General features: G+C 41.2%; 52 protein-coding genes and 1 pseudogene. 49 read left to right on the top strand and 4 right to left on the bottom strand.

Annotation, left to right across the window (positions count from 1 at the left end; translation table 11 throughout):
* Positions 1 to 73: 73 nt before the first annotated feature.
* Together DW650_RS16810 and DW650_RS16805 are read right to left on the bottom strand one after the other, a co-directional pair.
* The gene (locus tag DW650_RS16810) at positions 74 to 1,366 is read right to left on the bottom strand and encodes an MATE family efflux transporter (RefSeq protein ID WP_118210593.1); all 1,293 of its coding nucleotides are present in this window, start codon (positions 1,364 to 1,366) and stop codon (positions 74 to 76) included.
* A gap of 75 nt (positions 1,367 to 1,441) precedes the next feature.
* Complete coding sequence (locus tag DW650_RS16805) at positions 1,442 to 2,257, bottom strand: MerR family transcriptional regulator (RefSeq protein WP_117922090.1); 816 nt, start codon at positions 2,255 to 2,257, stop codon at positions 1,442 to 1,444.
* A gap of 305 nt (positions 2,258 to 2,562) precedes the next feature.
* On the opposite strand from DW650_RS16805, the gene DW650_RS16800 reads away from it, so the two are divergent.
* From DW650_RS16800 to DW650_RS16650, 31 genes and pseudogenes are all read left to right on the top strand, one after another.
* Entirely contained in the window at positions 2,563 to 3,708 is a 1,146-nt protein-coding gene (locus DW650_RS16800; protein WP_118210592.1) for a TRAP transporter substrate-binding protein, read from the top strand.
* Between the two features lie 125 nt (positions 3,709 to 3,833).
* Complete coding sequence (locus DW650_RS16795; RefSeq protein WP_118210591.1) at positions 3,834 to 4,355, top strand: TRAP transporter small permease; 522 nt, start codon at positions 3,834 to 3,836, stop codon at positions 4,353 to 4,355.
* Positions 4,355 to 5,659 (top strand): TRAP transporter large permease, encoded by a 1,305-nt coding sequence (locus DW650_RS16790; protein WP_117922093.1) that lies wholly within the window; start codon positions 4,355 to 4,357, stop codon positions 5,657 to 5,659. The genes DW650_RS16795 and DW650_RS16790 overlap by 1 nt, the downstream gene beginning before the upstream one ends.
* 24 nt (positions 5,660 to 5,683) lie before the next feature.
* Positions 5,684 to 6,157 (top strand): YcxB family protein, encoded by a 474-nt coding sequence (locus DW650_RS16785; RefSeq protein WP_117922094.1) that lies wholly within the window; start codon positions 5,684 to 5,686, stop codon positions 6,155 to 6,157.
* A gap of 57 nt (positions 6,158 to 6,214) precedes the next feature.
* Positions 6,215 to 7,732, top strand: a complete 1,518-nt coding sequence (locus tag DW650_RS16780; protein WP_243103002.1) for a sensor histidine kinase — start codon at positions 6,215 to 6,217, stop codon at positions 7,730 to 7,732.
* Positions 7,704 to 8,531: a response regulator transcription factor gene (locus DW650_RS16775; RefSeq protein WP_118210589.1), complete on the top strand. Its 828-nt coding sequence runs from the start codon at positions 7,704 to 7,706 to the stop codon at positions 8,529 to 8,531. Before DW650_RS16780 ends, DW650_RS16775 begins: the two co-directional genes overlap by 29 nt.
* A complete protein-coding gene (locus DW650_RS16770; protein ID WP_118210588.1) occupies positions 8,532 to 9,539 on the top strand; it encodes a TRAP transporter substrate-binding protein in 1,008 nt (335 codons plus the stop codon).
* Positions 9,540 to 9,549: 10 nt separating this feature from the next.
* A complete protein-coding gene (locus tag DW650_RS16765) occupies positions 9,550 to 10,728 on the top strand; it encodes an MFS transporter (protein ID WP_207724057.1) in 1,179 nt (392 codons plus the stop codon).
* A gap of 21 nt (positions 10,729 to 10,749) precedes the next feature.
* Entirely contained in the window at positions 10,750 to 11,103 is a 354-nt protein-coding gene (locus tag DW650_RS16760; protein WP_118210587.1) for a cupin domain-containing protein, read from the top strand.
* Positions 11,104 to 11,404: 301 nt separating this feature from the next.
* Positions 11,405 to 13,213 carry a precorrin-8X methylmutase gene (locus DW650_RS20525; RefSeq protein ID WP_118210586.1) on the top strand — a complete coding sequence of 603 codons (1,809 nt, stop codon included), beginning with the start codon at positions 11,405 to 11,407 and terminating at the stop codon, positions 13,211 to 13,213.
* A gap of 53 nt (positions 13,214 to 13,266) precedes the next feature.
* A complete protein-coding gene (gene cbiD, locus DW650_RS16750) occupies positions 13,267 to 14,403 on the top strand; it encodes a cobalt-precorrin-5B (C(1))-methyltransferase CbiD (RefSeq protein ID WP_118210585.1) in 1,137 nt (378 codons plus the stop codon).
* Entirely contained in the window at positions 14,400 to 15,158 is a 759-nt protein-coding gene (cobM, locus tag DW650_RS16745) for a precorrin-4 C(11)-methyltransferase (protein ID WP_117922101.1), read from the top strand. The genes cbiD and cobM overlap by 4 nt, the downstream gene beginning before the upstream one ends.
* Before the next feature lie 3 nt (positions 15,159 to 15,161).
* Entirely contained in the window at positions 15,162 to 16,412 is a 1,251-nt protein-coding gene (locus DW650_RS16740) for a cobalt-precorrin 5A hydrolase (protein ID WP_118210584.1), read from the top strand.
* The gene (gene cobJ / locus DW650_RS16735; RefSeq protein WP_118210583.1) at positions 16,402 to 17,133 is read left to right on the top strand and encodes a precorrin-3B C(17)-methyltransferase; all 732 of its coding nucleotides are present in this window, start codon (positions 16,402 to 16,404) and stop codon (positions 17,131 to 17,133) included. Before DW650_RS16740 ends, cobJ begins: the two co-directional genes overlap by 11 nt.
* Positions 17,130 to 19,172 carry a precorrin-6A reductase gene (gene cobK, locus DW650_RS16730; RefSeq protein ID WP_118210582.1) on the top strand — a complete coding sequence of 681 codons (2,043 nt, stop codon included), beginning with the start codon at positions 17,130 to 17,132 and terminating at the stop codon, positions 19,170 to 19,172. The genes cobJ and cobK overlap by 4 nt, the downstream gene beginning before the upstream one ends.
* Entirely contained in the window at positions 19,169 to 20,635 is a 1,467-nt protein-coding gene (locus DW650_RS16725) for a cobyrinate a,c-diamide synthase (RefSeq protein WP_118210581.1), read from the top strand. Before cobK ends, DW650_RS16725 begins: the two co-directional genes overlap by 4 nt.
* A gap of 39 nt (positions 20,636 to 20,674) precedes the next feature.
* Positions 20,675 to 21,412: a precorrin-2 C(20)-methyltransferase gene (gene cobI / locus DW650_RS16720; RefSeq protein WP_243103001.1), complete on the top strand. Its 738-nt coding sequence runs from the start codon at positions 20,675 to 20,677 to the stop codon at positions 21,410 to 21,412.
* A gap of 2 nt (positions 21,413 to 21,414) precedes the next feature.
* A complete protein-coding gene (locus DW650_RS16715; protein WP_118210580.1) occupies positions 21,415 to 21,672 on the top strand; it encodes a cysteine-rich small domain-containing protein in 258 nt (85 codons plus the stop codon).
* Positions 21,673 to 22,296 carry a hypothetical protein gene (locus DW650_RS16710; RefSeq protein WP_118210579.1) on the top strand — a complete coding sequence of 208 codons (624 nt, stop codon included), beginning with the start codon at positions 21,673 to 21,675 and terminating at the stop codon, positions 22,294 to 22,296. It abuts the gene before it with no gap.
* 321 nt (positions 22,297 to 22,617) lie between these two features.
* A complete protein-coding gene (locus DW650_RS16705; RefSeq protein WP_118210578.1) occupies positions 22,618 to 23,328 on the top strand; it encodes a cell wall hydrolase in 711 nt (236 codons plus the stop codon).
* 175 nt (positions 23,329 to 23,503) lie between these two features.
* Complete coding sequence (locus DW650_RS16700) at positions 23,504 to 24,208, top strand: ATPase (protein ID WP_118210577.1); 705 nt, start codon at positions 23,504 to 23,506, stop codon at positions 24,206 to 24,208.
* 124 nt (positions 24,209 to 24,332) lie between these two features.
* Positions 24,333 to 25,922, top strand: coding sequence for an ATP-binding protein (locus tag DW650_RS16695; RefSeq protein WP_118210576.1), 1,590 nt, complete (start codon positions 24,333 to 24,335; stop codon positions 25,920 to 25,922).
* A gap of 134 nt (positions 25,923 to 26,056) precedes the next feature.
* The gene (locus DW650_RS16690; protein ID WP_117922111.1) at positions 26,057 to 26,242 is read left to right on the top strand and encodes a hypothetical protein; all 186 of its coding nucleotides are present in this window, start codon (positions 26,057 to 26,059) and stop codon (positions 26,240 to 26,242) included.
* 23 nt (positions 26,243 to 26,265) lie between these two features.
* Positions 26,266 to 26,538: a spore coat protein gene (locus DW650_RS16685; protein ID WP_006856858.1), complete on the top strand. Its 273-nt coding sequence runs from the start codon at positions 26,266 to 26,268 to the stop codon at positions 26,536 to 26,538.
* 200 nt (positions 26,539 to 26,738) lie between these two features.
* The gene (locus DW650_RS16680; protein ID WP_118210575.1) at positions 26,739 to 27,089 is read left to right on the top strand and encodes a nitrous oxide-stimulated promoter family protein; all 351 of its coding nucleotides are present in this window, start codon (positions 26,739 to 26,741) and stop codon (positions 27,087 to 27,089) included.
* Positions 27,090 to 27,229: 140 nt separating this feature from the next.
* Entirely contained in the window at positions 27,230 to 28,975 is a 1,746-nt protein-coding gene (locus DW650_RS16675; protein WP_118210574.1) for an ABC transporter ATP-binding protein/permease, read from the top strand.
* Positions 28,975 to 30,654, top strand: coding sequence for an amino acid ABC transporter ATP-binding/permease protein (locus tag DW650_RS16670; RefSeq protein WP_118210573.1), 1,680 nt, complete (start codon positions 28,975 to 28,977; stop codon positions 30,652 to 30,654). Before DW650_RS16675 ends, DW650_RS16670 begins: the two co-directional genes overlap by 1 nt.
* 238 nt (positions 30,655 to 30,892) lie before the next feature.
* Positions 30,893 to 32,545 carry a Na+/H+ antiporter NhaC family protein gene (locus tag DW650_RS16665; RefSeq protein WP_118210572.1) on the top strand — a complete coding sequence of 551 codons (1,653 nt, stop codon included), beginning with the start codon at positions 30,893 to 30,895 and terminating at the stop codon, positions 32,543 to 32,545.
* A 126-nt stretch (positions 32,546 to 32,671) separates the two neighbouring features.
* Positions 32,672 to 32,974 carry a Dabb family protein gene (locus tag DW650_RS16660; RefSeq protein ID WP_117922115.1) on the top strand — a complete coding sequence of 101 codons (303 nt, stop codon included), beginning with the start codon at positions 32,672 to 32,674 and terminating at the stop codon, positions 32,972 to 32,974.
* A 56-nt stretch (positions 32,975 to 33,030) separates the two neighbouring features.
* Positions 33,031 to 33,219 (top strand): annotated as a pseudogene (locus DW650_RS16655) (YbaK/EbsC family protein); the annotation flags it as partial.
* A 34-nt stretch (positions 33,220 to 33,253) separates the two neighbouring features.
* Complete coding sequence (locus DW650_RS16650) at positions 33,254 to 34,621, top strand: metallophosphoesterase (RefSeq protein ID WP_117922116.1); 1,368 nt, start codon at positions 33,254 to 33,256, stop codon at positions 34,619 to 34,621.
* 39 nt (positions 34,622 to 34,660) lie between these two features.
* Here DW650_RS16650 and DW650_RS16645 read toward each other — a convergent pair whose 3' ends face one another.
* Positions 34,661 to 35,560, bottom strand: coding sequence for a DegV family protein (locus DW650_RS16645; RefSeq protein WP_117922117.1), 900 nt, complete (start codon positions 35,558 to 35,560; stop codon positions 34,661 to 34,663).
* A gap of 181 nt (positions 35,561 to 35,741) precedes the next feature.
* Here DW650_RS16645 and DW650_RS16640 point away from each other — a divergent pair, with 181 nt between their 5' ends.
* From DW650_RS16640 to DW650_RS16605, 8 genes are all read left to right on the top strand, one after another.
* Positions 35,742 to 36,137, top strand: a complete 396-nt coding sequence (locus tag DW650_RS16640) for a hypothetical protein (protein WP_118210571.1) — start codon at positions 35,742 to 35,744, stop codon at positions 36,135 to 36,137.
* A 146-nt stretch (positions 36,138 to 36,283) separates the two neighbouring features.
* On the top strand, positions 36,284 to 36,661 hold the full coding sequence (locus tag DW650_RS16635; RefSeq protein ID WP_055039029.1) for a hypothetical protein: 378 nt from the start codon (positions 36,284 to 36,286) through the stop codon (positions 36,659 to 36,661).
* Between the two features lie 151 nt (positions 36,662 to 36,812).
* On the top strand, positions 36,813 to 37,256 hold the full coding sequence (locus tag DW650_RS16630; RefSeq protein ID WP_118210570.1) for a GNAT family N-acetyltransferase: 444 nt from the start codon (positions 36,813 to 36,815) through the stop codon (positions 37,254 to 37,256).
* 31 nt (positions 37,257 to 37,287) lie between these two features.
* Complete coding sequence (locus DW650_RS16625) at positions 37,288 to 38,157, top strand: SPL family radical SAM protein (RefSeq protein WP_118210569.1); 870 nt, start codon at positions 37,288 to 37,290, stop codon at positions 38,155 to 38,157.
* Positions 38,158 to 38,224: 67 nt separating this feature from the next.
* Positions 38,225 to 38,914 (top strand): response regulator transcription factor, encoded by a 690-nt coding sequence (locus DW650_RS16620; RefSeq protein WP_005427500.1) that lies wholly within the window; start codon positions 38,225 to 38,227, stop codon positions 38,912 to 38,914.
* Positions 38,890 to 40,155: a sensor histidine kinase gene (locus tag DW650_RS16615; protein WP_118210568.1), complete on the top strand. Its 1,266-nt coding sequence runs from the start codon at positions 38,890 to 38,892 to the stop codon at positions 40,153 to 40,155. Before DW650_RS16620 ends, DW650_RS16615 begins: the two co-directional genes overlap by 25 nt.
* A 172-nt stretch (positions 40,156 to 40,327) precedes the next feature.
* On the top strand, positions 40,328 to 41,002 hold the full coding sequence (locus tag DW650_RS16610; protein ID WP_118210567.1) for an ABC transporter ATP-binding protein: 675 nt from the start codon (positions 40,328 to 40,330) through the stop codon (positions 41,000 to 41,002).
* Complete coding sequence (locus tag DW650_RS16605; protein WP_118210566.1) at positions 40,999 to 43,443, top strand: ABC transporter permease; 2,445 nt, start codon at positions 40,999 to 41,001, stop codon at positions 43,441 to 43,443. Before DW650_RS16610 ends, DW650_RS16605 begins: the two co-directional genes overlap by 4 nt.
* Positions 43,444 to 43,602: 159 nt before the next feature.
* Here the strand turns inward: DW650_RS16605 and DW650_RS16600 are convergent, their stop codons facing one another.
* Entirely contained in the window at positions 43,603 to 43,839 is a 237-nt protein-coding gene (locus tag DW650_RS16600; RefSeq protein ID WP_117824044.1) for a DUF6061 family protein, read from the bottom strand.
* 305 nt (positions 43,840 to 44,144) lie between these two features.
* Between DW650_RS16600 and DW650_RS16595 the strand changes: the two genes are divergently transcribed.
* The 10 genes from DW650_RS16595 to DW650_RS16550 all read left to right on the top strand — a co-directional run bounded on the left by DW650_RS16595 (position 44,145) and on the right by DW650_RS16550 (position 53,695).
* Positions 44,145 to 44,726 (top strand): methyltransferase family protein, encoded by a 582-nt coding sequence (locus DW650_RS16595; RefSeq protein WP_117922125.1) that lies wholly within the window; start codon positions 44,145 to 44,147, stop codon positions 44,724 to 44,726.
* A gap of 307 nt (positions 44,727 to 45,033) precedes the next feature.
* Positions 45,034 to 46,227 carry an ATP-binding protein gene (locus DW650_RS16590; protein ID WP_117922126.1) on the top strand — a complete coding sequence of 398 codons (1,194 nt, stop codon included), beginning with the start codon at positions 45,034 to 45,036 and terminating at the stop codon, positions 46,225 to 46,227.
* A 319-nt stretch (positions 46,228 to 46,546) separates the two neighbouring features.
* Positions 46,547 to 47,251, top strand: coding sequence for a response regulator transcription factor (locus tag DW650_RS16585; RefSeq protein WP_117922127.1), 705 nt, complete (start codon positions 46,547 to 46,549; stop codon positions 47,249 to 47,251).
* Positions 47,220 to 49,571, top strand: a complete 2,352-nt coding sequence (locus DW650_RS16580) for a sensor histidine kinase (RefSeq protein WP_118210565.1) — start codon at positions 47,220 to 47,222, stop codon at positions 49,569 to 49,571. The genes DW650_RS16585 and DW650_RS16580 overlap by 32 nt, the downstream gene beginning before the upstream one ends.
* Before the next feature lie 269 nt (positions 49,572 to 49,840).
* Positions 49,841 to 50,053 carry a FeoA family protein gene (locus tag DW650_RS16575; protein ID WP_117922129.1) on the top strand — a complete coding sequence of 71 codons (213 nt, stop codon included), beginning with the start codon at positions 49,841 to 49,843 and terminating at the stop codon, positions 50,051 to 50,053.
* Between the two features lie 53 nt (positions 50,054 to 50,106).
* Entirely contained in the window at positions 50,107 to 50,328 is a 222-nt protein-coding gene (locus tag DW650_RS16570) for a FeoA family protein (protein WP_117922130.1), read from the top strand.
* A gap of 133 nt (positions 50,329 to 50,461) precedes the next feature.
* Entirely contained in the window at positions 50,462 to 52,654 is a 2,193-nt protein-coding gene (gene feoB, locus DW650_RS16565) for a ferrous iron transport protein B (protein WP_118210564.1), read from the top strand.
* A gap of 133 nt (positions 52,655 to 52,787) precedes the next feature.
* Entirely contained in the window at positions 52,788 to 52,925 is a 138-nt protein-coding gene (locus DW650_RS16560) for a FeoB-associated Cys-rich membrane protein (RefSeq protein WP_118210563.1), read from the top strand.
* A 14-nt stretch (positions 52,926 to 52,939) separates the two neighbouring features.
* A complete protein-coding gene (locus tag DW650_RS16555; RefSeq protein ID WP_118210562.1) occupies positions 52,940 to 53,422 on the top strand; it encodes a Fur family transcriptional regulator in 483 nt (160 codons plus the stop codon).
* A gap of 18 nt (positions 53,423 to 53,440) precedes the next feature.
* Positions 53,441 to 53,695: a heavy-metal-associated domain-containing protein gene (locus DW650_RS16550; RefSeq protein WP_117922134.1), complete on the top strand. Its 255-nt coding sequence runs from the start codon at positions 53,441 to 53,443 to the stop codon at positions 53,693 to 53,695.
* The last annotated feature ends 164 nt before the right edge of the window (positions 53,696 to 53,859 follow it).

Raw genomic sequence — 53,859 nt, 5'->3', positions numbered from 1 at the left:
CCAATCGAAAACCCCCGGAACCACCCTACACGAGGAAACTCATGTCACCCGCAAACCAGCATTTGTCAGGCAGTTAACGAAACATTTTCACACAGATGATCCCTGCCACGCATGCGATCACTTCCGTCAGCGGAAATGTCCACCAGACTGCGTTAAGTCCCCAAAAATGAAGCACCCATGCCAATGGCACCAGCAAAAACACCTGCCGCAGCACAATGATAAAGATGCTTGCCTGCATACGGGCAATTCCCTGCAGATATGAAGTGATAACAATAGTAAGTCCTGCAAAAATAAAGCTGATCGAGATAACACGCAGCGCATAACTGCCGATGTTTAACAGTGCAGGACTGGTGGAGAAAATTGCTATCAAAAGGTGCGGAAAGGCAAAAAAGATCATAGTTGCAACCGTCATAATGCAGCAGGAAACGATGGATGCGAATTTCAAAATATCTTTTGTGCGTGATATTTTACCGGCACCGTAATTGTAGCTGATAAGCGGAAGCAGCACCTGCTGAAATCCAAGCAGCGGAATAAAAAAGAAAGACTGTATCTTATAATAAATGCCAAGCACCGTCACGGCATCTTCGGTAAATCCCTTTAAAATCATATTAAGACCTACAATATAAAGTGTAAAAAGCGACTGCGTCACAATGGAGCCAATGCCATTCTGGTAGATCTGTTTACAGACAGATATCTGAAACCTGCCGCGAAGAGAATATTTCCGTATAACAGCGATCAGTGTAATAAACATGGCTGCCCACTGTCCGATCACGGTTGCGATGGCAGCGCCTGCAATGCCAAGTTCTGGAAAACCGGTAAGTCCGAAAATAAGAAAAAGATCAAGTATGATATTTAACAGGGAACCGGTTATCTGGGCGATCATTGGGATGACCATGTTTCCTCTTGCCTGTAAAATCTTGGTACAGATGGATTCAACAAAAAGCCCGAGAGAACCGATAAAAATAATTTTTGTATAAATAATTCCATCCTTCGCAACCGCAAGGTTATCTGTAGAAATCTGAAAATAAAATTCAGCTAGCATAGTCCCGGCCACAGCGAAAATAAGAAAATGAAAGAGCGTAAGCAAAAGTCCGCTTTTGATGACCTGATGCTGTTCTTTTGATCTTCCCAGTCCGTCTAACCTTGAAATTAAAATATTGACACCGGCACCTGTTCCGGTGGCGAGTGCTACCATTAAAAGCTGGATCGGATATATGATGGATAAAGCAGTCAATCCGACTGCAGAATATTTTGCCACAAAAAAACTGTCCACAATATTGTAGATCGACTGTATCAGCAGTGCCAGCATTACCGGTGGCGATAATTTTAATAAGAGTTTTGGAATTGATGTATGTTCCATATCCATAGGAATGTTCCTCGCATGTCATGTATTTCGAGGAACATTCTAAAACATGGAGTAACTACACGGTCAAGAGAAAAATTATTTTTTTATCAGATGAGCTTTGATCTCACAATAATAATTATGGATATATTTAAAAAGCTGAAAACCGATTTCCTCGGCAAACACGATGTCGGTCGTAAAGCCCTCTGATGAAAGAAAATCAAGCAGTGGCGAAAAGTCAGCAGTCTCATCCTGAATCTGAACGGTAAATACTGCATAATCCCCGGCGGGAAGTGTATAGAGGTGTTCGGGGTTGATAGAAGAGTAATCCCCGTTCGGCAGTTTCATGTATTCCCGGCATTTGAGGAGATCATTTTGTAAAAGACGGTCCGGATCCAGAAAGTATCCGTATTTTCTACGGACAAAATGTGTTTGTTGAAATTCCTGCTTTAAGACCTCCTGCAGATTGGCATGGTAGGAAGAATCCTCGCGTGTCAGGCTTCCGGCGATGACCGTTTCCTGTTCTAGATATCTGACCTGGATTTTATGTGACGGGGTCTGGGCTTTGATATGTTCATTTTCGGAATCATACCAGAGGATATCGTCTGCAACCTGCGCATAATATTCGCTTAAACGTAAGGCTTCTTTGCGGTATTCCATCAGAAGATGAACAACTTTATCGTTATCTTTCGAGGAAATGATCTGTCGTACTTTATCGAGCGGTATGCCAAGATTCCTGCAGGTGGTAATGATATCAAGCTGATACATGTTCCAGCGGGAATAATAATGGTAATGATTGTCAGGGTTGATATAGTCGGGTGTCACGAGACCTGCCTTCGTATAAAAATGTAACGTATCTTTGGAAATACCGGTGATTTTGCTGACCTCACCGATCTGGTAATATTCTTCTTTCAATTTTGTACCTCCATGCTGCATGGTTTGTAAGGAGCATAACAAAATTATGAGGTGTCTGCAAGGTGACCTACGGACTGTGGCTTTTTGTTTAGTTCTACATATAAAAATAGAAAAAATGTATATATACTGTACAAAAGTATCAAAAAAATATTAATAAATTCTAAAGAATGTTAAGAATGTGCTAACAATATAAAAATAATACGGTTTTCTTTGTTAAAAATTCCCCTTATAATAAATACATAAAGTTGCAGCGGCAAAGAGGGGCAGCGCAGCAAATATATCAACCAATTACAGGAGGGTTTCTTATGAAGAAAAAAGTTTTATCTGCAATCGTATGTGCAGCAATGGTATTTTCCATGACAGCGTGTGGCTTACAGTCACCGAACACAGCGACAGGCAACAGCGGAACAACAAATGCAGCAACATCGGATGCAGCAACATCGGATGCAGGTACATCAGATGCAGAAGCAGCAGACACAACGACAGAAGCAGCATCCACAGGCGATAGCGCAACAGAACCGGTCGGACCGGCAGTGACACTTGTATATGCTGAGGTTAACCCGTTAGAGGGAACCATTGTTGGACAGACAGCTACCGCATTCAAAGACAAAGTAGAAGAGCTTTCCGGCGGAAGCATCACAATCGATATCCAGGCAAACGGTGTATTAGGAGCTGAGTCAGATGTCTTAGATACCATGCTTGGCGGTGGCGGCACGATTGATATGGCTCGTATCTCTGCATTCGCACTGACAAGCTACGGCGGAGAAAAATCCAGCCTTTTATCCGTACCATTCACATTTGTAAACAGAGATCATTTCTGGAACTTCGCAACATCTGATCTGGCACAGGAATTTTTGCTTGAGCCGCATGAGAACGGAAGCGGTATCCGCGGACTGTTCTACGGAGAAGAAGGTTTCCGTCATTTCTTTACCGTGAAACCGATCTCCGGAATGGAAGACCTTGCAGGAATGAAGATCCGTGTATCAAATGACCCGATCATGACAGGTATGGTTGAAGCACTTGGAGCAAACCCGACCGTTGTTGCAATGGGTGAGTTATATTCCGCATTACAGACAGGCGTTGTTGATGCAGCAGAACAGCCGATCGCAAACTATCAGGCAAATGCATTCCCGGAAGTTGCAAACAACATTATCTTAGACGGACATACATTAGGAGCAATCCAGGTAGTCATCACAGATGAAGCATGGGATAAATTAACACCGGAACAGCAGGATGTATTAACAGAGGCTGGTGAGTATGCGTCCCAGTACAACCGTAAGATTTCTGAAGAGACAGAGAATAAGATCTTAGACGAGTTAAAAGCAGATGGATGCAACGTTATTGAAGTAGATGACATCAAACCATGGCAGGATGCTTGTAAAGATGTTATTGAAGAAGCAACAAAAGATAACAAAGAGTTATATCAGCAGATCCTTGATATGGCAAACTAATTAAAAAAATGTGATCGGACACACAGAGTCTGATGTGATGTACCAAAGGAGCACAGAGAGAATACCTGCTCTCTGTGCTCCTTTTCTAAAGAAAAAGGAATTATTTTAAAGGAGGAAGATAGTTTATGCCAAAATTTTTTCAGACCATTGATAAAATAAAACCGGCATATGACATTACATATAAGGTCGTTTTATTCATATGTAAATTATTGCTGACGGCAGATCTTGTGATCACAAGTGTCTGCGTTGTCGGAAGATACGTTTCGTTTGTGCCGGATCCGGCATGGAGTGAGGAAGTCGTTCTGACACTGATGTCTTATATGGCAGTATTATCTGCAGCACTTGCAATAAGAAGAAATGCACATATCCGTATGACAGCATTTGATCAGTATCTGCCAAAATCTGTGATCCGTGCACTGGATATTTTTGCAGATGTAGCAGTATTGATCCTTGGTGTGATAATGATCACAGTTGGCTTTTCCTATGCAGTCCAGATCGGTGCAAAAGGAAATTATGTAAGTATGCCAAGTGTTTCAAAATTCTGGATGTATTTCCCGATTCCACTTGCAGGAATTGCAATGGTGGTATTTGAGATTGAAGCAGTTTATAACCATATCAAAGGAATTTTTGTAAAGGAGGATAAATAATGAGCGCACAAGGAATTGCAATCGCAGTATTGCTGATCAGCTTTTTAGTAATGATACTCCTTAGATTTCCGATTGCATATGCAGTTGCATTGTCATCATTACTTTGTTTACTGACACAGGGATTGCCGCTTACCACAATCTGTCAGCAGATGGTAAAAGGAATCAGTTCTTTCAGTTTGATGGCAGTACCATTCTTTATCACGATGGGTGTACTGATGGGTACCGGTGGTATTTCAGAAAAACTGATCGCACTTGCCAATGCCTGTGTTGGATGGATGACAGGCGGTATGGCAATGGTAAATATCGTAGCATCTTATTTTTTTGGTGGAATTTCCGGATCTGCATCGGCTGATACCGCTTCCATCGGAAGTATCATGATCCCTATGATGGTAGACCAGGGATATGATGATGATTTTTCTACCGCAGTAACAATTACTTCTTCCTGTGAAGGACTTTTAGTTCCTCCAAGTCACAACATGGTTATCTATGCAATGTCAGCAGGTGGTATTTCCGTAGGAAGCCTTTTCCTTGCTGGTTATCTGCCAGGTGCATTGCTTGCAGTTTCCCTGATGGTAGGTTCTTATATTATTTCTAAGAAGAGACATTATCCGAAGGGAGAAAAATTCAGCTTTAAAGCATTATTAAAACAGATCGGAGTTTCTATCTGGGCTCTCGCAGCCGTTGTTATCGTAGTTGTCGGTGTAGTAGCCGGATGGTTTACTGCAACAGAATCAGCAGCAATCGCTGTATTCTATAGTTTGATCGTCAGTGTGTATATTTATAAAGGCCTCAACTGGAAGGGTGTATGGAAATGTTTAGAGCAGTGCATTGATACGTTATCGATCGTATTGATCCTGATTTCAACTTCCAGTATCTTCGGTTACTGCCTGACCACATTACATGTACCTGATATGGTAGCAAATGCAATCGTAGGATTTTCTACAAACCCGATCGTAATTGCACTCTTGATTGACTTGATTCTTTTATTCCTTGGCTGTATCATGGATATGGCGCCGATCATCCTGATCGCAACACCGATCTTACTGCCGATCGCAACTTCCATCGGTATTGATCCGGTACAGTTCGGTATTATCATGGTATTAAACTGTGGTATTGGTCTTTTGACACCGCCGGTTGGTTCCGTATTATTCATCGGTTCCGCAGTCAGTGGTGTAAAAATGGAACGTGTCGTAAAGGCAACACTTCCATTCTATGTATGTATGATTATTGTATTACTGTTACTCACATTCGTTCCGGAAGTCAGCCTTCTGTTACCGAGAGTATTAGGCGGCTACGGCGGATGAGTTTGAAATGATAGGGGGATTGGCATGACATACCAGTTTAAGAGCGAAGTAACTGCAGGAGACTTCTTTAAATTAACAATGAGCCGGACTTACCGTTCGGTGGCAGGAGTCTGTAACATGGTCTTTACGGTGGCGATGATTTTATTTACAGCAAAATTTTTCAAAAGCTCCGGAGATCTGATGCAGATGCTGATGCTCTTTGGATGTCTGCTGTTTCCTGTGGTTCAGCCGATTGCAATCTACCTGAAAGCGAAAGGTCAGGCAAAAACAATGCCAAAAGATGTGAATCTTTCATTTGATGATGCAGGACTCCATGTGACAGTGGGAAAAGAGAAAGAGAGCATTGGCTGGAGAAAGCTGCGGGTGTCAAAAGAACCTGGCATGATGATCGTTTTTTCTGATGCAAGACATGGATATATGCTTACAAACCGTATTTTAGGAGCACAGAAAGAAGAATTTTATACATTTGCAAAAGAAAAGATCGCAGCAGCTAATTAAAAAATACAGGCTTGCTATAGCAGCGAAGCGGATAAAAAAGCAGGATGGGACAACAGCTTGAAGAAAAGGATAAAATTATGGTGGCAGGAGCTTACCATTCAAAAGAAAATAGCAGTGTTTACCGGGATGGTCTGTCTGACCATCCTGCTTTCCGTTGTTTTTAATGTCTGGGTTGTCCGTTTTTCACTGGTCGATTTTAACGGTATTTTACAGGATAATGCAAAGTGCAGCGAACTGATCCAGGCATTAGAGCAGGAGAGTACGCTGTTTGAAAGTTATATGAGAAATCCGGATGCAGAGAAAAAAGAAGAGTTAGACCGTGCCATGAAACGGACAAAAAATGCTGTTTATGATCTGCCATTTCAGTACCGTAAGGTCGGAGAGCTCCGTTATGCAAAAACATGGTCGATCCGCAGCAGTTATGAAGTTTACTGTACAAAAAGAGATGCGATTCTTTCCATGGAAGACAATGTGACAGATTATGTCAGCAGACTCTACGAAGTTTATGATATGCAGAAATACTTAGGACAGTATGCCGGGATACTGATGAACTGTACGATCGAGGAGGGGGATATTTCCTATCAGAAAAAAGTACCGACATTAGTCGGCGTGCCGATGGTAGTTATATTTGCCGGACTTTTGCTGTTATTTGGAATTGCGGAAATGGCTTCGTTGATGAAAGAAACGATCATGTCGCCCATTTTTAAGCTGGTGCGTGCATCACAGAAAATCGCAGCAAATGATTTCTTTATAGAGGACGTAAAAGTAGACAATAAAGATGAGCTTGGGGAGTTGGTTCATGCATTCAATAAAATGAAATATGCGACAGGAGAATATATTCAGGCACTGGAAGAAAAACGAAAGACGTTAGATCTCTTACATGAGGAAGAATTGGAAAAACTAGAGACAGAAAAGCGATTGGAGATGACCAAACTCGAACTGTTAAAAAGCCAGATCAACCCGCATTTTCTGTTTAATACATTAAATGTGATCGGTGGAATGGCATGTTTAGAAGAGGCTGCAACGACCGAAAAAATGATCCGTGCATTATCTGCGCTTTTCCGGTATAACCTGAAAAATCAGGAAACGGAAGTGTGTCTGTCGCAGGAATTAAAAATTGTAGAAGATTATATGTATCTGCAGCAGATGCGGTTTGGAGAGCGTATCTCGTATCAGAAGATCTGCCGTGTGGATGCGGATAAAGTCATTGTTCCGGCATTTACGTTTCAGCCGCTTGTGGAAAATGCCATTATTCATGGACTTTCCAAAAAGGAAGAAGGTGGAACCGTGCGGATACATATCTGGCAGCAGGGAGAATTTATATTCATTACGATTGGAGACGATGGACTGGGTATGGATGATGAGCTGCTTATGCATCTGCGCAGAGAACTGGCAAAAGAAGATGGAAAGACCGGAATCGGACTTGGAAATATTTACCGGAGGATACATGCAATGTATCAGGATGGAAATGTGGAAGTTTACAGCAGGAAAGATGCCGGGACTGTCATAAAAATACAGATCAGACATAAGGAAGTGGGAGAAGAGGATGTACCGTGTGTTGGTGGCGGACGATGAACCGATAGAGAGAATGATCGTCGCAAGAACGATAAAAAAATATTTTTCCGGACAGTTAGAAGTTGTGGAAGCAGTAAATGGCAGGGAGGCAGCAAAGTTTTTTACAGAAAAAGACTGTCAGATCGCATTGCTTGACATTGAGATGCCTGGTGTGAATGGTTTAGAGGCAGCAGGGCAGATCCGGGAAAAAAACAGGGACTGCAGCATTATTTTCCTGACAGCATTTGATGAATTTAATTATGCAAAACGCGCAATTTCGGTACATGCCCTGGATTATCTGCTGAAACCGGGAACCGAAGAGGAACTGGTTAAAGTGCTAGAGGAAGCGATACGGCTGTTAAATGAGAGAACAGACGGATTGCGGGAAGATAGAAAAGAGATTTTACCGGAAAAACAGGAAAAAAAGAAAGATGTCCAGCCGGAAAGCGGCAATATCAGAATGAGTGCTGTGGCAGAAAATATCAGACAGTATATCAGCATGCATTATAAAGAAGATATTTCCCTGCAGAGTGTAGCAGAAGAAATGAATTATTCTGATGCGTATTTCTGTAAGATATTCAAGCAGTGTTTCGATAAGAGTTTTATTGTATATCTGACCGAGTTCCGGATGGAGCAGGCAAAGCAGCTGCTTGCCGATGTCCGTATCAATGTAAAAGATATCAGCACGAATGTCGGATACCGGGATTCGAATTATTTTGCTAAAGTGTTTAAACGTGCCGTGGGAAGCACGCCTACAGAGTACCGTATGGAGGTCTTAAAGCAGATGGAGACGGGAAATGCTGTTGGAGGATTAGGATAAATGAAAAAAAGAGGAATCTTTATTTTGTCTGCGGCGGCGGTTCTTGCAGCAGGATTGTTGTGCCGTCATATGCTGGTACAAGAGAGAGAACCGGAATTTGTTTTTTCTTATGCAGAGAACCAGACGGAGGATTATCCGACAACACTGGGGGCGAAAGAGTTTGCAAGGCTGGTAGAAAAGAGAAGTAATGGAAGAATACAGATTTTAGTCCAGGCGGAAGGGGCGCTTGGCACAGAGAGCGATGTGATCGCACAGATACAGTATGGTGGGATCGATTTTGCGCGAGTATCCCTTTCGCAGCTGGCAGAATATATTCCAGAATTAAATGTTTTGCAGATGCCATATCTGTATACAAATTCTGATCATATGTGGAAAGTTCTTGATGGTGAGATCGGAGATGCTTTTCTTGCAGCGACGGATGAAAGTGAACTGGTCGGACTTTCCTGGTATGATGCGGGTGCAAGAAATTTTTATAATTCAAAAAAACCGATCACCTGTCTTGAGGATATGGCAGGCATGCGTATCCGTGTACAGGAATCGGAAGTGATGGTAGATATGGTAGAGGCACTTGGCGCAACGGCACTGCCGATCCCATATGCTGATGTATATTCTGCATTAGAGCGTGGAACGGTGGATGGGGCAGAGAATAACTGGCCTTCCTATGAGGCGATGAATCACTATGAGGTGGCAAAATATTATACGGTTGATGAGCACAACCGGGTGCCGGAAATGCAGATATGTTCGAAAAATACATGGAATAAACTTTCGGAAGATGATCAGAAGATGATCTTAGATTGTGCAAAAGAATCAGCATTGTATGAGAGAAAACTCTGGACGGAACGCGAAGCGGATTCAAAGGAGATGGCATTGAAACAGGGTGTGGAAGTAGTAGAACTATCTGCGGCAGAAAAAAAGCGTTTTCAGGAAGCTGTCATGGGAGTGTATGAAAAATACTGTGCAGACTATATGGATGTGATCGAACAGATCATTGCACAAAATAATAAGTGAGGATGAACGGATGGATTTTTTACAGGATAAAATAAAAAAGAAACAGTTTTTATGCAATTATAGTGTATTTTTGCTGAATGGAATGTTAGCACTTTCCATCGGCTCACTGCTTCCTTTTATCAGGGATGCAAGAGGACTTGATTATGCATTTTGCGGTCTGATCGTCAGTCTGCATTCTGTCGGAAATCTTGTTTCAAGTTTTGCAGCCGGATTATTGCCGGTTGCCATCGGAAGAAAAAAGAGTATTTTATTTTTTAATGCATTTTTTGCACTTTCCTATCTTTTGATCATTTTTGGAAATCATAACTGGTGCATTGCACTGGCATTTTTCCTGACCGGAGTTGCCAGAGGTGCGACAAGTAATTTCTGCAATACGGCGATCAACAGTCTGGCACCGGGAAAAGCATGGACGATCAATGGACTGCATGCAATGTTTTCTGTCGGAGCTTTTTTGTTCCCGATCCTTCTGACACTGTTTACAGGAAGCGGAGAATCCGGCTGGATCGTGGCATGTTATTTTATGCTTGCAATGGGCGTTTTAAGCTGGATTTTGTATGCGATGATCCCGATGGAAAATGACCGGGTGGAGAAAGAGAAAAAAGGTGGAAACTTTGGGTTCTTTTCGGAACCACTGTTTTATTTATGCGTTGCAACATTATTTTTCTATCTCTGTGCAGAGCAGGGAGTTATCGGATGGATGATCACATATTTTAAAGATACCGGATTCCTGCCGGCATCTTTATCCCAGATGACAGCGAGCGTGTTATGGGTGATGATTTTAGCAGGGCGTCTGACCACAGCGTGGCTTTCCACCAGAATGCAAAAAGAAAAACTGCTGCCAATTATGGGAATCGGACTCGTATGCTTTTTCTTTTTACTTTTATTCAGCCGCAGTACGGTATGGATCGTGATCGGTATTATGGGATTTGGTTACAGCATGGCAGGAATTTATCCGACGACCGTTTCCTTTGCCGGAAATCTCATTGAAAAATATCCAATCGCATGGAGCTTTATTCTGACAACCGCAAGTATCGGTTCCATCGTGATGCCGTCTATCATCGGTAAGATCGCAGAGACAGCAGGTATTTTTTATGGAATGGGTTCGATCGTGGTGGTTGTATTTATTGATATGGTCTGCATCTTAGCACTGGTGCGGTACTTAAAAAAACAAAAATCAGCAAATTCTTAAATCAAAAAGGGGGACTTTTCTATGAAAACCAAAAAAAATCAGATCTGGAACTTTAACAGCGAAATTGAATCAGAAGTTTGTGGAGAAGGCGTAAAGCGCAAAATATTAGCATATGCCGATGAGCTGATGTGTGTGGAAAATCATTTTGAAAAAAGAGCCATTGGTGCGCTGCATCATCATCCGCATACCCAGATCACATATGTGGTGTCAGGTCAGTTTGAATTTACGATCAATGGTGAAAAGAAGATCGTAAATCCGGGAGATGCACTGCTAAAGAGAGATTCGATTGAGCATGGCTGTGTATGTTTAAAAGAGGGAATCCTTTTAGACATCTTTACACCGATGCGGGAAGAGTTTGTGCAGGATAAAGATTGACAATCCGCATACAAAATGCTTAAGTACGGTTGCTATGAGTAAGTGAAATAGTAGTCATGGAAATAAAAAACATATGCAGAATATATCAACGGAAAACGAAATTATAATAAAGAAATGATTTAAGGTGTATGGAATGTATAAAAAATCATTAGCAGGTGCCGTCTGTAACACAAAAAATTGTGTACAGACGGCACTTTGTGTTATACTCTGAATACGAATGATATATCTGAATTTTTGAAATGACAGATCATCTAATGTCCGAAAATAAAAGAACAGACTACAGAAAGTGAGAAATAAAGGAATGCAGTACCACGGAGGAGATATATACCGTAATCAGATAAGACTGGATTTTTCGGTGAACACCAACCCGCTTGGAATGCCAGATCCGGTGAAAGAAGCACTTCATCAGGTAGTGGAGGAAGCAGAAAACTACCCGGATATCAGAGCACAGGCACTTAGCGCTGCAGTCGCAGAACAGTTACAGGTGCGAAAAGAACAGCTTGTGTTTGGAAATGGTGCATCAGAACTATTCCATGCCGTTTTACATGCCATAAAACCATCAAAAATACTGATCCCGGCACCTTCTTTTTTGGGATATGAAGAGGCAGCAAAAGCAATAGACTGCGAAGTTATCTTTTATGAGATGAAAAAAGAAGAAAATTTCTGTCTGACCGACCGCATATTGGATGTGTTAGATGAGAATATTTCTCTGGTATTTCTGGCAAATCCCAATAATCCGGTCGGAAATCTCGTTGAACCGGAACTGATTTTTCAAATTGCAGAAAAATGCAGACAGTGTGACATTACGCTGGTGTTAGATGAATGTTTTATGGAACTGACCGGGAAAGAACAGACATATTCTTTTTTAAAACGGCTGGATGAATTTCCAAATGTAGTCGTGATACGTGCATTTACCAAATTATATGCGATACCGGGGGTGCGGCTGGGATATCTGGTCTGTGAGCAGAATTTAGCAGAAAAGATCCGGTTGCAGTTACCGGAGTGGAATCTGTCGGTATTCGCCCAGAGAGCGGGAGTCGCTGCAATAAAAGAGCAGGAATATATTGTGCGTGCGGTAGTATGTATTCAGACGCAGCGGCAGTTTTTGCTTGAAGAATTACAGGCGGCGGGATGCAGTGTGTTTGATTCCGATGCAGACTATCTGTTATTTTACAGTGAAATGCCGCTGTATGAGTTGTTTTTACAGCGCGGTATTCTGATCCGTGACTGCAGTAATTTCCGGGGGTTACAGAGAGGTTATTACCGGATCGCGGTAAAATCAGAAGAACAGAACCGGATGTTTGCAGAGGTGTTAAGGGAAATTCATGAAAATGCACAGGCAGCAGAGCGTATTGACCTGATGAAAGAGAAGTCAGAAGAACGAAATGACAGAGTAAAAGGGCAGGAGTGCATCGGCAAAACCGGAGCAACAGCCCAACTGGTGCACAAAACAGGCGCGGTAGAATTTGTGCTGCCCGGAGATATCGAGGGTCGCAGTTTTGCAATCATCACAAAAGAACTGGCGGAGCGGGGAATTGTGATCCCGGAAGAACAGGAGCCGGTGACCAAACGTGTGATCCATACGAGTGCTGACTTTGGATATGCAGATACACTTACCTTTTCAGAAAATGCGGTTGCAGTTGCAAAGAGCCTGATCCGAAACGGTGCGGATATCGTGACGGATACAAACATGGCATTATCCGGCATCAATAAAAAAGTACTTGAAACATATGGTGGTATGGCACATTGTTTTATGGCAGATGAAGAGGTTGCAAAAGAGGCAAAAGAGCGCAGGGTGACGCGGGCAGTTATTTCCATGGAACATGCGGCAAAACTGGACAAGCCGGTCATTTTTGCTGTGGGAAATGCCCCGACAGCGCTGATACGTTTATATGAACTGATTAGTGATGGAATTTACCGTCCTGCATTTATCATCGGAGTTCCGGTTGGATTCGTCAATGTGGAGGTGGCAAAAGAAATGATCCTGCACACCAATGTGCCGTGTATCGTGAACCGGGGAAGAAAAGGAGGCAGCAATGTGGCTGCTGCGATCTGTAATGCATTGTTATATGAAGTGCGGCGGGAGGATGCAGTGAAAAAGGTGGATTGATAGATTTTCGCCTGATATCACGAAGATTCTTGTAAAAGAAAAAGGAGAACCCCATGCGCTATGGATTTACAACCGGAAGCTGTGCGGCAGCAGCAGCAAAGGCGGCAGCATATATGTTGTTTACCGGAAAAATAAAAAATGAGATAGAGATCGAGACACCAAAAGGAATCCGTTACCATGCTGCGATCACAGACATAAGACGAGGTGAAACAGAAGTAAGCTGTGCAGTAATAAAGGATGGTGGAGACGATCCTGATATTACGACAGGGGCACATATCGTGGCAACTGTTTCAAGGATTGACAGTGACATGCAGCAAAAAGGGAAGTCTGCGCATTCACAGAAGATCGTGATCGATGGGGGATACGGTGTCGGGCGTGTCACAAAACCGGGATTAGACCAGCCAGTCGGAAATGCAGCCATCAATCATGTGCCGCGGGAGATGATCGAAAAAGAGGTGCGGGAAGTCTGTGCGCTCACGGATGAATGGGCAGATATTCTGGTTGAAATTTCTGTGCCGGAAGGGGAAGAACTTGCGTCGCAGACATTTAATCCGAGACTTGGCATCACAGGAGGGATCTCGATTCTTGGAACGAGCGGCATTGTGGAGCCGATGAGCAGCAGGGCGCTGCTTGAGACGATCCGTGTGGAATTAAAACAGAAACGTGCTTTAGGAAATTCCATCGTAGCAGTCTCACCGGGAAATTATGGACTTGATTATATGAAACGGACTTACGGTTATGATCTGGATAAAAGTGTGAAATGCAGCAATTTTATCGGAGATACGATTGATATGGCGGTGGAAAATGGATTTAAAGCCATGCTTCTGACCGGGCATATCGGCAAGCTGGTAAAGGTCGCCGGAGGAATCATGAACACACATTCAAGGGAAGGAGACTGCCGGATGGAGCTGATCGCATCATCTGCCCTGTTAGCAGGAGCGGATGCGGATACAGCATGTCAGATCCTTTCCTGCGTGACAACGGAAGAGGCAGTCAATGTATTAAAAAAGGCTGGGCTTTGCGAACAGACGATGAAACTTATCATGCAAAAGATCATGTTTTACCTGAATAAAAGAGCAGCAGGGAAGATCGTGGTTGAGTGTATTTTATATTCGAACGAGCATGGAGGACTTGGAGAAAGTGACGGAGCAGCAGAATTGATCGGGAGACTGAAGGAGGAGAAGCAATGATATATTTTGTAGGTGCCGGCTGTGGAGCAGCAGACCTTATTACAGTGCGTGGAATGCGGCTGTTAGAAAAAGCAGATGTAGTGATCTATGCGGGATCACTGGTAAACCCGGAGTTACTTTCCTATACCGGGGAGGGGTGTGAGGTTTATAACAGTGCAAAAATGACACTGGAGGAAGTCATAGATGTGATGAAAAAGGCACAGGCAGAAGAAAAAATGCTGGTGCGTCTTCATACCGGAGAGCCGAGTCTTTATGGGGCAGTCAGAGAGCAGATGGACTGGCTGGATGAACTGGGGATTCCTTATGAGAGCTGTCCGGGAGTTTCTGCCTGCTTTGGCGCTGCAGCATCCTTACAGATTGAATATACACTGCCGGAGGTTTCACAGAGTCTTATCATTACCCGTATGGCAGGAAAAACAGCGGTACCGGAAAAAGAAAGCATTGAGAGTTTTGCAGCACATCAGGCATCCATGGCGATTTACTTAAGTACCGGAATGTTAGAGGAGCTTTCCAGACGTCTTGTGGCGGGGGGTTATACGGAAGATACTCCGGCAGCGTTAGTGTATAAGGCAAGCTGGCCGGAAGAGGAAGCATATTTATGTACGGTCGAGACATTACCGCAGGTTGCGAAAGAGCATCATATCACAAAAACGGCACTGGTTTTGGTTGGAGATATTCTTGCAAAAGAACGGTGTACACGTTCGAAACTGTATGCACCGGATTTTGAAACAGAATTCCGGAAAAAGAAGGAGTAATACATGCAGATCGATATCATGAGTTTTACCGGGCGCGGGATAAGACTCTCGGAAAAGATACGGGATGAAATTCTTGTTGAGCAGGAAGATTACGAAGTCCACTTGTATACAAAATATGGAAAATATCAGAATCTGGCAGATGCAGAGAGAAAGATCTGGCAAAAACAGGAACAAAATGCTGCCGGATGGAAAAATCAGGTTTACGTCAAAGAAACAATCTACGACTGGATGCGTGCACGCTTCGAACAGAATAGAAAAGGAAACAAAACAGCGGTCATCTGGATCGGTGCATGTGGAATTGCGGTACGTGCCATGGCACCGTCTTTACGTGATAAACTTACGGATATTCCGGTTCTGGTCGTAGATGAGGCAGGGCAGTTTGTTATCCCGGTTTTATCCGGACATTACGGTGGGGCAAATAATCTTGCAAGACTGCTTGCAGATAGGATCGGTGCAGTGCCTGTCATCACGACAGCAACCGATGTCAATCATGCATTTGCGGTGGATGTTTTTGCAAAAGAAAATGTGCTTTTGATACAGAATAAAGCACAGATCGCAGCAGTCTCATCGAAGGTGCTTGATGGAAAAAAGATCGTGATGCTGACAGATGGAAAAATCGAGGGAAATGTACCGGATTCGGTCATTTTACCGGCTATGAAAATATGTGAGGAAGAAAATCTGATAGTGCCGGATGTTATAATATCTGCAAGATATCCGGTAAAAAAACTTCTCCTAAATCAGGTTATGGATGAACAGTTGGAAGTTAAAGCACATACAGAGCCACTCTGGCTGGTTCCACGTTCCATCATCCTTGGTATGGGCTGCAAGAGGGGAAAATCCTGTGAGGAGATTGAGCAGTTTGTATTAGAGACATTAGAACAGGAGCAGATAGCTATACAGGCAGTCAATGCGCTTGCCACAATTGATCTGAAAAAAGAAGAACCGGGTTTTTTGCAATTTGCAGAAAAATACGGGTTGGATTTTCTGGCATATCCGAAAGAGGTTTTAAAAGAAATACCGGGTTTTTTTAGCAGTTCAGAATTTGTTTCACAGACAGTCGGTGTGGACAATGTCTGTGAGCGTGCAGCGCTTGCGGCATGCCAGAAAGAAGAACCAAAGGTATGCTGTGACAGTAGTGAAAATCAGAAAAAAGTGCTGTCACGGGGCAGATTACTGCTCAGAAAGAAAGCAAAAGACGGAATAACGCTCGCAATAGCGGAGCGGGAATGGAGTGTAAGATTTGATGAAACATAAAATATATATTGTTGGAATGGGACCAGGTGAGGAGTCTATGATGACGATGCAGGCATACGAGACATTGATGTCCTGTGATACGATCATCGGATATCAGGTTTATTTAAAATTATTAGGAGAGGCATTTGCCGGAAAAGAGCAGTTGTCCACACCGATGAAACAGGAACGTGAGCGCTGCATTCTTTGTTTTGAAAAGGCAGAAGAAGGAAAAAAAGTTGCCTTGATCTGCAGTGGGGATGCCGGAGTTTACGGAATGGCATCTTTGATGTATGAGATCGGGGAAAACTACCCGGACTGTGAACTTTGTGTTGTGCCGGGTGTTACCGCTGCGTTAAGCGGCGCAGCATGTCTTGGTGCACCGTTAAACCATGATTTTTGTGTGATCAGTTTAAGTGATCTTTTAACACCGTGGGAAAAGATAGAAAAACGATTAAGAGCGGCGGCAGACGGAGATTTTGCGATTGCGGTCTATAATCCGTCGAGCAGAAAAAGGGCAGATTATCTGATGCGCGCCTGCGACATTCTGTTAGAGACAGCCGAGGAGACACGTCCGTGCGGGTATGTGGAAAATATCGGAAGAGACGAGTCAAAAATGGAACTGTGCACGTTAAAAGAATTGAGAGAACGTCAGGTAAATATGTTTACAACGGTATTTATCGGCAACTCGGAGACAAAGATCATAGACGGACATCTCGTCACCAAAAGGGGATATCACATATGAAACGTATTTTGATTTTTTCCGGTACGACAGAGGGAAGGCAGTTAGCAGACATTTTAGATGCTTCCGGAATCTGTGCAGATGTCTGTGTAGCCACAGAATATGGGCATGAAGTCATGACCGAAGGAAAGTACCGGAATATTCATACCGGACGGCTTGCGGAAGATGAAATGAAAGAATTTATGCAAAATGGAGACTATACTGCAGCAGTTGATGCAACACATCCTTATGCGGTTCTGGTTTCTTCGAATATCAGGCAGGCGGCAGAACAGGTCAGACTTCCGTATTACCGTTTAAGACGGACATTACAGTCTGCCGGAGAAGAAAACAATGTGATCTATGCAAAGTCGCAGCAGGAATGTGTCCGTGCCCTTGAGCAGACAACCGGAAATATCTTACTTACCACAGGCAGCAAGGAACTGCATTGTTATTGCGAAAATGAGACATTAAAAAAACGTCTGTTTGTCCGTGTCCTTCCGGGAATGGAGAGTATAGAGATCTGTCACCGGAATGGTATTACCGGAAAACAGATTATTGCCATGCAGGGACCATTTTCGGAAGAAATGAATCTGGCACTTTTTCATCAGTATCAGATCGCACATATGGTTACAAAAGAGAGTGGAGCGACAGGCGGATTTTCAGAGAAGATCAGTGCTGCAAAAAAGGCAGGAGTTTCCGTTTATGTGATCAAAAACCCGGAGGCGGAAAACGGAGAACAGAAGGAAAATTTAGAGGAGATTTTAAAAGAGATTGAGCGTCTGACCGGGAAAGAGATCAGAAGAAAAAAGATGCAGGTATCTCTCGTCGGAATCGGTATGGGGAATACAAAACTGATCACGGAGGAAGTGGCAGAGCGCATTAGAAGCGCAGATCTGTTATTCGGGGCAAAAAGGCTGTTGGACGCTGTGCCTGCGCAGTGGAATTTATCTGCCAGACGGCTGCCATATTACCTGGCAAAAGATATTCTTCCATATCTGGAAACATCTGTTCCACAGGCTGTTATTTTGTTTTCCGGTGATACCGGGTTTTACAGCGGGGCAGAAAAAATGGTACAGGCATTGCAGGAAAGATGCGATATGGAAGTATCTGTCTGTCCGGGGATTTCTTCCGTTTCCTATCTGGCTGCTAGAAGCGGTAACAGCTGGCAGGATGCAAAAATCATCAGTCTGCACGGAACAGATCATATGGAACTTCTGATGGAGGCTGTCAGGACGAACCGGAAAGTGTTCGTTATCACATCAGGTGTTTTGGATGTCCGTGAAATTGGAAAGAGACTTTTGGACTGTGGATTAAAAGAAACGGCTGTGACGGTCGGGTATGCACTTTCTTATCCGGATGAACAGATTAAAACCTTATCGCCGGAAGAATGTATACAGCTTGCGGACGAAGGACTCTTTACCTGTCTGATCCAAAATAAAGAAATTCATGAAACAGGAAAAGACGCTGACCGGAAATTCCTGACTCACGGTCTGCCGGATGATGCATTCTGCCGTGATAAGGTTCCGATGACAAAAGAGGAAGTCAGAGAGACCGCTATCTGTAAAATGCAGCTGAAAGAAAATTCAGTCGTTTATGATATCGGAAGCGGGACAGGTTCGATCGCAGTTGAAATGGCAAGGTTATCGAAAAATCTTACAGTCTATGCGATCGAGCGAAAGCCGGAGGCAGCTTCATTGATCGAAAAGAACTGTGAAAAATTTGAACTTTCCAATGTAAAAGTGATTCGAGGGGAGGCACCTTTGGCACTTGCAGATCTTCCGGTTCCGACACATGCTTTTATTGGCGGAAGCAATGGCAGTTTAATGGCTATATTAACGGATTTATACCAGAAAAATCCACGCATGCGTGTGGTGGTGACAGCGATAACATTAGAGACGGTTGGAGCTGTTTCTTCTATATTAAATGAATTTCCGGTGGAACAGGAAGAAATCATTCAGATGTCTGTTGGCAGGGCTAAAAAGGCAGGGCGTTATCATCTGATGCAGGCAGAAAATCCGGTATTTATCCTGTCATTTTATTTTGCAGGAGGAGCGGAGCAATGAGGGCACCAAGAATACTGATCGGTGCAACAGGGAGTGGAAGCGGAAAGACTACGATCACCTGTGCACTGCTTGAAATCTTAAAAAGACAGGGAAAAAAAGTGCAGGCATTTAAGTGTGGACCGGATTATATCGATCCCATGTTCCACCGCACGGTACTTGGAATACCATCGAAAAATCTGGATACTTTTTTTACCGGGGATAAAACGACAGCAGAGTTGTTTATGACGTCTGCAAAAAATGCAGATATATCGGTGATGGAAGGCGTGATGGGACTGTATGATGGGTTAGGGGGAATCCGGAAAGAAGGATCTGCTTATGATCTGGCAACGGTAACAGATACGCCTGTCATTCTGGTCATTGATGCGCACGGGATGGGTAGAAGTATCCTTCCGCTGATCGCAGGTTTTTTAGCTTATGATACAAATCACCTGATAAAGGGGATTATTTTAAACCGGACATCCGGAGCTTTTTTTGAGACGATCCGTCCGGAGATCGAAAAAAGTTTTCCGGCAGCCGTTCTCGGATATTTTCCCAATCAGAAAGATATTTTGTTAGAAAGCAGACATTTGGGGCTGAAACGTCCGGAAGAAATAGACAGGATGGCTGAAAAACTGTCAAAAACAGCGGATATATTAGAAAAGACGGTTGATATAGAAAGACTTATAGCAATCGCAGAGAGTGCAGAAGAATTGCCGGATGCTGAATTCAGGGCGTTGACAGAGAAAACATCCGAATCAGCAGAAACTGATATGTTGGAAAAAAATAGTTCCAGTAATCAGAAAGCGTGTTCACAGGAAAATGAGAAAAGACCTGTGATCGCGGTGGCACGTGATGAGGCATTCTGTTTTTATTATGAAGATAATTTAAAAACACTAGAAAGAGCTGGAGCTGACATTGTGTTTTTTTCTCCATTGCACGATGATTATGTCCCGAAAGAAGCGGATGCTTTATTGCTTGTAGGTGGTTATCCGGAGCTCTATGCAAAGGAATTATCGCAAAACAAGACGATGCTTGCAGACATAAAAGACAGGGCAGAACGTAAAATGCCGATCGTTGCGGAATGTGGCGGATTTATGTATCTGCACCGGACAATGGAAGATACAGCCCACCATGTTTATGAGATGGCGGGGGTTGTGCCGGGAGACTGCTTTTACACAGGAAAACTTGTCCGCTTTGGATATATCGAACTGACAGAAAAAGAGGCAGATTTTCTGCCGGAAAATGTCAGTATAAAAGGGCATGAATTTCATTATTTCGACAGCACTGCAAACGGTGATGGCTGTGTGGCATTAAAACCGGTAAGCGGGAAAAAATATGATTGCATTTTTGATAAAAAAACGATTTTTGTGGGATTTCCACATCTTTATTATCCGTCTGCGCCGCGGTTTGCAGAAAATTTTGTGAAAAAAGCGAAAAACTATAAATTACAGAAGTCCTCATCCGGCAGCGTAACCGGTTCATAATGCGATTATTGTTATACATGTGAAAGCAGTCATAGGAAAATGAAAGAAAAAGAGAGGGATTTAACCGTGAAAGATACAGAAAAAACAGGTATTCTCTATGGCGTTGGTGTTGGTCCGGGTGATCCGGAGCTTGTCACATTAAAGGCTGTGCGGATTGTCAGGGAGTGCGATACAGTGATACTTCCTGCAAAAAGCAAAGAGGATTGTATTGCCTATGGGATCATGAAAGAGGCATGCAGGGAGATCGCAGAAAAAGAACTTATATGTATGCCGTTTCCAATGACAAAGGATGAGAACAGGCTTGCCACGGCACATGAACAGATTTATCTTACAATAAAAAAACTGTTAGATGAGGGCAGAAAAGCAGCCTTTTTGACAATCGGAGATCCGACTATTTATTCTACCTACCAATATATCCATAAACGTGTGGCAAAGGTTGGTTATGAGGCGCATATCATAAACGGAGTTCCATCTTTTTGTGCGGCGGCAGGGGCGCTTGGAATATCGTTAGCGGATAACAAAGAAGAAATCCATGTGATACCGGCTTCCTACGATATAAAAAAAACGACAGAACTTTCAGGAACCAGAATATATATGAAGTCCGGAAAAAAATTAGGGGAATTAAAGCAGATGCTGCAAAAACAGAAAAAAGGTGGTCAGATGGAAGTGTATTCGGTGGAAAACTGTGGTATGATGAATGAAAAAGTAACCAGAGAGATCGGACAGTTAGACGATACATCAGGTTATCTTACCATTGTGATCGTAAAGGAGCATTAAAATTGGAAAATTCCTATTGTTATTTTGAAAACAGAGCGTGCAGATATTATCCATGCCATGAAGTAGAAAATGATGAGATGAACTGTCTGTTCTGTTTTTGTCCTCTGTATGAGAGAGAGCACTGTCCGGGAAAACCGGAATATATTAACAGTAAAGGCAGAATCATCAAATCCTGTATGAACTGTACATTTCCACACAAAGCGGAAAATTATGAGATCATCATGCAGTTCTTAAAAAAGAAAGCAGAGACGGAAAGATAAGTGACAGAAGAAAAATTTATTCATACAAACCTGAAAAATGAACTGACATATAATTTCCTTATGGATATCATAAAACAGTATCATTATGAAAAAAAGGATATGGAAATGCTAGAGACGGTTGCTGACAGACTGCGCGAATGTCTTGCCGGAGAGGAAGGATTTTACTGCATGGGCAGGAACAGGTGTGAGCAGATACTCAGTCTACACAGGGAAGAAAACTATGCTATCGGAATATTTACGCTTGGGGGCAGGGTCGATGAGCTTCAAAACCGCTATAGCAGCACAGATTGCCTAAGAGAAGCATATGCAGTGGAGACGATCTGCTGGGAGCTTTTGCGAAAAGGTTATGATCTGTTTCAGAGATGGGCAGAGGCACATTTGAAACAGAGGCTTAGTTCTTATCACTTTTTTGGTACGGAAGAAGAACTTTCTTTTGAAAAAATGGTAAAGCTCCTGTCTGGAATGAAACAAAAAAGGGTTATCTGCAATCAGGCATACTGCATGGAGCCGAAAAAAAGTGCAGTATTTTTAGTGGAACTTTCTGGTGGAAAAGAAAAATGCAGCGAAAAACATACAGGAATCTGTGTCTCCTGCAGCAACAAAGAATGTATCTATCGAAAGTAAAAAGATTGTTTTTTATAAAAAACAGATGAAAAATGTAGTTGAAAATTTGGCAATTATCTCAAAAAACATCCGAAAAAACGGGTGTTTTTTTGTTTACCTGGTCAGTTCTACTTTATTCGAACATAGTTTCGAATGGATGAATGGCTGATAAAAAATGTGGCACATATCAAAATTTTGAGTAAAATTCGCAAATTTTTTTTCAGAAAAGTATGTATAAAAAATTTGACTTTTGGATATAACCTAAGTATGATATGTGCCTGTATCAAATGACGGCTTTCGTCATGTTGACATATATGTATCATTCTTGAGGAAAGGAGCAAAATGAGAAAAAGAATATTGGACGCGGCAGTGCTGTTTTGTTTTATCGTCAGTCTGACTGCAGCATCCAACATAAAAAAAGACGCAGCGGTCAGAGAACTTCCGGTAATGGAGGGGCTTGCAGCAGGATCGATACGTTTTGCACATTCATTTACGCCAGAATCAGATGAAAAAACAGGAATCGAAAAAAAAGAAACTATGATAGTAACATCTGCATATGATGATGATCTGATGCAGGAAAAAATAAGAACCACAAAAGAGATACAGACAGAAGAAACTGCACAGGTAAGTCAGGTAGTGCAGGAAACGGCGATAGAGCAGGAAACGGCGATAGAGCAGGAAACACAGGAAAACCGCTGGAACATTACTTTAACGCCGGAAGAAACGGAACTGCTTGCGAGGATCGTCTGGTTAGAATCACAAGGCGAACCGGTAGAGGGGCAGCAGGCGGTTGTGGAAGTTGTGTTTAACCGTATGAGAAGTGAAGTGTATCCGGATACACTTTATGAAGTTTTAAGCCAGAAAAATCCGGTACAGTTCTGTTCTTTTAAAAACAGGAACAGAGCGAATCCGACACAGAAGGAATATGAATCCATTAAACAGGTACTGGATGGAAAAACAAGATTATTAAGAGATGATACAATGTATTTTTCTACATTTCCTTTGACGGAACATGTGGAAGTCAAAATTGGTGGGCATTATTTTTGCTATTAGAACATCAAAAAGGGAACTGAGCAGTCTAAAAATTTCTGGGCTGTGAGGTTCTTTTTTTGATATTAGAAATTGACTTCCTATTCTGAAAAAATTATACTGATTCATAGTGCTTCAATATCTGCGGAGCAGGTACCATATCATGATAATATAATTTGAAAATAGAAATGGAGTTTCTATGGAAGAGACGAGAAAAGACGAAATTGAGCTTAGTATTCGTAAAAAATATCATAAGACAATATTTTCACGTTTTGCAAGGGCAATCAATCATTATCAGTTAGTGGAGAATGGCGATCATGTCGCAGTCTTCATGGAACAGGGCAGAAATGAGCTGATCCTTGCAAAATGTTTTCAGGAGATAAAACGTCACAGAAAGATTGATTTTGAAGTGGATTTTTTTGGACTTTGCAGGGAGGATGACGGAAAAATCGTATCAATTGCAGAGGAGACCGGTATTCCGGTGCGAAAGATCAGATCTTATGGAGAGATAAAAGAAGCTGGCTGTAACAAGGTGGCGGTGGCAGACTGTTATGAGGATGTGATAGAGACGATCCTTGCGGGGGTACTGTATAAAGGTGAGATCAGTACCCTGATGCCAAAAGAAAAAGGGTGTGGAGATCGTTTAGAGTTGATCCGCCCGTTTTATCTGGTGCATAAGCAGGATCTATCAGAATGGAACGAAGAATTTGGAATGATGCCGGAAATGACAGAGATCTTTTTGGATCAGCAGAAAGAAATAAAACATCTGCTGGAAGAATTTGGAAGTATCAATCCCGGAATTGCTGCAAATATTTTTAAAAGTGTGGAAAATGTAAATTTGAATACTGTGATCGCATATCGTACAGATACGGAGCTTCATAGTTTTTTAAAAGATTACAAATAGGACTTTAGACACAGTTTATTTTCGTTTTCTATTTAAAACAGGGAAGAAAACTGTTATAATAAATAGACAGGTTTCATAAAATCAGAGCAGTACGAGATGCAAAATGGAGCGGAAAAGGATTACTATGGAAAAACAGCGGGCAATTTTGGAAAGCGTTATAAAAGAAGAAATTGATTTTATTTCATATGTGGATCTGGCAGATGGAATGGTACATACGATTGTTACCAATGAGGAAGCGGATGTTATGCCGCCTTTAGATGGAAATTACCAGAAAGTCAATGATGTGGCAATTCCGGAGTATGTACATCCGGATGACAGAGAAATGTGTGAGAGGGAGTTCAGACTGGAACGACTTAAGGAAAATTTACAGAAAAAAGAGCGTTTAGTCATTAACTACCGTTTGCTGTGCGGTGAGGAATATCGTCGGAAATCAATGAGTATTTACTATTATGATAAGACCAGAACAACATTGGTTTTTGTGCGCAGGGATATTACAGACAGTTACGAGGAAGAACAGAAGCACCAGAGAGAAATTTATGATGCGATGATGGAGGCAAAGCGTGCAGACCGTTCTAAGAGTGAGTTCTTAGAGCGCATGAGTCATGAGATCCGTACACCGCTTAATTCGATCATTGGTCTTTCCTATCTGAGCAGGGCAAATCTTAGTGATGAGAAGAAAGTTCTTGAAAACTTTGACAAGATTGAGATGTCGGCGCAGTTTTTACGCTCCTGCATGGATGATATTTTAAATCTTTCGCTTTTAGAGAGCGGTCGTGTTGCATTCAATGAAGAAAGTACAGATTTTGAAGAATTTCTTACGCATATAGAGGAAAAATTTTCCAGTAAGGCAAAGGAGAAGAGAATTTCTTTTTCCATGCAGAGACGGGGTTCATTTGCGGATAAATATCTGTTTGACCGTGAAAAGTTAAATGAGGCATTGTCATCGATTTTAGAGAATGCGGTAAAATATACACAACCGGAAGGAAGAGTTATTTTTATCATAGAGCTTTTTAACCGGGAAGAACAGGAAACGATCTTCCGTTTTGAAATCAGGGACAATGGAATTGGAATGGAGCAGAGTTTTCTGCCACACATTTTTGATGCATTTGCGCAGGAAGATAACAGAAATACAACATTAAGCGGTGGAACCGGATTAGGACTTACTATTTCCAAGAATATTATTGATTTTATGGGTGGTAAGATCGATGTGTACAGTGAGAAAGGAAATGGCACTGCGTTTGTTGTAACAGTTCCTTTAAAGACTGCAAAGGAGGACAGGCGCAGAACAGAGCGGACAATATATCAGGAGTATGATTTTTCCGGAAAAAGAGCGTTGCTTGTCGAGGACAATGAGATCAACATTGAGATCACGAGAAATATTCTGATACATAAGAATTTTATGGTGGATATCGCTGAGAATGGAAAAGAAGGTGTGGAACTGTTTTTAAAGAATGAACCGGGATATTATGACGTGATACTGATGGATATCCGGATGCCGGTCATGGATGGACTTGCTGCCACACGCTGTATCCGTGAATCAGATCATCCAGACAGCAGAACAGTACCGATCGTTGCGATGACAGCGAATGTTTTTGAGGAGGATGTAAAGAAATCTTTTGATGCAGGAATGAATGCGCACTTAAGCAAACCGGTGGATATTAAGCAGATGTATGCTGTTTTAGACGAACTGGTAAACGGTGACGGATTACTTTAAATGAGATGTATAATCTGACAGGTTCTGACCACACTATGATTTAGGCGAGTCAATGTGAAAGACGATATGCCAGCGATAGACCGCATGTTTAAAGACCGGATCTATTGCCATGAATGAAAATATGGAGGTGGAACATGAGCCAGTTATCAGAAAAAGAATTATCCGTTTTGAATGATCTGCTGACCGAGGAGGATCTTTTGATCAAAAAATTCCAGATGCTTGCAGAACACACAAAGGATCAGGAAATCAGTGCCAAATTTACGGAGATTTCCCAGAAACATCAGGGACATTTTAATTCCCTGTATGCACAGTTGAGCTAAGGAATGAGAGAGGGAGGAAGATCATGACAGAGCAGATTTATACGGACAAAGAAATCTTAGCCGATGCACTTACGGCTGAGAAGGCAGCAACGAATAACTATAATGCATTTGCAAATGAATGTGTGCATGACAGTGTGAGAGATGCAATTCTTCACTGCTTAGAGCAGGAACACTGCATTCAGGAAGATGTATTTAATATGATGCATCAGAGAGGTCTTTATCCGACTCCGGATGCAGATGCAAACAAAGTTGAAAATGCAAAACAGAAGTTTTCACAGTGTGTGAAAACTGTGTAGGACAAAATCAAAGTATATTATTTTTTAGAAGAAAAAGCGTAGATCCGGCGGAGATCTACGCTTTTCCTTTTTGTGCCAGCCACTTTTTCTTGACAAAGTAATATGTATTAGGTTAGACTAACGAAGCAAAGTTAGTCTAATCTAATAGCAAAACACAGAAATAAGGATGGAACAGAGAGGAAAAAAATAGATAAGCGGATATGAAAACGGAAACAAAAGAAATACAGGAAAAACGAAAAAGGGAGATAGAAACAGTGTCTTCCATGATAGAAATCTATTGTCATGGCAGTCATGGGACGAAAAGGGGAACGCTGTGTGAGCAGTGTGAAAAATTAAAAGAATATACGACGGCACGCACCATGCATTGTCCGTTCATGGAAACAAAAACATTCTGCAGTGCATGTAAGGTGCATTGTTATTCGAAGGAAATGCAGGAGGAAATACGAAAAGTGATGCGTTACTCGGGACCTAGAATGTTATTTGTGCATCCTGTACTTACATTGCGTCATGCGAAGGTAACTTTGCAGAATAAGAGGAAACAGGCAGATTAGTGCTTACGCACAAACTTGTGATGCCAGATAAACAGGCAGAAATGGAGAATAGTGTGAAAAATAAGATTTTTCACACGCAAGATTAGTGCTTACGCACAAACTTGAGATGCACAAAAGACAGCGCAAGAATGGAGATTAATATGTTTCATAAGAGACTAATGAAGGAATTTAAAGAGAATCAGAAGTATGTGGCAGGGATGGTCGCCACGCAGTGGGGCTCGCTGCTCTGTAATGTGGCGCTGATGTATGCCATTGGTGTTTTTCTGGAAAAACTGCTTCTGTATAACAGAACTGTTGGAGAGGGAGATATCGCAAAGTTATTTATTGTTTTTGCGGCGGTTTATATCGGGCGTGCAGTATTTACAAGCATTGGAAGCCATTTATCCTTTGCCGCCTCAACGCAGGTGAAAAGAAAACTGCGCGAGCTTGTCTATGAAAAATTAATGAAACTTGGAAGTTCCTATCATGCTCATTTTGCCACATCCGAGATCGTCCAGATCAGTACTGAGGGCGTGGAGCAGTTGGAGATTTATTTTGGAAAGTATGTCCCGCAGTTCTTTTACAGCCTGTTCGCACCGCTGACATTGTTTTTGATCGTTGGAAGCATGAGCCTTAAAATTGCGGTTGTGCTGCTTTTATGCGTCCCGCTGATTCCGGTATCCATCGTTGCCGTGCAGAAATTCGCAAAAAAACTTCTGGCAAAGTACTGGGGCAGTTACACAGAACTTGGAGATTCTTTTCTGGAAAATTTACAGGGACTGACTACCTTAAAAATTTATCAGGCAGATGAGCGCTATGCAAAAAAGATGGATGAGGAGGCAGAACAGTTCCGCAGAGTGACGATGCGGGTGCTGATCATGCAGCTTAACTCGATAAGTATCATGGATCTGGTTGCATATGGAGGAGCGGGGATCGGTATTATTTTAAGTGTATTAGAACTTCGGGCTTTCCATATCACACTGGCGGAATGTATTTTTATCATACTGATCTCAGCGGAATTTTTCCTGCCGCTTCGCCTGTTAGGCTCTTTTTTCCATATCGCGATGAATGGAAATGCTGCCGCAGACAAGATCTTTAAATTACTGGATGAGCCGTTGCCACAGTGTGGAGAGAATACAAAGATAGGGGGCGATGACATCGTATTTTCTGATGTATCGTTTGCTTATGAACCGGAAAAACCTGTTTTAAAAGGGATATCTTTTACGGCAGAAGAGGGAGCATTTACAGCTTTAGTCGGAGTGTCTGGATGCGGAAAAAGTACAGCGGCGTCTTTAATGATGGGAGAAGGGAAGGAGCAGGATGCATTTTCCGGCACGATCACGGTCGGCGGTGTCAATATCCATGAAATCGCACCGGATGCATTGTACAGAAAAATTACAAGAGTGCGTCACGACAGTTATCTGTTTGCAGGAACCGTGCGTGAAAATCTCTGTATGGGGCGTGCTGATGCAGCCACAGAGGAGATGGAAGCAGCGTTAAAAGCGGTTGACCTCTATGATACGGTTTCGGAAAAAGGTGGTTTATCCATGGAGATCACAGAGAAGGCATCGAATCTGTCCGGTGGACAAAAACAGCGTCTTGCGCTTGCTAAGGCATTGCTGCATGACAGTGATATCTACATATTTGACGAGGCAACTTCAAATGTGGATGTGGAGAGTGAAAATAAGATCATGGAGGTTATCCGTGAGCTTGCACAGAAGAAAACAGTGATCCTGATCTCACACCGTCTTGCGAATGTGACCGATGCAGACCAGATTCTTGTCATGAAAGATGGTGTGATCGAGGAATCGGGAGTCCATGCAAAACTGATGGAGAAGAATGGCTATTACAGCAGCCTTTATAAGGCACAGCAGGAATTGGAAAAATATGCAAAGGAGGCAGTCTGATGCAGGGAAAAGAGAATAAAGGGGCACGCAGTGGTGTAAAAGTCATGGCAGGACTGATCGGTATGATAAGACCGATGCTACCGTTTATGTTTGTTGCGATTTTAATGGGATGTGCCGGAAATCTGATGGCGACATTCATCACGATCTTAGGTGGTTTTGGTGTCCGTCAGGTTTTAGGATTGTATCAGGGAATGACACTTTCACATATTTTTATTCTGATCGTGGTGTTTGCAGTATTAAGGGGCATCCTGCGCTATGCAGAGCAGGCAAGCAACCATTATATTGCATTCAAACTTTTAGCACAGATCCGTCATAAGGTATTTGCCGCATTGCGAAAACTCTGCCCGGCAAAATTAGATGGCAGTGAAAAAGGAAATCTGATTTCCATTATCACAAGTGATATTGAACTTCTCGAAGTGTTTTATGCACATACGATCTCTCCAATTGCGATCGCCATACTTACATCAGGCTTTATGGTATGGTTTATTGGGAGGTTACATCCGGCAGCGGGGGCTTTAGCAGCAGTATTTTACCTGATCGTCGGGGCGGTAATCCCTGTTATCAATGGAAAACATGGTGCAGAAAACGGACGCATTTACCGCGAAAGTTTTGGAAAATTAAACACCGTTGTTTTGGATAATTTGTATGGAATGGATGAAATTTTACAGTACGGACAGCAGGAAAAACGTCTGCATGAAATGAATGAACAGACAGAAAAGTTAGAGCAGAAAAATAAAAAGCTGAAAATGGCAGAGAATACACAGCGCATTGCAACAGATGGTGTGATTCTGATCGCAGGAGTCCTTATGGCAGCTTTATGCGGACATCTTACTGTACAGGGAGCTGTGAGCATAGATGAAGCAATGATTGCTGTGATCGCGATGATCAGTTCCTTTGGCCCGACAGCCGCTTTATCTGCACTTTCTAATAATTTACAGCACACACTGGCAAGCGGAAACCGTGTACTTGATATTTTAGAGGAGCAGCCGCTTGTGGAAGATGTAATAGATGGAAATAACGAGTGTGGCGGCGATATTTCCTGCGAGCATGTATCTTTTTCCTATGAGTCAGCAGCAGAAGAACGTACACCTGGCAAAGTCTTAGAAAACTTTGATCATGTATTTACAGAACATAAGATCCATGGAATTTTAGGAAAGAGCGGATGTGGTAAATCAACGCTTTTAAAACTTCTGATGCGTTTTTATGAGACATCTGAAGGAGATATCCGGTACGGAAAAACAAATGTGGATGAAATTTCAACCACGGCATTGCGTGACAATATTTCCTATGTCACACAGGAGACATTTCTGTTTGCGGATACGATTGAAAATAATATCAAAGTTGCGAAAGAGGATGCGACCAGGGAAGAAGTGATTGCGGCTGCGAAAAAGGCGGCACTTCATGAGTTTATTATGTCACTGCCGGATGGATATGACACGAAATTAGCGGAGTCAGGAGAGTCTGTCTCTGGTGGGGAACGTCAGCGTATCGGGATTGCACGTGCATTTCTGCATGACGCAGATATGATATTTTTAGATGAACCGACCAGTAACATTGACAGTCTGAATGAAGGAATCATTTTAAGAAGTCTTGATCAGGAAAAAGCAAATAAGACAATTCTTTTAGTATCTCATCGAAAATCAACAATGGCGATCGCAGATGATATAGTCGCAATGTAGGAGAAAGTATCATTTCATGAATTACTGTGGAATGATACTTCTTTTATTCATGATAATAAAATGTTCACGGATCATGTATTCTATTATTTTATGTAATATTGTATGATTATGCATAAAATGTTTGAAAAATTGCAGAAGAAACGCTACACTATAAAAAGTATGGAAATACAGAAATATGGAAAGTTCTGATTGAATGTTGACAGACAAAAGATCAGTAACGTTTGTTTGGAGGACACATATGAAAAGAAAACAGATAGGGATGCTTATTTTTCTTGCAGTGATCGTGGTATTACTGTTTGTAACGGCAAATACACCCGGAGTGGTCACTGATCCGGAAAATTATCAGTGCAGCGTATATGCGACAGTATTTGCATTACTGCCACCGGTCATTGCAATCGGTCTGGCACTCATTACAAAGGAGGTATATACATCACTTTTAGCAGGAATCATCACAGGAGGGCTGTTATATTCCAATTTTAATCTGGAACTGATGATAGGTACGATCTTTTTTCAGGAAGACGGAGGCATGGTGTATAAACTCGCGGATGCATGGAATGTCGGTATTCTTGTGTTTTTAGTCATGCTTGGAATACTTGTTTCGATGCTGAATAAAGCAGGCGGTTCCGCGGCATTTGGAAAATGGGCGTCAAAGCATATCAAAACCAGGATCGGCGCACAGATTTCTGTCATGATCCTTGGTATACTGATCTTTGTGGATGATTATTTTAACTGTCTTACCGTGGGGAGCGTGATGCGTCCGGTCACAGACCGGCATAAAGTATCGCGTGCCAAATTATCCTATATCATTGATGCAACGGCAGCACCGGTGTGTATCATTGCACCGATCAGTTCCTGGGCGGCAGCGGTGACATCTTCCGTGCCGGAGAATGCGGGAATCAATGGATTTGCCGTATTTTTGCAGACAATCCCATATAACCTGTATGCAATCCTGACGTTGGTTATGGTATTGCTCGTGACAGTACTCCGGGTTGATTTTGGACCGATGAAAAAACACGAGATGAATGCGATCGCAGGTGATCTGTTCACAACACCGGGAAGACCATATGAGGGGAATGAGGAAGAGGCGGTCAATGATAAGGCACATGTGCTGGATCTGATACTCCCGGTCGCAGTACTGATCGCAAGCTGTATTGTTGCGATGGTTTATACCGGAGGATTTTTTGACGGAGCTTCTTTTGTTGATGCATTCGCGGCTTCGGATGCTTCTGTGGGACTGGTACTTGGCGGTGCTGTTACGCTTGTATTTACATTTATCTATTATATGATGCGCGATGTATTATCCTTTGAGGAATTTGCAAAATGTATCCCGGAGGGATTCCAGTCAATGATCGCACCGATCCTGATCCTTACGATGGCGTGGACATTGTCGGGTATGACAAACCTGCTTGGTGCGAAATATTTTGTTGCAGATCTTGTGGCAAATTCCGCATCCGCAATGCAGGGATTCCTTCCAATGATCATTTTCCTGGTTGCCGCATTTTTAGCTTTTGCAACCGGAACATCCTGGGGAACATTCAGTATCCTGATCCCAATCGTGATCGGGGTATTCCCGGAAGGACAGATGATGGTCATTTCCATCGCATCCTGTCTGGCAGGTGCGGTCTGTGGAGATCACTGTTCTCCGATTTCCGATACCACGATCATGGCATCTGCCGGAGGACACTGTGAGCATGTCAATCATGTGGTAACACAGCTTCCATATGTGTTGGTTGTTGGCAGTGTATGTATGGTCGGATATCTTCTGATCGGTATTTTAAAAGCAGCTGGACTGGATGCGGTTGTCTGGCTGACACTTCCGGTCTGCATTGTGATTCTTTGTGCGGTTCTTTGTGTGATAAGAGCAAAAACCGGTGGCAAAGAGGAAATTTAAGAATAAGAAAGAAAAGCCTGCTTAAGGTGGCAAAGCTGACAATCAAATAGTAAAGTAAGCAATCAGACGGCAAAGAAAACAGTAAAAAAAATAATAATACTAAAATAAAGAGAGGATGTCAGAGAAATGGTAAAACATGTTATTTTATGGAAACTGAAAGAGGAATTTTCGGACGAGGAGAAAAAACAGATCAAAGCAGGAATCAAGGAGGGGTTAGAAGGACTTGCCGGTCAGATTCCGGGGATGACAGAGATCAAAGTGCGCATTGACTGTCTGCCGAGTTCCACTGTGGATGTGATGTTAGATACCACATTTGAGAGCGCAGAAGCACTGAAAGCATACAGCGTGCATCCGAAACATGTGGCAGTGGCAGATAGTAAAGTAAGACCATATACAGCAGTGAGATCCTGCATGGATTATGAGATTTAAGAGGGAGTTACACAAAAACAGATAGTTTTAAAGCCCTCCGGGCAGGATCGCACTGCGGTGGAGTGTGCCCGTTTGGAATCAATGATGGTGTGGAGGTTTATCTCGATGAAAGCCTGAAAAAATTTACGACAGTATATCCGGCAGCGGGAAATGACCATAGTGCCGTAAAATTAACAATCCCGGAGCTTGAGCAGGCTACCGGTGCAAAAGGCTGGGTTGATGTCTGTAAGGAAGAAAATGTTTAGACAGACCAAAGCATGAAAGGAACGATATTTTGGGATGAAAATTGGAGTGATTGCAGATGTCCACAGTAACCAGATTGCATTTCGGGCATGTGTGGACTACATGATAAAGGCGGGGTGTGAGGAATTTCTGCTTCTGGGAGATTTTGTTTCGGATACTGCCGGTGCAAAAAAGACGATGGAGATTCTCTATGAACTGATGGAGCAGTTTCCCTGTCATGTTCTGCGGGGAAACCGGGAAGAATATATGACAGAACAGCGTAAAGTCAGGGAACAGGAAGAAAAAGAAAAATACTGGATCGCAAATTCTGCCAGTGGTAATCTTTTATATACTTATGAACAGCTTACCCCAAAAGATCTGGACTTTTTTGAAAATCTTCCTATTACGTTCCGTTATGAAAAGGAAGGGTATCCTGCGATCATCTGCTGTCATGGTTCCCCTGTCAATACAAGGGAATTACTTCAGCTTGACAGTGAGCGGACAAAAGAAGTTTTAGATGAAATCAATACAGATTATCTGCTTGCAGCACATACGCATTATCCGGGAATGATGAGATATCATGGGAAAACCTATATGAATACCGGTTCCTGTGGAATTGCGATCGGTGATCCGGGATATGCACATGCTGTGATCTTAGAGTCATGGGAAAATGAATGGAAACCGGAATTTTTGCGTATTCCATATGATATCAACCAGGTGATACAGGATATTTTTGAATCAGGACTTTATGATATGGCACCGTGGTTTTTGAATAATAATCTCCATATTTTCCTGACAGGAACGGATCTGACACCGGAACTGGTAAATCTGGCTACAAAATTGCAGAAAGAAAATGAGGCAGAAGAAAAGGTCTGGCCGCATATCGAAGAAAAATATTTTGCGAAGGCGGCAGATGCCTTGAAAATTCCGGATTATACATTTTTGCGATATATCCGCCCGGCTGTAATAGAAGATACGGAAAAGCTGTTAGAATTATATCATTCGATGATCGGCGGAGCGGCAGGCTGGAATGAATATTATCCGGGAATTGATACGATAGAATCAGATCTTTCGAGGAATGCACTTTTTGTGATGGAAAATGAAAAGGGGAAACTGATAGCTTCCATTTCCATAGATGCAGACGAAGCCGTAGACAGTTTAAAATGCTGGGATGAGGCGCTGCTTCCGGGAGCGGAACTGGCGAGACTCTGTATCAGAAAAGAATACCAGAATAAAAAAATGGCGAGAATGATGATGGCATATGCCATGAATGTCCTGCGGAAACAGGGAAAGAAATCTGTTCACATACTGGTACGAAAAGGGCATGAGGTGGCAATGCGTTCTTATGCGCATCTTGGATATGAGAAAGTGGGAGAGTGCAGTCTCTATGATATGCAGTTTATCTGCATGGAGAGGGCATTGTAGAAAAAAGGGCAGGCGAAATTGCCTGCCCATATAAAAATTTTAGTCTGCACCTAATTCTCTGTCTTTTGCCATAAAGAACAATGCAATGGTATCAGGTCCTACATGGCTTCCGGTACAGAAATCATAAGAAGTATTGATAAAATCGCGGACGGCAACTTTTTCCTGAATTTTATTCATGACATAGAGGGAGTCTTCGTAAGCGTCGGCATGTGCGATACCGATGATCTGTTTTTCCGGTTCTGTGATATTGTCACAGACGAGAGAGACGAGCTCGTTTAATGCAGCCTTTCTTCCACGGCATTTTTTATACTGGACAATAAAACCGTCCTTGTTTCCACGTAGGATCGGTTTGATATTTAAAAGATTACCGACAAGGGCGGTTGCTCCGCTTAAACGTCCGGTTTTTGAAAGATATTTTAAGTCTCCGACGGTAAATACACCGTTCATCTTTGCAGGGTACGTTTCTAAGATATCTGCTACTTCATCAATCTCCATACCTTTATCACGCATTTCACTTGCGTAGATCGCTAAAATTCCCTGTGCTAAAGAAGCATTGAGTGAATCGATCAGACGGATTTTTCTGCCGTTTACCGGATCACGCATCAGATCCTCCGCGGCAAGTCTTGCGGAGTTGAAATTTCCGCTGATATTTTTGCTAAGCGAGAAATACAGCACATCTTCGTTATTTTCCATGGCACTGCGGAATGCATCTTCAAATATGGCAGTGCTGATCAGACCGGTCTTTACATCTGCACCTTGGCGTACGGCATCGTAATATTCATGACCTTTCTGACGTTCCTCTTCCGGGGATAATTCCGGATCAAAACAGGTGACTTCTTTTCCATTTACAAAGTTGATAAAAGAAAGAACTTTGATCTTATATTTTTTTACAAGTTCTGCGGGAATATTTGCCGCAGAGTCAACGATAATCTGAAACATGATGATCTCCAATCCTATTAAATAGTTATAGTGTACAGTGTAAGCGGTTTTGAAAACTATGTCAAGTGGTTTTGGGACGTTTTCCTCTTTATTTTATAAAAGAGAATAATAGTATCATTGACGCTGACCATGTGGTATACTGCATTTAAGTAAATCGTAATTTGAAAGTGAGATGTATTTTATGAAAAAGAAGATTATATTAACAATAGCATTTGTTATTAGTTTATTACCAATGTTATTAAACCAATATGGTGGAATGAAAGGTGTACAAGAGATTAGAGGTTTAATTAGCTTGTATAATCCAATAGGCATTATATCTGTGTTATTTTTTATTATAGGTGTATGGATTCCATTTAAAAATAAAAAAATCAATAAAATTTTTGGTGGATTAGGAGTAGTAGGAATTGTAATTTCTGAAATATACAATTTCTTTACTTGGCACATAATGAATATAACAGGGAAAATGAGTATTCATAATAGTATCGAATTTGCTTTTCCAGAGTTTTATGTTGGATTGGTAATATCTTTAATTATGATAGCTGTTTATTTCTGCATTGATAAAATCGTAAAAGAATAACAACTTCCCGTTTATTGGGAAGTCACAGAGAACGAAAAATCGGAATTTGTCGGGAAGTTGCAGAGAGCGTAAAATCGGAATATTGCTGCTATCAATATTTGAAAAATTGTGCTGATTTAACAGAAGTTTTTATAGGAGACACGAATGTGATAACAGAAATAATTTTTTCGGATTATTATAGAACATTTTTATTGTGTATATTATCTATTGGGGTTGTTTTTTTTATGCGAAATGCAAGTATAAGAAAAAAAGTACTTGCATTAGCAGGATACGAATTTATTGTATTTTTACTTTTTCTTTGGATATTTATTGTATGCATAATTTTTACTGAATTTGATTATGAATCAATAATAGCTATTGTGCAATGGGAATTAAAGTGGATACTTTATTTTACAATAAGTATAATATTGCAGTTTGCAATGTACTATTTTTTCTGGAAAAAAAGTAAAATATTAAAGATAGTGACTTTACTATTTAGTCTTATTATTGTTATTGTCCCATTGCATGTATTTGATTTTACTTGAAATAACAAAATAAAAAAATGAAATCCGACAAATGCAAACTATAAAACAAATAGAGCAAACATAATCAGTTTATTTATATGCGTAATATTGTACAGACTTATGTGTATTGTATGAAAGAACGATAAAATTCCAATTTGATGGAGTAATGGATATGAAAATACGAGAAGTGAATGAGAATAAAAAGCAGTTTATATCCTTATTGCTATTAGCTGATGAGCAGGAAAATATGATTGATCGCTATCTTGAAAAAGGTACTATGTATGCACTTGAAGATGGTAATGTAAAAGCTGAATGTGTTGTCACCGATGAAGGTAACGGAATACTTGAAATCAAGAATATCGCAGTCGATCCGGAAAATCAGGGAAAGGGCTATGGCAAAGCACTAATTGATTTTCTTGCCAGTAAATATGCAGATGCATATTCTGTTTTGCAAGTTGGAACAGGTGACAGTCCATTGACGATACCATTTTATGAAAAATGTGGATTTGCCCGTTCTCACAAGATTCCCAATTTCTTTACTGACAATTATGACCACCCAATTTATGAGAGCGGTGTACAGTTAATAGATATGGTATATTTGCAAAGATATATATAACTTCCAATTGTAGAATTAGGGGAGAGTACATATGCATTTTGTAGAAGCAAAGGGAATTCTTTCAAGTAATAATGGAATGAATATATACAGAGGCTGTACGCATGGCTGCATTTATTGCGACAGCAGGAGTAACTGCTATGGATTTACACATGAATTTGAGGATATAGAGGTAAAAGCAAATGCTCCACAGCTTCTTGAAAAGGCATTAAAATCCAAACGCAAAAAATGTATGATAGGAACCGGTGCTATGTGCGATCCTTATCTTCAAGCAGAAGAAAAATTAAAACTGACCAGAAGATGTTTGGAGCTGATTGACAAATATGAATATGGTGTTGCAATTCAGACAAAATCTACCAGAATATTGCGGGATATGGATATTTTAAAATCAATCAACGCGAAGGCAAAAGCTGTTGTACAGATGACAATGACTACTTATGACGAAACACTCTGCAGGATTTTAGAGCCGAATGTTTCTACAACCCATGAGAGATTTGAAGCACTTATGCAATTTAAAAAGGCAGGGATTCCAACTGTCGTGTGGCTGACACCTATATTACCTTTTATAAATGATACAAAGGAAAACATCAATGGTATTCTTGATTACTGTATGGAAGCTGGCGTAAAAGGAATCATATGCTTCAACATGGGAGTTACATTAAGGGATGGAGACAGGGAATATTTTTATCAGGCATTGGACAGATATTTTCCAGGGCTTAAGAAAAAATACATCTATATATATGGAAATGCATATGACCTGGCAAGCCCTGATAACGAGAAACTTATGGATATGTTCAGAAAAAGATGTGCCGAAAATGGAATTATCTATGATCCAAATGAGTGCTTTTGGTATCTTCATGAGTTACCGGATAAATATGTTCAGATGTCTTTGAATTTGACATAATAACAGCCAGAGGTGGGAGTCATCTCCCAGCTGATATATATAGTTAATAAAGAGAGGTGCATATGCTATGCCAGGTATACTCGTGGTTGAAGATGATGAAAATTTAAATCGTGGAATTACATTCTCACTGAAAAAATCCGGATATGAGGTTTTTTCAGCAGAATCAATGAAAAAAGCGAAAAGAATTGCAAGTGATAATAATGTGGATGTTACCATTTGTGATGTGAATCTTCCGGATGGGAATGGACTGGAATTTGTAAGGTGGATGAGATGCAATTATAATACATACATTATTTGTCTTACAGCACTAGATCAGGAGATGGATCAGGTCATGGGATATGAAGCAGGGGCAGATGATTATATTACAAAGCCGTTTAGTCTTTCGGTACTTCTTTTGAAAATAGAAGCACATTTCCGCCGCAGACAGGAGAAAACGGAAGCCGGAAAGATGATTTCGGGAGATATCGTATTTATCGCAGGAGAAATGAAAGTCCTGATAAAGAGTCGTGAAATCAGTCTGACAAAAACGGAGTTGAAAATGCTGACTTTTTTTCTTCAGAATCCGAAACAGATTCTTTCAAAAACACAAATATTGGAAAATGTGTTTGATCTGGAAGGGGATTTTGTGGATGAAAATACAATCGCTGTCAATATCAGAAGACTCCGTGAGAAAATCGAAGACAATCCGGCTGCACCGGTCTATATAAAGAATATCAGAGGTCTTGGGTATATATGGAATCAGGAGGTAAGGCAGTGACAAAGAGATATCGCAAGAAGATTACAGTAGTGCTCTCCTTGGTATTACCTGTCATATTATTGTTTGCAATATTAAATTGCTTTACCACGTATGTGTTTTATGAAGATTATAAATATAAAATGAATCTTATGACAGAAATTGCAGCAAAGGAAAAATTTTCCGGGCTGGATGCTGTTTCGGAATTGCTTAAGGATAAGGATATTGAAACCAACGAACAGGGAAGGCGATTATTGGAGCAATATGGATACTGGGGAAATAAAGGGAATGTGTTTTATTCGCAATTCCGGCATCAGGTTATGGTGACCGGTGCTGTAAGCACTGTGATATGCGTGCTTCTTTTGATTATTTTATTTTATTGGAAGAAGACAGAAGATGCGTGTCATCAGAAAATTTTAGACCAGTTAGAAGAAATTCTGATCAGATTCCGTGAAAATAAATTTGATGATTTACTGAAAACGGAAAATCACGCTGAACTGGAAAAATTGAATGACCAGCTTGAAGCAATCGGACATCATATTCAGTTGCTAAAGGAAGAAGCACGGGAAGAAAAAGAGAGCACGAAAGAAATGGTTTCTGATATCTCTCACCAGTTAAAGACACCGGTTGCAGCTTTGGATACATGTTTTAGTGTGTTGATGCAGAATGACTTAAGTGCCACAGAACAGGAGGAGTTTCGTATTCGTTGTCGGAGTGCTCTGGATGGACTGGAGACATTATTGCAGTCGCTTCTTGAAATATCCAAGATGGAAACCGGACTGATTCAGATTAATAAGAAAAAACTTCCGCTTATGGATACTGTCATATCTGCTGTGAACCGTACTTATCCAAAAGCGGATGGGAAAGAAATTGAATTCGTTTTTGACTATGCAAAAGAGCTGGAAACATGCATGGTTGTGCAGGATAAAAGGTGGCTTGGTGAAGCTTTTATCAACGTTCTGGATAATGCGGTCAAGTACAGTCCGGGTGGTTCAAAAATATTTATCCGGTTACAAAAAAGAAACGATCTTGTAAGAATGGAAATTGAGGATCAGGGAATCGGTATTCCGCAGAATGAGTATCACAAAATTTTTCAACGATTTTACAGAGGAGGTTCCAGGGAGGTCAGGGAAGAGAGTGGCACGGGAATCGGACTTTTTCTATCGAGAGAAATTATCGAAAAACACGGAGGTATGATCACGGTAATCTCCGGCAAAAAGAAAAAAGGAAGCACGTTTGTGATTCAATTACCATATGTTGGTTAAATTTTAATTGGGCAGAAATCTTACAATTCTGTAAGATTTCTGCCCAATTTTTGAAAGTGAAATGAAAGATTATATTGCTACAATCAGCATGTAGGTTGAAAAATGATATATAAACAGGCAAAGAAAGTGTGCTGAAAAGGTAAACTTTACAGAATTAAAAAGGAGGCAACACATGAGTGTGATATTAGAAACCAGGCAGCTTTGTAAGTTTTATGGCACAGGTGAGAATCAGGTCAAAGCGGTCAACCAGGTGGACATTCAGATTGAGCAGGGAGAATTTGTCGCAATTGTTGGAAAGTCAGGTTCCGGTAAAAGTACATTACTTCATATGCTTGGAGGGCTTGATACCCCGACAAAAGGCAGAGTTACTTTAGCAGGGAAAGATTTATACAGGATGAAAGAAGATGCTCTTGCTGTTTTCCGCAGAAGAAAAATCGGATTTGTTTTTCAGGCATTTAATCTGGTTTCATCTGTTAATGTCTGGGAAAATATTGTACTGCCACTGGGGCTGGATGGAAGAAAAGTGGATGAAGCGTATGTAAATGATATTATTGCAACTCTGGGGATTGAAAACCGGATTTATAATCTGCCAAATCAGTTATCCGGAGGACAGCAGCAGAGAGTAGCAATTGCAAGAGCACTGGTGAATCGTCCGGAAATTATATTTGCAGATGAGCCGACAGGAAATCTTGATTCTAAGACCAGTGATGAGGTAATCGCTCTGCTTAAGATGACAGCAAAAAAATATGGACAGACAATTGTAATGATTACCCATGATGACGAAATTGCACAGGTCGCTGACCGTATTCTGGTGATTGAGGACGGACAGGTGGTGGATTTCAGATGAAGACAATAAGCAGGATTGCATATAGCAATGACAAAAGGAACAGGACAAGAAGTATACTGATCATGATGGCAATCTGTCTGACCACGATGCTGCTTGTTATCATCAGTACTGTGGGAAATGGGGTAATTCATTTACAGAAAAGTCAGGCGGCAGGATCATATGGAAGCAATTATGGTCTGTTTGTTTCCGCAGACGGATCGCAGTTAAAAGAAGTAAACCGCCGTGCGGAAATAGATGCTACAGGCACTATGCGCACCGAAGGTATCATAAAAGGCAATGAAAAAGGTGGTTTTGTCTGCATGGATGAGACTGCAAGAAAAATGCTTCCCTATAATAAGGAATATGAGTTAAAGGAAGGAAAGTATCCGGAAAAAATGCAGGAAATTGCCGCAGGAAGAGCATTTTTTCGTGCAATAGGGTATGGTGATGTAAAGATCGGAGATACGGTTACACTGGATTACCGCGCAGGGATGCAGTCAGAATATAAGCCGGAAGAATTTGTTGTCAGCGGAATCCTATATGATCGGGATGAGTATACCATCGAGGCATCTTATGTTGCATTCGGGTCACAGGAGTTTTATGATGAGCACGTCGCAGAGAATGACAGACAGTATAATATTTATTTTACTTTAAATGATTCTGCAAATGTATCTATGAATAATATTGATTCGGTTATAAAGCAGATTGCAGCATCTTGTGGGATCGAAGAAAAAAACGTTATAGTCAATGATCTCTATTTGCAATGGGTCTTGCAGCCGAGTTATGAAACGATTGCAGTATGCGGGGTTTTGATTCTTGCAATTGTACTTTTCTCTGTTGTGGTCATTTATAATATTTTTCAGGTCGGTATTGCCAACAAGATACAGGAGTATGGAAAAATTAAGGCTCTGGGAGCGACAAAAAAGCAGATGAAACAACTGATCTTCAGAGAGGGCATTTTTTTGACATTTTTTTCAATACCGGTTGGATTGCTTCTGGGCTTTCTGATTGCAAAATGCGGTTTTAACTGGCTGGTAGAACAGGGAAACCTTGTATCAACCCAAACTGGCTCTATGGGAGTTCAAAATCAGCAGGTGCCTCTGTTTTCCCTGCCTGTTATGCTTCTCTGTATTTTCGTATCATTTCTTACCGTTGCTTTGTCACTGCGTAAACCAATGAAAATTGTTTCACGGATTTCACCTATCGAAGCAACACGGTATTTAGAAAATGCAGAAACACACAAAAAAGGAAAACGAAATGGCAGAAAAAATGTCACCGTGTTTTCTATGGCAATGGCAAATGTGACGGGTAATCCAAAAAGAACCATTGGTACCATCCTCACAATGGGGCTTTCCTGCACATTGTTTGTGATTATCTCTAATTATGTGGGAAATATTGACACGGAGCATGAAGCACGTCTTTCCGTTAATCATGGACAATTCGAACTGCAGCTTGACTATTCTGCTGAGTATGATGAAAGATATCCGGAGAATAATCTGGATACGATTCTGACGGACAATCCATTGAATGATTCGCTGATTGAAGAAATCAAAAGCATTCCGGGAGTGACAGATGTCATGACGAGAGAGATTGTCTCTGTAAATCTGAACGGAACGAGATTTCCGGGTGCTATTGTGAGTAAAAAGGATTTTGATTTTATGCGCCAGGACGGGGATATTGGCTCTATGGACTATGATCAGGCGGTAAAGAATGGTGAAATTTTCTTTGGTTGGTCGATGTGGATGGAACAAGATGGATATGCTCCGGGAGAATCCATTGCATTTGACTTTGAGAATGGAAGTGGAACCTATACCTATCAGGGAAAGATTGCAGGCTCCTTTGTAAGTGCGGACACTTATCTTGTCATTCCGGAAGGTGTATACCGTTCCATGAATCCGAGGGGAACAGCCTGTGGATATCTGTGGGTGGACTGTGATAAAAAAGATATGGCATCTGTGGAACAGAGTCTGAATACTTTGATTTCTAATACTTCGCATATAAAAATGGATACCTATCATGCACAGTTACAATATGCAGAATTAGCAGCCCGCATGATGAAGCTCGGCTGTTATCTGTTTATAGCGGTTGTAGGACTCATCGGTTTTATGAATATGGCAAACACCATGATCATGAATATTACGACAAAAAAGCAGGAATATGGTGTATTACAGGCTGTGGGTATGACAAATAAACAATTAAATTTATGTCTGCAGTTACAGGGACTGATTTTTACGGTTGGCACCATATGTGTAGCACTTGTCGTTGGTCTGCCACTTGGCTACGTGCTCTTTGCCTATGCAAAGCATAATGGGATATTTGGAATGAATGTCTATCATGTTCCAATTACACCAATTCTTGCTATGATTTTGCTGGTCAGCCTTTTGCAGATTGTGCTTTCCTGCGTTTTAAGCAGTAATTTGAAAAAGGAAACGCTGGTAGAAAGAATAAGGTATCAGGGATAGCAAGTATTGCTGGGATATCCTCAGTATCATAACAGGAATTAAAAGCACTTGGTTTCAAAAAGTTTTGTACTTTTGACAAAATGCAACCGATTTTTCATCAATTATAATAAATTTGATTAAGCAGCCTGTGTGTAATGAAGCATACAGGCTGCTTGCATTTTATAACTCTAATGAATCTTCTGTATCTACCCACATCTGTAAATTGCCCTCAAGATATAATCTCGCATATTCAAGTGGTTCATCGACTGCAAGTGAAGTCAATGCACAGTCTGATCCGGGTGTGGTTTTTAAATCCTTTTCGGCTTCCCAGCAGTCAATGCGAAGCATATAGCCAACATTTGTATAAATGTCAATGCTGTTTCGTTGTGGATTGTATTCTGCAAATATTGTTCTCATCGTATCCCATCTCCTTATCATTTAATCAATCATTAGTAGCAAAAATTAAGAAGCATTTCAATCAGTCCACCATGTCACTTTTATTTTATGTTATACTGTTTTATATAATTTTTTTGCCATTGTATTTGCCCTTATCAGAGTTCATAAACACTGATGGAACGATATAACACAAGGGAAAAAATAAGGGAAAGCTCACCTGCAACAAATCCAGTGTTTTCAAGGGTTTGCGGAGAATTTAATAACAAAATATAACAGTTAAATCTCTTAAAACAGGTGAAATCTCAATCGGAGGTTGAAGGTACACGATGATAATAAAAATTGTTACAATTTCACTGATGGCAGTGTTCTACATCTGCTATTTTGCAAAGCTGATTAGTCAGAAAAAGCAAGGCATAAAGACAGACCAATTAGGGAAAGGAAAAGAGGGTTTTGTCAAATTTATAGAAGTAGCTCTTAAAATAATCACATATTTGCTTCCTGTAATACAGATTATCAGTATTGTGTTTTATTCGGGAACAGCATATATTGTGTTGCAATTTACAGGAGTTGTAATAACAATGTTCGGTGTACTTGCTTTTATTGTTTCTGTTACACAGATGAAGGAAAATTGGAGAGCAGGTGTGCAAAAAGAAGAAAAGACCAATTTGGTAACAACAGGCATCTATTCTATTAGCAGAAATCCTGCATTTTTGGGTTTTGATTTAATGTATATAGGAATATTGTTTTCGTTCTTTAATTGGTTTCTTTGCTTTGCCACAGGTTTTGCAGTGGTATTTTTTCATTTACAGGTAGTCAATGTAGAGGAAGATTTTTTGATAGAAGCATTCGGAAATGAGTACCTGCAATACAAATCAAAAGTATGCCGATATTTAGGAAGAAAAAGATAACTTCCTGTGGAGATTGTAAAGTTACTTGATAAATAAAAATTCATCTTACAAATTGGTTATAAAAGATAAGTAGGAAGCCATGTAATATGCCAATGTTAACCTAATGACATTGTGCAATATGCTGGCTTCTTTTTTTAGATAGTACTGTAGATTGGTTTTTGTGGGTGCTTATTACCGAAAAATGAATATTTTTTTAAAAGTGGGAATAGAATAATGACAGAAGACACAGATTGTGTTAATATGTGTCTGAAAATCATATTACCGAAAAATGAAAAAAATTCTAAAAGCGGGAATAGGAGATGGCACCATGCAGCTTATAGTGAGAAAAAAGTATTTAGATGAACTGATTGAATTGTATGGAACACCAGATATAAAAGTTATCACGGGTATCAGACGAAGCGGCAAATCAGTATTGTTGCAAGAGTTCGTTACATACTTGCAGTCATTGGAGAAACCCATAAATATTGTAATGATAAATCTTCAGGAATTAGAGTTTGATTATTTGTTAGAATATCACGCATTGCATAAGTACATCTTGGATCAGCACAAAGAGGGCATGGCTAATGTTTTATTGATTGATGAGGTTCAGTTGTGTCCTCAGTTTGAGCTTGCAATCAATAGTATTTACGCAAAAGGAATCTATGATATTTACATTACCGGTTCAAATGCATTTTTGCTGAGTTCAGATTTAGCAACACTTTTTACTGGAAGAACGATGGAAATAAAGGTATATCCATTTTCTTTCGTGGAATATCTAACTTATTATAAAATTACAGATGGATATGATGATGCATTTGATCAGTATGTCCGAACTGGTGGCATGCCGGGGGCTTATGTATATAAGACTGAGGATAGACAGTATGACTATGTTAGAGATGTGTATTCAACTATTCTTATCAGAGACTTGGTGGAAAAGTATAAGATAAGAAATAAATCAGAGTTTACCAATATATCAGAATTTATGATGGATAATATCGGTAACTTACTTTCTCCAAATAATATCAGCAAAACCTTAAAGATTGATCAAAGTGAGATAAGCAGAAAGACGGTATCGAAGTATATTGGTTACTTGGAAAATGCTTTTCTGTTCTATGAAGCAAAACGGTATGATTTAAAGGGAAAAAAATACTTAGCGAACAATAGTAAGTATTATCTTTGCGATTCATCATTCCGTTATGCAGTCAATGGTACACGAAACATGGATTTTGGAAGAGTTTATGAGAATATTGTTTATCTGGAGTTACGCAGAAGAGGATATGAGGTATATGTTGGAAAACTCTATAAAAAAGAAGTGGATTTTGTGGCTAAGAAACGTGAGGCTCAAATATATATTCAGGTAAGCGATAATATTTCAGATGAAAAAACATTTGAAAGAGAATATTCGCCTTTGCTTGCAATAAGAGATGCATATCCTAAGATGATAATTGCAAGAACACATCACGAAACTTATGATTACAAAGGAGTGCGAGTGGTTGATATCTGTAGATGGTTACGAGAATAGTATTGTGAAGAAAATGTTGTTCCAACAGATGAGGAATTTTCACGGCCTGCGGAAGCTCATTATAGAAAAATCGACTTGAGTGATGGTATAATTGATAACTTTAAATTTGGCGGGATGAGGCAAAGAAATTAAAATCGTTGTTGGAATGGAGTATATTACTATGGAAATAAAAAAAGCGGAAATCAAAATGAATAGCAAAAAGGGAGAAAAATAATAAGAACGGTGGAAAATTGTAAGAAATCTGTAAGAAATATCCCACTTTTTTTGTAAGAAGCCCCGGATAAGATAGACACAGGCTTTAAGGAGGAGTAAATACAGCATGAGTGAATGTATATTAGTCGTGGATGACGACCGCGAGATCGTAAGGGCAATCGCAATACTTTTGGAAAAGGAGGGATATCAGGTATTAAAAGCGTATGATGGCATGCAGGCATTAGAGCTCATAGCGGAGCAGAAGGTACATCTGGTGATCATGGATGTCATGATGCCAAAACTCGACGGATTATCTGCGGTATTGAAAATACGCGAGCGAAAAAACATTCCGATCATTGTGCTCAGTGCAAAGAGTGAGGACACAGACAAAGTCTTAGGACTGTCCATGGGAGCGGATGATTATGTGGCAAAACCTTACAATCCACAGGAGTTAGCAGCGCGTGTGAAAAGTCATCTCCGCAGGTATACAAGTCTTGGGGATATTCATAAAGCAGATGATGATGGATGTATCACGAATGGCAGACTGGAGTTCCATACGAATGAGCGAGTGCTTTATGTGGACAAAGAGCCGGTCAGACTGACTGCGACGGAGACAAAGATCATGGAGCTTTTGATGAAACATCCGGGACGCGTTTTCCCGGCGGAGGAAATTTACGAGCGTGTCTGGAATGAGCAGGGGTATGCATGCGAAAATACGGTCATGGTCCATATCAGGCGCATCCGTGAAAAAATTGAACTCAATCCAAAAGAGCCGGAATACTTAAAGGTGGTGTGGGGAATTGGCTATAAAATCGAAAAAATGGAAAAATAGGATTGTATTTTTAGTGTTCTTTATCGGAATCAGTATGCTGATGGCAGGAATCGGCAGATTTGCATATGAGAGCTATTATATCGGTGTGGATGAGGTCTGTGCGGAACTGAAAGAAAAGGACTATCAGGAGTCTAAAGAATTTAGAAACACCGTGCTGAACAGATTTTATACGTTTCTTGATGTGGCGACAGGAAACTATCATGGGGACAGCGGATATAGCGGCAGTGCTGTGACTGAGGAAAATATTGACGATTATCTGTCATCGGGAGGAAATTTTTTTGATAGGCTGTTTGGAACAAATAACAGAATTTCGGAGTATGTAGTGGACACGGCTGCGACGTCGGACATTTATGAAAACCCGGATGCAGCAGAGACTGCGGGCACAGATGAGAACTCTTCCACGACGTATGAGGAGGTGTCAGACACGGAACATATTTATATGGCGTCTGACGACAGTACCGGTTATCAGGAAAAAGGCGAAGAAGAATATTTTGCGGACGTTAATAAGGATCATAATTTTTTCTATGAGATCTGCTATGACGGAAAAATAATGTATTCAAATATGCCTGATGATGTAACAGATGCTACATCATCAGATGGCGCATCCTCTGATGGGAAAAACAACACGGCTGCTTTGTTAAAAAATCTTCCGGAGGGGTATAATTATGCATTTCATTTTGATGGGAAAAAAGTGACGATCGAAAAAGACGGAGTGGAGCAGGATGTCTATGGAGATGGCATTTACCGCGAGGGAGAGGACTGGTATGTACCGGGTTTTCAAAACCTGATGGGAAAAAAATCCTGGGAGAAAGCGGATATCCGGATCATCATAGCAAAAGATCCGGTGCAGTATATGGGAGAAGATGATGCCGGAAATTCCTGGATCTGTAATTCTTTTTACGATCTTAACATACGGTGGACGCAGCAGCATAAACGCTATATACAGGCAATTTATTTTATCATTGCAGGCATTCTTTGTCTGTGTGCCAGCAGATTTTTCAAAGATGCAAAGAAACAGGAAGATAGCGTGATCGCCGCCCTGAGTGCGAAAATCTGGTTTGAATGGAAAATCTTAGCTACGATTCTGGTGCTGCTTCTTGTCTTGAGGATACAGTATGATTTTCCGGGTCTGGTGGAACTGCCGGTGATTTTTTGGCTCTGTTATTTCTGGATCAATGATGCAAAATATAATAAAAAAATCTGGCAAAATGGATTTTTCGGAAAACTGCTCGCACAGGCAGAGACAAAAAATATGTCCCTGCCATTTGCAAAACGGCTGGTAAGGGCTCTGTATGGGATCATTGGAATTACGGTATTTGGGCTGGCGGTAACTTGTGTGATGCTTGTTTTACTGCTGATCGTAAATTACAGACTGGCAAATTTTATTTACTGGCTGTTACTGCTGACCGGGTTTGCAGGGGTATTTTGTATCCTGCTTGGTATGGAATATTTCTATCAGAAAAGAAACCGGAATTTGGCAAGATCTTTAGAACAGCTTTCAAAACGGATTACAGAGATCAGCAGTGGACATTATGAACCGGCGGATATGGTGAAAGCACAAGACAGTGATATCCGCGCCATGGAAGAAACGTTAGAGCAGATCGGACAGGGCATGGAAACTGCGATAGAGGAGCGTATCAAGAGCGAGCGCATGAAAGTGGAACTGGTGGCAAATGTATCCCACGATATTAAAACACCGCTGACCTCCATTATCAGTTATATTGAGCTGTTAAAACAGGAGGAAAATCTGTCACCGGAGATTCAGGATTATATCCGGATTCTGGAAGAAAAATCGGAGCGGCTGAAAAATATGGTGCAGGATGTATTTTCTGTCAGCAAAGCGGCATCCGGACAGCTTGCGGTCGAGATGGAAAAAATTGATTTTGGAAAGCTTCTGCGACAGACACTTGCAGATATGGACGGTGAGATTCAAAAGAGCCCGTACAAATTCAAAATTGATATACCTAAGGAGGCGGTCATGGTATATGCTGACGGAGACCGGATGTACCGGGTATTCCAGAATCTGATCGGTAATGCACTCAAATATTCGCTGGAGGGTTCACGGATCTATATTTCATTAAAAACAGAGAAAAATGCTGCAGTTGCAGATATTCGCAATACATCGCGCAATGAATTAAAACAGGATGTGGATTTTACCGCACGTTTTACAAGAGGGGATGAGAGCCGTACTGATGGCGGAAGCGGGCTGGGACTTTCGATTGCGAAAAGTTTTACGGAGGCCTGCGGAGGAATATTTGAAGTGGAAACGATGGCGGATCTTTTTACAGTAAAGGTCAGTTTTGAGTTGAGACAGCAATAATTTGTCAAATAAGAATAGAAAACGGATTGTGGGAGAAAAATCTGTTGTTGTCTATAATGGCACATAAAATGGAAAAATATTCCATAATGTTGTGCAATTTGATGATAATAGTGTATAAAGTACTTCCTGCAATCCGTTTTTTTACATGAAACGGAAATAAATGAGAAAAAATATCAATAATGTTATTGACATCTAATGAACGTTAGCATATACTAACCAACGTAAGAAATGAAAATCATTATCAATACAGTAGGAGAAAAGAGGAAGAAATGATGCCGCTTACTATGTTAAACACAGGAGAACCGAGTATTATTAAAAAAGTCGGTGGAAAAGAAGAAACCAGAAGATTTTTAGAGAATCTTGGATTTGTTCCAGGCGGAGAAGTGACAGTCGTATCAGAGATCGACGGGAATATGATCGTCAACATCAAGGATTCAAGAGTTGCGATCGGAAAAGATATGGCGAATAAAATTATGGTATAAAACTGTTGCAACAGCACAGTTTCATGATACAAAAATGAAAAAGGAGCAGAACGATGAAGACGTTGAAAGAAGTAGCCTGCGGCAGTACCGTAAAGGTCAAGAAACTGACTGGCGAGGGTCCGGTCAAAAGAAGAATCATGGACATGGGCATCACGAAGGGTGTTGATATTTTTGTAAGAAAAGTAGCACCGCTTGGCGATCCGATCGAAGTAACTGTAAGAGGATATGAGTTATCTTTAAGAAAAGCAGATGCTGAGATGATCGAGGTAGAGTAAATTTTTTTGCCCTGATGTTAGCAAGTGCTAACAAAAGGAAGAAAAAACAAACACATGACAGCACAATCAAACATAAGACAGCACAAACAAACACAAGCAAGTTGTAGCAAACTAAAATAAAAGGAGAAAAGTTATGGCAGTAAAAATTGCACTCGCAGGTAACCCGAACTGCGGAAAAACAACTTTATTTAATGCTTTGACTGGTTCCAACCAATTCGTGGGTAACTGGCCTGGAGTAACAGTAGAAAAAAAAGAAGGTAAATTAAAAGGACATAAGGATGTTGTTATCATGGATTTACCGGGTATCTATTCCTTATCTCCGTACACACTTGAGGAAGTCGTTGCACGTAATTACCTGATCAGCGACAGACCGGATGCTATCTTAAATATCGTAGATGGTACCAATATCGAGCGTAACCTGTACCTGTCCACACAGCTTATGGAACTTGGCATTCCGGTTATCATGGCAGTCAACATGATGGATCTTGTTGAAAAGAATGGTGATAAGATACATATTGACAAGTTAAGCAAAAAACTTGGATGTGAGGTTGTTGAGATCTCTGCATTAAAAGGAACCGGTATCCAAAAAGCTGCTGAGAAAGCAGTAGCACTTGCACAGCAGAAGAAAAATATGGTTCCGGTACATGAATTTTCCAAAGATGCTGAAGAAGTGATTGCAGAAGTTGAAAACAAGCTGACAGGCGTCGTTGCAGAAGATCAGAAACGTTTCTTTGCGATCAAGTTATTAGAGAAAGATGACAAGATCAAAGAGCAGATGAAATCTGTTCCGGATGTATCAAACGAGATCAAAGAAATGGAAGATAAATTTGATGATGATACAGAAAGTATTATTACAAATGAGCGTTATGTATACATTTCATCTATCATCGGCGAATGTATCACAAAGAGCAGCAAAGAAAAACTTACAACGTCCGATAAGATCGACCGTATCGTAACAAACCGCTGGCTTGCAATCCCAATCTTTGCAGTTGTCATGTTTTTGGTATATTATGTATCTGTAACGACGGTTGGTGCTATTTTAACAGACTGGACAAATGATACACTCTTTGGTGAATGGATCATCCCGGGAGCAAAGAGCTTATTTGAAAATATCGGATGCGCTGACTGGCTGACAGGTCTGATCGTAGATGGTGTGATCTCCGGTGTTGGTGCAGTACTTGGTTTCGTACCACAGATGCTTGTACTGTTTTTGTTCCTTGCATTCCTAGAGTCCTGCGGTTACATGGCACGTGTCGCATTCATCATGGACCGTGTGTTCCGTAAATTCGGACTTTCCGGAAAATCATTCATTCCGATGCTGATCGGTAGTGGATGTGGTGTTCCTGGTGTCATGGCTTCAAGAACGATCGAAAATGACCGTGACCGTAAAATGACGATCATGACAACAACGTTCATCCCTTGTGGAGCAAAACTTCCGATCATCGCATTGATCGCAGGTGCTTTCTTCAACAACGCCGGATGGGTTGCATGGAGTGCTTATTTCGTAGGTGTGGCAGCAATCGTCTGCTCCGGTATTATTTTAAAGAAAACAAAAATGTTCGCTGGCGATCCGGCACCATTTGTTATGGAGCTTCCGGCATATCACTGGCCAACAGTTGGAAACGTATTAAGAAGTATGTGGGAGCGTGGCTGGTCTTTCATCAAAAAAGCCGGTACAATTATCACATTATCAACAATCATCTTATGGTTCTTAATGAACTTTGGATGGACGGACGCTGGCTTTGGAATGTTAAGTTTTGATGGTCTGGAAGGTGCAACACTTGAGGCTGCACAGGCAGAATGTATTCTTGCAAAAGTTGGTTCCGCAATCGCATGGATTTTTGCACCTCTTGGATGGACACAGAGTGGTAACGGCTGGAAGATGTCAGTTGCAGCAGTCAGCGGTCTGATTGCAAAAGAAAACGTCGTAGCAACATTTGGTATGTTATTTGGTTTTGCAGAAGTTGCAGAAGATGGTGCCGAGTTCTGGGGTAATCTTGCAGCTGTTATGACTCCGGTAGCTGCATATGGCTATCTGGTATTCAACCTCTTATGTGCACCTTGCTTCGCTGCAATGGGAGCAATCAAGAGAGAGATGAATAATGCAAAATGGTTCTGGTTTGCAATCGGATATCAGTGCGGTCTCGCATACGTAGTATCCTTATGTATCTATCAGATCGGTACATTGATCACAACAGGTACGTTCGGCATTGGAACAGTTGTTGCATTCATACTAATTGCTTGTCTGTTATATCTGTTATTCAGACCTTATAAAGAGAGCGATACATTAAAAGTAAATGTAAAAGGCATGGCAGGCGCAAGATAAGCACTGCTTTTGGGAGGCTGTCATGTGTTGACATGGCAGCCATATTTATAACAGGGAGGAAAACAAGGAGGAAAATCCTCTGCTCCTGCAGTGGCAGTCGCATTTTCCTTCGGAAAACAAGGAGGATTATCTTATGGGAACAATTGTAACGGGAGTGGTCGTTGTAGTGATCGTAGGTCTTATTATCCGCAGCATGGTTCGCGATAAGAAAAACGGGAAATCTCTTCAGTGCGGAGGAGATTGCAGTCAGTGCGGAGGGCACTGTCATTAATACAGGAGGAGACCATGACAGCAGGAGTAAACAGTCAGAAAAAGAAAAATCATGAAACGGCGAATTACCATAGAACCCAGATGCAGAAAGAAATTGTCATTCAAAGATTGAGAGAACAGGGTTGTCGTATTACCAAACAGCGTCTGATGCTGCTTGACGTGATTCTCAATGAAGATTGTTCATGCTGCAAGGAAATTTATTACAGAGCAGCAGAAGTTGATCCGGGAATCGGCGCGGCAACTGTTTATCGCATGGTCAATTTATTAGAAGAAATCGGGGCTATCAGCAGAAAAAATATGTATCGGATCGCATGCGGGGCGGTATGTGACAGAGAAAAGGCATGTACGATCGAACTTGATGATGATACTGTAAAAGAATTATCCGCAAAAAGCTGGAATGCAGTCGTACTTGCAGGTTTAAAAGCATGTGGTTATGTCGACAAACAGGGAATCAAAAGCGTTGTAGTGCAGTCCTGCGACTGTGAAGAAGCAGGCTGATAAGAAATGGAGAAATTTATGTTAAAGATTACCGTGGACGTAGACGGAATGCAGTGCGGCATGTGCGAAAATCATGTAAATGAAGCAGTTCGCGGGGCATTTCCGGTCAAAAAAGTATCTTCCTCTCATGGCAAAAAGCAGACCGTGATCATCACGGAACAGGATATCGATGAGCAGGAATTGAAGGCTGTCATTGACGGAACAGGGTATGAGTCAGGGGCAGTCAAAAAAGAGCCATATGAGAAAAAAGGGTTGTTTGGATTTTTGAAATAAACAGCTATTGCATAGAAAAAAAGTAACGGTTTAAAATGGTTACGCGAAAAGCAGGAATTCCAGAAGTGGGATTCCTGTTTTTTATAGGCTGATGACATTTCCGATAAATGCTGGTTTGTTTATGAAATAAATCATCTCCCCAAATGGTGTATCGTAGGCTTGTG

Origin of the sequence: Roseburia sp. AM23-20 (assembly GCF_003470905.1) — a bacterium.
In the GTDB taxonomy this organism is placed as follows: domain Bacteria; phylum Bacillota; class Clostridia; order Lachnospirales; family Lachnospiraceae; genus Roseburia; species Roseburia rectibacter.
The sequence above is the reverse complement of the archived record's forward strand: the minus strand, read 5'-3'. Positions and strand labels throughout refer to the sequence as shown.

Coding starts and splice junctions, on each gene's coding strand:
- DW650_RS16740 (WP_118210584.1), top strand. CDS start 15,162: ATGCAGATCGATATCATGAGTTTTACCGGGCGCGGGATAAGACTCTCG.
- DW650_RS16760 (WP_118210587.1), top strand. CDS start 10,750: ATGAAAACCAAAAAAAATCAGATCTGGAACTTTAACAGCGAAATTGAA.
- cobI (WP_243103001.1), top strand. CDS start 20,675: ATGAAAGAAAAAGAGAGGGATTTAACCGTGAAAGATACAGAAAAAACA.
- DW650_RS16595 (WP_117922125.1), top strand. CDS start 44,145: ATGATAATAAAAATTGTTACAATTTCACTGATGGCAGTGTTCTACATC.
- DW650_RS16650 (WP_117922116.1), top strand. CDS start 33,254: ATGAAAATTGGAGTGATTGCAGATGTCCACAGTAACCAGATTGCATTT.
- DW650_RS16690 (WP_117922111.1), top strand. CDS start 26,057: ATGAGCCAGTTATCAGAAAAAGAATTATCCGTTTTGAATGATCTGCTG.
- DW650_RS16585 (WP_117922127.1), top strand. CDS start 46,547: ATGAGTGAATGTATATTAGTCGTGGATGACGACCGCGAGATCGTAAGG.
- DW650_RS16610 (WP_118210567.1), top strand. CDS start 40,328: ATGAGTGTGATATTAGAAACCAGGCAGCTTTGTAAGTTTTATGGCACA.
- DW650_RS16555 (WP_118210562.1), top strand. CDS start 52,940: ATGACAGCAGGAGTAAACAGTCAGAAAAAGAAAAATCATGAAACGGCG.
- DW650_RS16680 (WP_118210575.1), top strand. CDS start 26,739: ATGAAAACGGAAACAAAAGAAATACAGGAAAAACGAAAAAGGGAGATA.
- DW650_RS16685 (WP_006856858.1), top strand. CDS start 26,266: ATGACAGAGCAGATTTATACGGACAAAGAAATCTTAGCCGATGCACTT.
- cbiD (WP_118210585.1), top strand. CDS start 13,267: ATGCGCTATGGATTTACAACCGGAAGCTGTGCGGCAGCAGCAGCAAAG.
- DW650_RS16590 (WP_117922126.1), top strand. CDS start 45,034: ATGCAGCTTATAGTGAGAAAAAAGTATTTAGATGAACTGATTGAATTG.
- DW650_RS16560 (WP_118210563.1), top strand. CDS start 52,788: ATGGGAACAATTGTAACGGGAGTGGTCGTTGTAGTGATCGTAGGTCTT.
- cobM (WP_117922101.1), top strand. CDS start 14,400: ATGATATATTTTGTAGGTGCCGGCTGTGGAGCAGCAGACCTTATTACA.
- DW650_RS16670 (WP_118210573.1), top strand. CDS start 28,975: ATGCAGGGAAAAGAGAATAAAGGGGCACGCAGTGGTGTAAAAGTCATG.
- DW650_RS16765 (WP_207724057.1), top strand. CDS start 9,550: ATGGATTTTTTACAGGATAAAATAAAAAAGAAACAGTTTTTATGCAAT.
- DW650_RS16640 (WP_118210571.1), top strand. CDS start 35,742: ATGAAAAAGAAGATTATATTAACAATAGCATTTGTTATTAGTTTATTA.
- DW650_RS16785 (WP_117922094.1), top strand. CDS start 5,684: ATGACATACCAGTTTAAGAGCGAAGTAACTGCAGGAGACTTCTTTAAA.
- DW650_RS16725 (WP_118210581.1), top strand. CDS start 19,169: ATGAGGGCACCAAGAATACTGATCGGTGCAACAGGGAGTGGAAGCGGA.
- DW650_RS20525 (WP_118210586.1), top strand. CDS start 11,405: ATGCAGTACCACGGAGGAGATATATACCGTAATCAGATAAGACTGGAT.
- DW650_RS16660 (WP_117922115.1), top strand. CDS start 32,672: ATGGTAAAACATGTTATTTTATGGAAACTGAAAGAGGAATTTTCGGAC.
- DW650_RS16695 (WP_118210576.1), top strand. CDS start 24,333: ATGGAAAAACAGCGGGCAATTTTGGAAAGCGTTATAAAAGAAGAAATT.
- DW650_RS16795 (WP_118210591.1), top strand. CDS start 3,834: ATGCCAAAATTTTTTCAGACCATTGATAAAATAAAACCGGCATATGAC.
- DW650_RS16630 (WP_118210570.1), top strand. CDS start 36,813: ATGAAAATACGAGAAGTGAATGAGAATAAAAAGCAGTTTATATCCTTA.
- DW650_RS16775 (WP_118210589.1), top strand. CDS start 7,704: ATGTACCGTGTGTTGGTGGCGGACGATGAACCGATAGAGAGAATGATC.
- DW650_RS16790 (WP_117922093.1), top strand. CDS start 4,355: ATGAGCGCACAAGGAATTGCAATCGCAGTATTGCTGATCAGCTTTTTA.
- DW650_RS16625 (WP_118210569.1), top strand. CDS start 37,288: ATGCATTTTGTAGAAGCAAAGGGAATTCTTTCAAGTAATAATGGAATG.
- DW650_RS16705 (WP_118210578.1), top strand. CDS start 22,618: ATGAGAAAAAGAATATTGGACGCGGCAGTGCTGTTTTGTTTTATCGTC.
- DW650_RS16600 (WP_117824044.1), bottom strand. CDS start 43,839: ATGAGAACAATATTTGCAGAATACAATCCACAACGAAACAGCATTGAC.
- DW650_RS16810 (WP_118210593.1), bottom strand. CDS start 1,366: ATGGATATGGAACATACATCAATTCCAAAACTCTTATTAAAATTATCG.
- cobK (WP_118210582.1), top strand. CDS start 17,130: ATGAAACGTATTTTGATTTTTTCCGGTACGACAGAGGGAAGGCAGTTA.
- DW650_RS16645 (WP_117922117.1), bottom strand. CDS start 35,560: ATGTTTCAGATTATCGTTGACTCTGCGGCAAATATTCCCGCAGAACTT.
- DW650_RS16605 (WP_118210566.1), top strand. CDS start 40,999: ATGAAGACAATAAGCAGGATTGCATATAGCAATGACAAAAGGAACAGG.
- feoB (WP_118210564.1), top strand. CDS start 50,462: ATGGCAGTAAAAATTGCACTCGCAGGTAACCCGAACTGCGGAAAAACA.
- DW650_RS16675 (WP_118210574.1), top strand. CDS start 27,230: ATGTTTCATAAGAGACTAATGAAGGAATTTAAAGAGAATCAGAAGTAT.
- DW650_RS16575 (WP_117922129.1), top strand. CDS start 49,841: ATGATGCCGCTTACTATGTTAAACACAGGAGAACCGAGTATTATTAAA.
- DW650_RS16550 (WP_117922134.1), top strand. CDS start 53,441: ATGTTAAAGATTACCGTGGACGTAGACGGAATGCAGTGCGGCATGTGC.
- DW650_RS16800 (WP_118210592.1), top strand. CDS start 2,563: ATGAAGAAAAAAGTTTTATCTGCAATCGTATGTGCAGCAATGGTATTT.
- DW650_RS16665 (WP_118210572.1), top strand. CDS start 30,893: ATGAAAAGAAAACAGATAGGGATGCTTATTTTTCTTGCAGTGATCGTG.
- DW650_RS16770 (WP_118210588.1), top strand. CDS start 8,532: ATGAAAAAAAGAGGAATCTTTATTTTGTCTGCGGCGGCGGTTCTTGCA.
- DW650_RS16570 (WP_117922130.1), top strand. CDS start 50,107: ATGAAGACGTTGAAAGAAGTAGCCTGCGGCAGTACCGTAAAGGTCAAG.
- DW650_RS16615 (WP_118210568.1), top strand. CDS start 38,890: ATGGAATCAGGAGGTAAGGCAGTGACAAAGAGATATCGCAAGAAGATT.
- DW650_RS16620 (WP_005427500.1), top strand. CDS start 38,225: ATGCCAGGTATACTCGTGGTTGAAGATGATGAAAATTTAAATCGTGGA.
- DW650_RS16700 (WP_118210577.1), top strand. CDS start 23,504: ATGGAAGAGACGAGAAAAGACGAAATTGAGCTTAGTATTCGTAAAAAA.
- cobJ (WP_118210583.1), top strand. CDS start 16,402: ATGAAACATAAAATATATATTGTTGGAATGGGACCAGGTGAGGAGTCT.